The organism is Aurantibrevibacter litoralis (assembly GCF_034651555.1).
GTDB classification, from domain to species: Bacteria; Bacteroidota; Bacteroidia; order Flavobacteriales; family Flavobacteriaceae; genus Aurantibrevibacter; species Aurantibrevibacter litoralis.
In genome coordinates, this window is record NZ_JAYEEQ010000002.1 from 150,794 (window position 1) to 208,464 (window position 57,671).

Below are 57,671 nucleotides of genomic sequence, written 5' to 3' on the forward strand. Positions count from 1 at the left end.
TTGCCTACATCGGTAGTAGCCAATAGATCGGATGCACCGGCACTTGTGCCTACTGTAAGCCTATAGCCGGTGGCGTTGCTTACTGCGGTCCAACTTAAATTGGTGCCAATAGCTACTTCGGTCGCATTTGGCTGTGGCGTTGTTAGAACAGTACAGTCCGGTATCGTAGCTATGGTTTCGGTTGTAAAGGAGTGTTCGGTACAGCCCACGGCTTCGCCAACCGAATTGTACGGAACAACCAATACATAAATCGTGGTGGCTTCCGGTAAATCTGTAGGTAGGTCATAACTGCTTACATTGCCTACATCGGTAGTAGCCAATAGATCGGATGCACCGGCACTTGTGCCTACTGTAAGCCTATAGCCGGTGGCGTTTCCAGCAGAATTCCAGCTTATATCTGTAGATACCGGAATATCCGTGCCATTGTTTAACAGATCAATAATACTGGTACATTCTGGTGGATCGCTTAGCGTAACCGTTCCTGTCCTAAAACTTTCTTCGGTACAGCTAACGGCGTCGCCCACTTCATTATATGGGATAATGCGCACATAATAAGTACGGTTAGGCAACAACGCATCAGAAAATGTGTAGGACGTCGTATTTAAAACATCCACATTATTGACAATTTCATTACCCCCCGGAGTAATCCCTACAACAACCAAGTATCCGGTAGCATCGGGAACAGGATTCCAATTTAAATTGGTATCTATTGCAACATTGGTGGCACTCGGCACCGGATTTATTAGGTTAGTGCATACCGGAGGTACAGGAATTAATTCAGTTGTAAAACGCTCTGCTGCGCAGGCCAAGGCGTTCCCTTCAGAATTATAAGGAACAATAGTGACAAAAATTTCAGTATCCTCGGGCAAACTGGGCAATGCGGTAAATGTTGTGACATTGCCTACATCTATGGTATCAACGATATCATTCCCTCCTGAGGTTGTACCTACGGTTAATTGATACCCATCGGCATTGGCTATAGGTTGCCACTCTAAATTGGTGGTTACGGACACCGACGTAGCATTGTGCAAAGGCAGAGTTAGATTGGTACAATCTGGAGCAGCAGCAGGATTGGAAGATATACTAAAACTTTCTTCGGAACACGGACCAATAGCATCACCCGTATCATTGAATGGAATAAGGGTTACATAAACGATTTCACCACCGGAAAAATTGCTGGCAAATTCAAATGAGGTAGCGGTTACCGTTTCGTTAGCGACAATATCGTTACCGCCGGGAGTAGTACCTACGGTTAAACGATAGCCTTTTGCGTATAATACCGGTTGCCAACTTAAATTGGTATTTACAGGAACATCCGCATCTTCATTACGTGGTGAAACCAATTGAGTACATAACGGAATAGGGCAATCTAGTATATCATCTGAGATCGTCCATCCGAATGAGGTAATCATCGACTGTCGCTCTTCAAGAGCCTCACAATAAAGCAATCCTTGCGCTCCTAAAATAACACCCGGTGTTAACGACTGTTGGGACCAAGCAATGAGGGTGTTGTCATAATTTTCGCGAGTAAGCGCTGTTCGGTCTAGCATATCGCGCATATCGGTAACGCCGGAAATAGTCCAATCTCCTAAATATTGGTTATACCTTATTGCACCCTCGAACATGGAACGCATGGTAACTGCGCCTAAATCCCATCGATCTAAAGACTGATTAAAAGATATGGCTTCTCTAAACATATTATTCATGGTCTGAACATTCTGAACACGCCAACTATTTGTGCTTTGATCAAAACTGGCTGCTCTAAAAAACATATTTTCCATGGTAGTTACCTGTCGCACATTCCAACTATCTAAAGTACCGTTAAAGGCGCTAGCTCCTTCAAACATACCGCGCATGGTGGTTACCGATGCCACATTCCAAGAAATCATGTTTTGATTATAGCTTACTGCATCCTTAAACATTTCTTGCATTGTGGTTACAAAAGCGACATCCCAAGTATCAATAGGTTGGTTAAAGTTGGTTGCTCCACGAAACATTTCTCGCATGGTTAACACCTCGCTGGTCCTCCAATTGTTTAATGGCGTATTAAATTGTGTAGCCTCTTTAAACATCTCCTCCATTTGAGTAACAACACCCACATTCCAAGTATTTATATTTTGGTTGAATTGACTTGCCCTTTCAAACATGGAGCGCATTAATGTAACAGAAGAAACATCCCAATTTCCGAGGGGTTGATCAAAGACAATAGCATCTTCAAACATCGAGGTCATGTTTGCTACCGCACTCACAGTCCAAGTATTCATGGGTTGGTTAAAATTGGATGCCGATTGAAACATCCGAGACATATTTACCACAGAATCTACATTCCAATTAGCTAAGGGTTGATTAAAAGCTGTGGCGTTTTGAAACATGCTTTCCATGGTAATGACATTGGTAACATTCCAAGGGTTAATGTTTTGATTAAATGCTGTGGCGTTTTGAAACATAAGTGCCATCGTAGTAACCGAAATGACATTCCACTGATCTAAGGGTTGATTAAACACTGAGGCCTGATTAAACATTGAAGCCATATTGGTTACCCGACCCACATTCCAGCTATTCAGCGGTGAATTAAAGGTAATGGCGCGCCTAAACATGGCAGACATATTGGTAACATTTGAAACATTCCAACTGTCTATATTTTGGTTAAAGACTGGGGCATCATCAAACATATTAGCCATGTTGGTTACAGCTCCCACATCCCAATTGCCTAAGGGCTGGTTAAACACGTCTGTTCCTTCAAACATTTGACGCATATCAGTAACCGCTGAAACATCCCAATTGTTTAGTGGCGAATTAAACGCTTTGGCATCTTCAAACATTCTGGACATTGAGGTTACATTGCCCGTGTTCCAAGAATTGAGGTTCTGATTAAAATCATTTGTTCTAAAAAACATCAGGCTCATATTGGTTACATTGCTTACATCCCAATTATCTAATGGTTGATTAAAAATACTGGCGACTCCAAAAGTGCCCGTCATATTGGTAACATTACTTACGTCCCAATTATTAATATTTCCGTTAAACCGTCTACATACAATAAACATGCGACTCATGTCTGTAACATTGGTTAGATTGGGTATATCAGTTGCATTATACTCCATATTCGCACATCCGGCAAAAGCACCCTGCATGCTTTGCCAATCTTGTGTACCCCATTGGTCTATGGTAAGTAATTTAATAGCGTCACTGTTAAACTCTTCATGCCTTGGTGCCGGAAAAGTACCAATGATGCTAATGGTGTAAATTCCAGGTGTAAAATAGGTATGCGTAATGTCTCCGGTTACGTTATTATCAAATTGGTCATCGCCCCAATCTATAGAAAAATTATACGCCAAGCCCGCCGTGGTTTGGATTTTTAATTGGTTTATAGGTGTGGTTTGCCCGGGGGTTAGAATTCGCGTGTCATAGGTCACCTTATAAGCCGCTGGGCTATTTACCCAAGACGGCACCACGGTAAAGCTTTCTTCCGTACATCCTACCGCTGGACCGTCGGTGTCATTATAAGGTACTACCGTAACAAAAACCTCATCGCCCGGCACTAGTAGATCATCTCCTGCCGGAGTTTCCAGATTAAGACCTATAGTGTTACCCACATCGTAATTGGTAAAAGGGATAGATTCTATACCGCCCCTAATAATACGTACCGTAACCCTATAGCCTGTTGCACCCGGGGTTGCCGCCCATGTTAAATTAGCACTGGCTGGCACATTGGTATCGCCATTTACAGGAGATACAAGGTTGGTACATAACACAAATGAGCAGTTAATAATATCGCCGGTAATCGTCCAATTGTGGTTATCTATAAGTGCTTGCCGAGCGTCACGACCATCGCAGTAGTTAAGGTTAAGTGCCCCTAAAGCCACATTATCTCGTACCGCTTGTGCTGCCCATCCTATTAATGTATTGTCATAATTTTCCTGTGAAAGACCCGAACCGGACAACATACTGGTCATATTGGTCACATTGGCCACGTTCCATGATGCTAGGCTTTGATTAAAGCTGTTTGACAGTTGAAACATATTGGTCATATTCGTTACTGCCGCCGTATCCCAATTTGTAAGACTCTGATTGAAAAGAGGTGTGCCATTAAACATATTGCTCATGTTGGTTACGTTCCCTACATTCCAATTGTTTAACGGTTGGTTAAACATTAAAGCCCTAAAAAACATGGCACTCATATTGGCCACATTACCTACATCCCATGCATCCAAAGGTTGATTAAATACGAATGCACTTTGGAACATTCCCGCCATATCGGTTACGCTACTTACGTCCCAAGCACTAATATTTTGATTAAAGCTGTCGGTTTCCCTAAACATGCCTTCCATAGTGGTAACATTACTCACATCCCACATACTGATGTCTTGATTAAAAGCTGAATTGTCGCGGAACATAAAACTCATGTTCGTAACCTTACTCACATCCCAATTATTAAGTGGTTGGTTGTAGATACTGCCCCAAATCCAGCCATCGAACATGCTTTCCATGGTGGTTACATTGCTTACGTTCCAATTATTCAACGGGTGGTTAAAGGTGCGGTGACGCTGGAACATGAAGGCCATATTGGTCACTTGAGACACGTCCCAAACCTCTATGGGTTGGTTGAATTGTGATTGGCCAAACATGCCTTCCATGTTGGTTACACTGCTTACGTTCCAATTGGCAATGGGCTGATTAAACGTTGTATTATTGAACATGTAAGACATATTGGTTACGTTACTCACATTCCACAGCTGTAAAGGCTGGTTAAAACGGTTCGCACTGCGAAATGTGCCCGACATATTTGTGACCTGACTTACATCCCAATTATTTATATTTTGATTAAACGCACTGGCTCTGGAAAACATATTCTCCATAGTTTGTACAGATGCCGTGTTCCAGTTGTCCAGAGGCTCATTAAATTGATTGGCTCCTTCGAACACGCTGGACATATCTGTTACATTAATAGTATTCCAATTCTCCAAGGGACGATTAAACACCATGGCATCAGAGAATATGCCTGAAATGTCTGTAACTGTGCTAATATTCCAATTATTGACAATGCCATTGAACGAAGAACATCGCCGAAACATATTACGTAAAGAAGTGACTTGAGACAGATCGGGAGAATCAATGGCGTCAAAATTTAAATTTTCGCACCCATAAAAAGCGTCTTCCATACTTTGCCATTGGATGTTACCCCAACTTAAAATTTCAATAATCTTGCGCCTATCGCCCGCATTGTTGAAATAAATTGCGGGGAATACTCCTGAAATACGGACCGTATACATACCAGGGGCAGTATAGGTATGCGTGCTGCTTCCTGTCAAATTCGTGTCTGTCGTTCCATCACCCCAATCCACCGTATAATTATAAGTAGTAAAAGCTGGATTGGTAGGAATTGTAATTTCGTTCGCAGCAGATGTCCCAAGTTGCGCTGTGTCCCAGATGGTCGTAAATTCATTTTGTGCCGTTGCAATTAAGGTAAAAAGCAGAAGCCAAGGGACAAGTATTTTTTTTAACATCATTCTATTATTTTTAGAAATACGGATATTAGTTACACTTTATAATAACGGACCGTGTTATTGGTAAAACAACCTTAAAGTGCGTTCATAAGAAGGTTGGCTACTGCTTTTTCAAAATCGAGTTCAGTTAAACCCGGAGCCAACTTATCATCATACATCAAACGAATAATAGCTTCCTCTATAGCCAAAAAATCATTGGTCAGTTGAATTTGAGAACATAAAAAGCTGTTTTCGGTTTCGCACTTGTTTGAATGTCCAAAACCGAGAGAATGACCCAGTTCGTGCTTTAGCAAGACTTCAGCAGGATTAGAAATCCAAATGCGCGTACCCACCAACACAGAATTTTGAGAAGGGGTTATAGCAAATCCATCAAAATTGCCATCCTTTACTTGTTCAAACATATCGGGCCATACGCCTTCCAGGTCCGCTTTACTTCCAAAAAACAGTCGGGCATTGGCTGCCGACACCTCTTGCACTAACGAAATATTAAAATCACCATTACTCATAATTTCGTTATACTGTGCCAAAACGCCCTCTACTGTTGCTGTGAACTCTGCGGAAATACTTCCTTCCAAATACAGTGTCATTGGGCTCTCCCATTTTTGGTTACGTGTTACGGGGATGTTGTTATCTCCTTTCCAAAATGCAAGAAACTGAAAGTAGCTAAGTAGTGCATTTTGCTCCTCATTTAAAAGTATTCTTTCGTCCAAATCTTCAACATGCAAGGTAAAATCCTGCTCCACGATCGTTTCTCCATCAAACACGGCAACCGTAAACGCTATACTTTGTGTAGTCTCAAAATCAAGTTTCAAATTGGCACCAACGGTTAATTCTCCGGTCTGTTCATTAATAATTAGATCTTCTTCTGACGTTACAGAAAAGGTAATTTCGTCATTATCGGCATCGGATGCGTCTATACTGCCTATGGCCGCACCGGGCGGCAAGTGTTCTGCAACGCTTATTGTTTTGACCGTAATTACGGGTGCACTATTTGTTACATTTTCAAAATCTGGAGTAGTATTGTCGGCATCTGTAGAACAACTTAAAATCAAAAAACTTAAGATCGTTAGAACACTTTTTTTCATAGAATGATGGTTATTTAGATTAAAGGCGCAAAATATGCGATGAACTACAAGACCCAAAAACTTTGTTGCAAAACACTTGAATTGCAGGGTTAGTGAAGCTATTGTTGTGGTTCATCTACCAAAATTTTAACAAAAAACGGAAACACGTAAACCCAGTTTAAGCAACACATATCGTACGTAAAATAGTGGATATGCACATTAACCTAAATGAGCATGCCTAGCTTCTAAAACCCTAATACATTAGGTGATTTCTACTTTGGTGCTGCCAGCAATAACCCACAACACATAAAGTTCCAATTTCATCGTAGCGTAGCCTCCTCAGCATTTAAAACCGTGGAACGTTCTTAATTATCTTTTAAATCTCCTAAATTTGCAGGAGGCGTTTTTTTAAAACTGACATGAGTATATCCGAAGCTACCCGAATTAATAAATATTTAAGCGAAGTTGGATTTTGTTCTCGTAGAGAGGCCGATAAACTTATTGATTTGGGAAGGGTAACCATTAATGGAAAAATACCCGAAATGGGTACTAAAGTACGCCCGGAAGACGAGGTTTGTGTTGATGGAAAACACATTACACCACCCAAAGAAGAATTTGTGTACTTAGCGTTTAATAAACCCGTGGGCATTGTCTGCACCACAGATACGGGAGTAGAGAAAGACAATATAATAGACTTCATTAACTACCCAAAACGCATTTTCCCTATTGGTCGTTTAGATAAACCTAGTGAAGGCCTTATATTTTTAACCAATGATGGCGATATTGTCAATAAAATTTTAAGAGCTCGCAATCATCACGAAAAGGAATATGTGGTAAAGGTGCACAAACCCATCACCAAAACCTTTATTGAGAAAATGAGCAATGGTGTCCCTATTTTGGATACGATAACGCGAAAATGTGAAGTAACCCAAATTGACAGAACCCAATTTCGTATTGTGTTAACCCAAGGATTGAACCGACAAATCCGAAGAATGTGCGAGTTTTTAGGATATCGGGTAGTGCAATTAAAACGGATTCGGATAATGAATGTATCTTTGGATATTCCCGTGGGCCAATGGCGACATTTAACCCCATCCGAATTTGCAGAAATCAATCGTTTGGTGTCGGCATCCTCCAAAACTCATTAAGTAGTACTGCATAGCGCATTATTATGTGCTATAACGCCAAAAGCAGATCCATACTATTTGGTTGGCAAACCATAAAAACAGTAACAAATTTATATGTTCACTTGTAGTTTCGAAAAAACATGAAAGAAATTGAAAATATAGAGCTTACCTATTTAAATGTAAGTGATTATGAAGAGTTAAAAAAAGCCATGATTTCGGCCTACACGTCCATGCCTGATGCCTATTGGCGTGAAAATCAAATACAAACCCTTATTCATCGCTTTCCGGAGGGTCAGGTGGTCATAAAAGTAAATAACCAAATTGCCGGTTGTGCCCTATCCCTTATTCTAGATTATGAACAGTTCGATGATTTGCACACATATAAAGAAATTACGGGCAATTATACCTTTAATACGCATCAACCGGACGGCAATGTCTTGTATGGTATTGATGTTTTCATAAAACCGGAATTTAGAGGATTGCGTTTAGGAAGGCGGTTGTACGATTACCGAAAGGAGTTGGTAGAACGGCTAAACCTAAAAGGTGTCGTCTTTGGTGGGCGCATGCCCAATTATCACAAATATGCCGCCGGTCTTTCGCCAAAAGCCTATATAGAAAAAGTAAAACGTAAGGAAATAGATGATCCAGTGCTCAATTTTCAGATTTCAAATGATTTCCATCCCACGAAAATATTAAAAAACTATTTGGATGGCGATACGGACTCCAATGAGTATGCGGTGCTCATGGAATGGGACAACATCTACTACGAAAAAAAGAACAAAAAGGCGAATACCGTTAAAAAAGTAGTGCGCTTGGGATTAATTCAATGGCAAATGCGTTCCTACAAAAATTTGGACGAGCTAATGCAACAGGCGGAGTATTTTGTAGATGCCGTGTCGGGGTACCGTTCTGATTTTGCCCTATTTCCGGAATTTTTTAATGCCCCACTTATGGCAGAAAATAATCATCTATCCGAGCCGGAAGCGATTCGGGAATTGGCAAAACATACGCCATCTATTGTTCAGAAATTTTCGGAACTGGCCATTTCGTATAACATCAATATTATTACGGGAAGTATGCCCGAAATAAAAGAGGGCACCTTATACAATGTAGGGTATCTCTGCAAACGAGACGGCACTAAGGAACGTTACGAAAAACTACATGTTACTCCAGATGAAGCCAAAGTATGGGGTATGCAAGGGGGCACTGAATTTAGAGCCTTTGATACGGATTGCGGAAAAATTGGCATTCTTATATGTTATGATTCCGAATTTCCGGAACTGAGCAGACTCTTGGCCGACGAAGGCATGGATATCCTTTTTGTGCCTTTTTTGACCGATACACAAAATGGGTACTCCCGTGTCCGCAACTGCGCCAGAGCCCGTGCTATAGAAAACGAATGCTATGTAGCCATTGCAGGCAGTGTAGGTAATTTGCCCAAAGTACATAATATGGATATCCAATTTGCCCAATCTATGGTGTTTACACCCTGCGATTTTGCATTTCCGGCCAGTGGTATTAAAGCAGAAGCTACCCCCAATACCGAAATGATTTTGATTGCCGATGTGGATATTGACTTGTTACGACAATTAAATCAGTTTGGAAGTGTACGTAATTTAAGAGATCGGAGAAAGGATCTTTTTGAGTTGCATAAAAAGTCGCCAGGAAGCATAAACTAAGGTGGCCAAGGCAACTTCAATTTTGTGTATCTTTACGAAAATCGATTTTATAAAAAATAGGATAATGCGTATTCTTTTTTGTTTGTCCGTACTTTTTTTCTGTGTTTCTGGGGTAAAGGCTCAGGAAGAAAATCTACTTTATTTATGGCCAAATGAAGTTCCGGGGGAAACAGCACCCAAAAAAGAACATCTGGAAAAACGAGATTCTTTAGCTCATATAGTGCGCATCACGGAGGTAACCAATCCTACTCTAAAGATTTATAAACCGTTATCAGCTAAAAAAAATGGCAAAGCTATCATCATTTGCCCGGGTGGTGGATACCACATACTGGCTGCTGATTTAGAAGGCTATGAAGTGGCCGAATGGCTTACTGCATTGGGGTACACCGCTTTTGTATTGCATTACCGCGTACCTCAAAAAAGAGAAGGTGCCTTATATGATGTGCAACGTGCCATACGAATAGTGCGACACAAGGCCTTGGAATGGGATCTGGATCCGAGTGCGATTGGGGTAATGGGGTTTTCCGCCGGAGGCAGCCTCAGTGCCAGAGCAAGCACGCAATTCAACATCGATAGGTATCCCAAAGTCGATGCTGCAGATAAAGTTTCTAGTAGACCCAATTTTTCCCTTTTAATTTATCCGGCCTACTTAGACCAAGGAGAAAATAGGGCATTGACCCCCGAATTGACCATTACAGAAAATACCCCGCCCATGTTCCTTTTTGCAACAGCCGATGACCCACATGCCAACAGTGCCTTGGTTATGGCTATGGCCTTACGCGATGCTAAAATTCCCGTAGGACTTCACATACTGCCGGAAGGCGGGCATGGCTACGGATTACGAAAAGGAAAAACAGCAGCTGAAACATGGCCCTTATTGGCAGAGACATGGCTTACTAGCCTTTTTAATGAGTAATCCTTTCGCGTTAAAAACTTTAGGCAAAGAGGTATAAATTATACTGATTTTAACATACTATGTCGTTACTAATCACTAATTTAGAGAAACTATTAGTGTAATAGTCATTCAATTAACACGTATACATCATGATACCTATAACTAAATCAATTTCAAAAAAATCCCTGTTGATGGCACTAAGCGCATTGGTGTTGTTCGGGGTAGTCGGCACTCACAGCGCATCTGCCTATTTTCAGGAAGATCAGGAGCAACAGGGCTTTAACCAATTTCGGGGAGAGGTTATTGACAAAGAAAATAAGACATCACTGGTCTTTGCGACACTGTCATTAGAAGAAACCAACATCAGTACCGTAACGAATACAGAGGGTCAATTTCTATTAAAAATACCGCAAAACATCACAAACGGAAATATTGTTGTTTCCTTTTTAGGGTATAAATCTGCCGTGGTTGCCTTGTCTGACTTAAAACCGGAACGCAATAAAATTGCGTTAGAAGTGTCTGTAACGGAACTTCCGGAAGTGAGTTTGGAAATTCCTAAAGACGCCGCTAACTTGGTGTTGGAAACCCTTAAACGAAAAGGAGAAAACTATTTCTCAGATCCTACGTTGATGACCGCATTTTACAGAGAGACCATTAAAAAACGACGTAAAAATGTGTCGCTTTCCGAGGCTGTAGTTAATATTTACAAAACACCTTATAACTCTGAGCGAAAAGATGTCATGCAATTGTACAAATCGCGAAAAAGTACGGATTACAGTAAAATGGATACGCTTGCTTTAAAATTGCAAGGTGGCCCGTTTAATACGCTTTTTGTAGATGTTATGAAGTATCCGGAGTATATTTTCAGTTCGGAAACGATCAATGATTATTTATTTAGTTATGATTACAGCACTAGAGTAAACGACCGTCTTATTTATGTCATCAACTTTGTACAAAGACCCGAACTTATTGAACCCATGTATAAAGGCAAATTGTATATTGATGTAGAAAATAAAATTCTTACCAGTGCCATTTACTCCTTAAACATTACGGATAGTGAGCTTGCTGCAAAAATGTTTGTGCGTAAAAAACCAGCCAATGTAAAAGTGTGGCCTACCGATGTAGCCTATCGCGTAGATTACAGAGAAAAAGACGGAAAATGGTATTACGGATACAGTAATGTATTGTTAGAATTTAAAGTAAATTGGGCGAATCGCTTGTTTAACTCAGTTTATAGTTTAACTAGTGAAATGGCGGTCACCGATTGGGAAAAAAACCTTGGCGACGCACCTTTAAGAAACAGGGAAAGACTAAAATCATCTATAATATTAAGTGACGAAGCCATTGGCTTTGCAGATCCTGATTTTTGGGGAGAATACAATATTATTGAGCCTGAAAAATCGATAGAATCTGCCATAAAAAAGATTCAGCGCCAGCTTCAACGATCTAAAAATAACAGCGGACAGGCTTCGCTCCATTAATGTACAAGGTAGAAATAATAAAAAAAAAATCAGATTTTTTAGAATCCGATTTTTTTTATTATAACACAAGGCATCATCAATTCGCCACTTCGCTCATAAATTTAAGGCGGTATAACCGCAATTCCTCATCCTCATATTCCCCGTCAAATTCTTTTAGAGCATCTTCCAAATTATCTGTTTTTGCCTCCAAAAAATAGTCATGAATTTCCTCTTGCTGGTCTTCATCCAGTATTTCATCTATCCAATACCCTAAATTAAGCCTAGTGCCACTAAATACAATTTGCTCCATCTCTTTAATAAGTTCCGGGAGTTCTAATCCTTTTGACGCAGCAATATCATCTAAAGGTAGTTTTCTGTCTATGTTTTGAATAATATATAATTTTAATGCCGAATTGGCACCTGTACTCTTCACGATGAGGTCGTCTGGTCTAAAAACATCATTTTCTTCCACATACTTTTTTATGAGTGAAACAAATGGCATTCCGTATTTTTTAGCTTTGCCATCGCCCACCCCGTGTATATTGACCAATTCATCTAACGTAATGGGGTACTTTAAAGCCATATCTTCCAATGAAGGATCTTGAAACACCACATAAGGCGGCACGCCCCATTTTTTGGCTTCTGCCCTACGTAACTCTTTTAACATATGTAAAAGCACCTCGTCTGCAACGCCTCCTGCCGTTTTAGCCGCACTTACAATAGCATCATCTGCTTCCTTATTATAAACATGGTCCTGGGTCATCATAAAAGAGGTGGGGTTCTTAAGAAAATCCTTTCCCTTTTCGGTTAGGTGAAGCACGCCATACTGTTCTATTTCCTTTTTAAGTAAACCGGCTACCAAAACCTGGCGTACCAAGGCCATCCAATAGGATTTATCCTTATGAGCACCGATTCCAAAAAAGGATTTAGTGTCTGCCTTGTGCGATGAAATAATGGCATTAACCTTCCCCGACAATATTTTCACAATCTCCTTCGACTTAAATTTTTCGTTGGTATCCCGCACTACACCAATAAGTTTCACCACTTCCTCTTGGGCTTCTTGTTTTTCTTTGGGGTTTCGGGTGTTGTCATCCATATCAGCGCCTTCACCGTTAATCTCATCAAATTCTTCTCCAAAATAATGGAGGATAAACTTTCGACGCGATATTGAGGTTTCGGCATAGGCTACAATTTCCTGCAACAGTGCATTTCCAATTTCTTGTTCTGCGACCGGCTTACCGGCCATGAATTTTTCTAACTTTTCTATATCTTTATAGGAGTAGAATGCCAAACAATGCCCTTCGCCACCATCTCTTCCCGCCCGCCCGGTTTCCTGATAATAACTTTCGATACTTTTTGGCATATCGTGATGAATCACAAAACGAACATCGGGTTTATCAATTCCCATACCGAAGGCAATAGTAGCGACCACAACATTTACATCTTCCATAAGAAACATGTCTTGATATTTGGATCGGGTCTTGCCGTCAAAACCAGCATGGTAGGGTACGGCACTAACACCATTTACCTGCAAAACCTGAGCCAGCTCTTCTACGCGTTTGCGGCTAAGGCAATAAATAATGCCAGATTTTCCGGAATTTTGTTTTACAAAACGAATAATATCCCCATCCACGTTTTGCGTTTTAGGCCGTACTTCATAGAAGAGATTTGGCCTGTTAAAAGAAGCCTTAAATAATTTAGCATCGGTAATAGCAAGGTTTTTAATAATATCTTCTTGCACTTTGGGGGTGGCCGTTGCGGTAAGTCCAATAATGGGAATATTGTCTCCCAATCTACTAATAATAGAACGCAGGTTGCGGTATTCCGGCCTAAAGTCATGACCCCATTCCGAAATACAGTGTGCCTCATCAATGGCTACAAAGGAGACCTTTACCGACTTTAAAAAATCGACATAATCTTCCTTGGTCAAGGATTCTGGGGCTACATACAATAGTTTAGTAATACCCGCACATATATCTTTTTTAACATCTTTAATCTCGGTTTTGGTCAATGAAGAATTTAAAACATGTGCCACACCATTTTGTGAAGACACGCTGCGAATGGCATCTACCTGATTCTTCATGAGTGCAATAAGCGGAGATACCACAATGGCTGTTCCCTCTGCCATAAGTGCCGGTAATTGGTAGCACAGTGATTTTCCGCCACCCGTAGGCATAATCACAAATGTATTTCTACCTTGAACTATATGCTTTATAACTTCTTCCTGAAGTCCTTTAAATTTGGAAAACCCAAAATACTTTTTTAAAGGCGCATGTAAATCAATTTCATTCAATTCCATATCATACTTTACTATTTATATACCAATATTTGTTCCAACAAAATAAAAACATTACCTAAGGTCCTTTAAGATAGGGATTCTAGTGATAAAAAACACAAGGGGAAAGTGATTAATTTTGTACGAATTTAAAATATCTTATAAAGTTAAGTTTGTGTAATTTTGTAAACTTAAATATAATACATTCTTTTAGTAATTCAATCACTTAATTTTAATAATACGTTGAACGATTCCAAAGCTATACTATCTATAGCACAAAAAGCCATAGAGACCGAAAGTGAGGCCATTCACAACCTAGTTTCGTTATTAAATGAAGACTTTTGCAATACGGTTCGTTGTATCATTGAGTCTAAAGGCAGAGTCGTAATTTCAGGCGTTGGAAAAAGTGCCATCATTGCCTCTAAAATTGTGGCTACCTTAAATTCGACAGGTACACCGGCTCAATTTATGCATGCAGCAGATGCCATACATGGAGATTTGGGTACCATACAGGACAATGATGTGGTTATTTTGCTCTCTAAAAGTGGCAATACCGCCGAAATTAAAATGCTGGTACCGCTTATCCGCCGAGGCAAGAACAAATTAATAGGAATGACGGGCAATTTAGATTCCTTTTTAGCCAAGAGTGTAGATTATGTGTTAAACACCTATGTAGCCAAGGAGGCCTGCCCCAACAATTTAGCACCAACAACAAGCACTACCGCTCAAATGGTGATGGGCGATGCCTTAGCCATTTCGTTGTTAGAATTAAAAGGGTTTAGCAGTAAAGATTTTGCGAAATACCATCCCGGCGGCTCTTTGGGCAAAAGGCTCTATTTAAGAGTAGAAGACATTGTACACACCAATCTAAAACCTCAGGTAGATGTGGATGCAGATGTAAAAAAGGTGATTGTAGAAATTTCGGAAAAAATGTTAGGTGTTACCGCCGTTATTCACCAAAATAAAATAGTAGGCATTATAACCGACGGAGACATCCGAAGAATGCTCAACAACTATGATAGCATCAACACCCTACGAGCCAAGGATATTATGACTGCCAACCCAAAAATAATAGAGGGTGCTGTTCTTGCGGTAAAGGCGCTAGACCTAATGCAAGAAAAAGGGATCTCCCAATTATTAGCGGTAGATGGCGATCGCTATATTGGTGTGGTACATTTACACAACTTAATTAATGAAGGAATAGTATAATGGCAAAGAGAACAACCAAGAGTCCTAATGAGATGTCTTTTTTAGATCATTTAGAAGAATTGCGATGGCATTTAATCCGTTCGGTAATGGCTGTGGTCATTATTGGGGTCGTAGCTTTTGTCATGAAAGATTTTGTTTTTGATACGGTTATATTTGGACCAAAAAAACCCGATTTTCCTACCTATGACATTTTTTGTAAACTTTCTAAATTATTAGGATTTAGCGAGGCTTTTTGCAACAACGAACCGCTTTTTAGGGTGCAAAGTCGAGAGATGGCCGGACAATTTTCTGCGCATATATGGACATCGATCTGGGCCGGATTTATACTCGGTTTCCCCTATATTTTATACGAAATGTGGAGATTTATTGGGCCGGGACTCTATGACAACGAACGCAAGAATGCCCGAGGCTTTATCTTTATTGCCTCCATGTTGTTTTTCTCTGGTGTTTTGTTTGGATACTATATTGTAGCGCCCTTATCGATTAACTTTTTAGGAGGATATACCGTAAGTAAAGAGGTTTTTAACGATATTGATTTGGCATCCTATATTTCCACAGTTCGGGCCGCCGTCATCGCTTGTGGCCTTATTTTTGAATTGCCAATAATTATTTACTTTCTCACTAAAGTGGGTCTGGTAACCCCAGAAGTATTGCGAAAATACCGTAAAATAGCACTCGTTATAGTGCTTATTGTTTCTGCGGTAATAACGCCTCCCGATGTAGCAAGCCAAATTGTGGTAGCTATTCCCGTACTTATATTGTATCAAGTAAGTATCTTTATATCTGGGCGCGTGATAAAAAATGAAGCCAAAAGAGAAGCTAAAAGAAAAAGAAATGCCAAATCCCGTTGAAGAATTTAATGCGTATCGTTCTAAAATGAACGAAAAATTGTTGGCCGATAATACTAAAATCATCAAACGCATTTTTAATCTAGATACGAATGCCTATGCGGCAGGCGCTTTAGATGTAAAAACCAAAGAACTATTGGGTTTGGTGGCTTCCGCCGTGCTACGATGCGATGATTGCATTAAATATCATTTAGAAAGTGCGTACAACAAAGGAGCATCAAAAGCAGAGGTAATGGAAACACTGGGAATTGCTACCTTGGTGGGTGGCACCATTGTGGTTCCGCATTTACGCAGAGCCTATGAATATTGGGAAGCCCTGGAGGCACAACGTTAAATTTTCCAAAAACTAAGCAATGGCCTTACTTTTAGGATTAGCTTTGAACATCTAAAAATTATGAAACTCAGCGCACACAACATAATGAAGTCCTACCGGGGGCGCCAGGTCGTTAAAGGTATTTCTTTGGAAGTAAATCAAGGAGAAATTGTGGGACTTTTGGGTCCTAATGGTGCTGGAAAAACGACCTCCTTTTATATGATTGTGGGACTTATAACACCCAATGGTGGACAAATATTTCTGGACAATATGGAAATCACCAAGTTTCCTATGTACAAAAGAGCGCAAAACGGGATTGGCTACTTAGCACAAGAGGCATCAGTTTTTAGAAAATTAAGTATTGAAAAGAATATTCTTAGCGTGCTCCAATTAACTAAAATGACCAAGAAAGAACAGGAACTAAAAATGGAGTCGCTCATTGAAGAGTTTGGTTTGGGGCATATACGCAAAAACAGGGGAGATCTACTCTCCGGAGGCGAAAGAAGACGTACTGAAATTGCTCGTGCTCTAGCGACCGATCCCAAATTTATATTGCTAGACGAACCTTTTGCCGGGGTAGATCCGGTAGCCGTAGAGGATATACAGCGCATAGTGGCACAATTAAAAGATAAAAATATTGGTATCCTTATTACCGACCACAATGTGCAAGAAACCTTGGCCATTACCGAACGATCGTACCTCATGTTCGAAGGCGGTATTCTAAAATCGGGTATTCCGGAAGATTTGGCCGCAGACGAAATGGTACGTAAAGTGTATTTGGGTCAAAACTTTGAGCTTCGCAAAAAGAAATTAGGCTTCTAGTACTATCGTCCATATCGCTTCGGAGTCGTAATTCCCTACTTTGCCCTACACCGGAAAACAGTGCTATGTTTTTCTAAATTTCCGTACCCTTTTGCAGGTTTCACAAATACGCATTATTCATCAGAAATTTCGAATTATGCGCTCCTTTTAGGAACAGCTTCTCCTGTTACTGAAAATTTAGGTTTCACTTCACCTGACTAAAAAGTCGGTTCACTTTCCATTTTATCGGCTTCACCCAAAAAGTGCTATTCTTACCTTCATTAGTGCCCTACTTTTGTCCAAGAAATCGATCTAAAAAAATAATTTTAAAATAGTAAATCATGAAAAAAATAAGTGTCATCGCCGGAATTGCAATTTTAGCCGTTGTACTCATTTCATTTAAAACAAAACACAAACACCATGCTTGGAATCAAAAAATAGAACATAAGGTAGATCCTATTTCTTTTGCGCATCTTTTTGCAGAAGGCCTAAAGTGGGAAAATGAACTGGCGCTACTAGAGCCCAACGACATTAAGGTGATTGAAGTTGAGGAAGATATTGAATTTGATTTTGATGTAACCTCCTATTTACCAGAAGGTTTTAACCCCTACAAGCACATGAATGTAGAAGTAAAGAAGCATCTTACTGAAGAAGAAGAAGCACTATTATCTAAAAAAGAAATAGAACAACTTTTTGCGGAAGGAATTCAATGGGAAAAAGAAGCGTTTCAACTTTCTGCCGACGACATCCATGTGATTGAAGTAGAAGAAGAAATTGATGTATGCCATGAAAAAAATAACGGACGAACAGAGGTTAACTCCCATGATGTAAATCCCACCTCGCCTTATTTTACTTCTTTGGAATTAGAAAAAATATACCATTTCTATGCGTCCGATACTCAAAATTTAGATTTTCAAGCAGAATTGCAAACGTTGGGTTATGGGTTTAGCGCGGTCAAGGAAGCAGCAACTTTCCTTTCCGCAGATGATATCCATGTTTTTGAAGTAGAAGAAGACGTAGACCTTGGCGTACTCTTAGTAAACTAATTACCCCTAAACTTTGATCCCAATTTAAAATAAAACCTTTAAAAAAGTTATCTAATCCGAATAAACCAACGAAAAATCGGAAGTTTATTCGGATTTTAGCATTTTAGTCTTGCGAATACCATTTTGTTACCATAGTATAAACAAGGCCACGACTTGCAGTTGACCTTTAAGCGATATAAAATTTGGAGTTTGAAATAAAATAGAAATGAATAAAAACGGGCATCAGCGAAATATACAAGTAAAACAAGGTGAAATTACCAAAATTGCCTTGTTGATCTCTTTTCTGATTAATCTGCCCCGTGCCGTCTATTTTTACAGGGTAACGCATCTTTCATTAGAAAGTTTCAAGGAGGGTTGGATGCTGGATCTGTTGACAAACTCGCTTTTCCTATTTGTATTCTCGTGGATAGCCTTACAAATCAATGCCAATATACCTTATCGCCTTCGTTTTACAAATCGCATCTATAAAATTCTTTTTATCATCCTTAGCAATTTGGTACTGCTTATTGGCGCCATTACGGTACTCAAATTTGGGCATCCCCTAGTGGTAGGCGATTTTCTAACTGTAGAAGAACGAAAATTTATCGATTTTAAATTCAGTTCTATTCTGCTTATTATTCTCTTTATTGCAAGAATTTTACGACTTAAAATTGCACAACGAGAAAATCTTTTGGAAAACGAATATTTAAAACAACAAAACCTTCAAAACGAACTTATTGCGCTAAAAAATCAAATTAATCCACATTTTCTGTTTAATTCTTTAAATACATTGGCTTCCCTTGTACGCGAGGATAAGGAAGCTACTACATTTATAAACAAGTTATCCTATATGTATCGCTATATTTTACAGAGCAGCGATCGGAATTTGGTAAGTGTAAGAGAAGAACTTAAATTTCTGGAGAGTTACAATTACCTTATTAAAACCCGATATAGAGACCGTTTTACCTTGTTAATCGACATTCCGGAGGCTCTTCAAGACACTCAAATTCCGCCCTTGGCCTTACAACTTTTGGTAGAAAACGCCGTAAAACACAACGAAATTTCGGAAGAATTTCCTTTAACAGTGCACATTTATACCAAAGAAGGATTCCTTTTTGTAGAAAATAAATTAAGGTTCCGTTCTTCTCTAGAGGATAGCACCGGAAACGGCCTAGTTAATTTAAGTAAGCGGTATTTTCTTTTACTTAAGCAAGAAATAACCGTTCATAAAGAAGACCATTTCTTCTCCGTTCGTTTGCCGTTACAGGTCATCTCCTAATTAAAACCCATATAAAGATAAATCAAAAACTTGCCTTATGAACGTTGTTATTGTAGAAGATGAAATTGCAGCGAGCGACAATCTTCAATACCTTTTGCAGCAAATCAATCCTACCATTGAGATCATCGCCGTCTTGGATTCGGTACGATCGGCGGTAGATTTTTTTTCGAAGCCTAACACAGCCGTGTTAATCTTTATGGATATTCATTTGGCCGACGGTATTTCGTTCGAAATTTTTGATCAAGTAAAAATCAGTATCCCGGTAATATTTACAACCGCATACGATAAGTACGCCTTACAAGCCTTTAAGGTAAACAGCATTGATTATTTACTGAAACCAATAAATGAAGACGAACTGTCTGAAGCTTTGGCGCAGTTTAAGAATCCTACCGAACCCGATCCGCAACTCAACGACCAAATGATGGGCTTATTACAGTTCATAAAAACTCAGGGGAAATCGTTTAAAACCACCTATTTAGTGAGTCATCGCGATCAGCTCATTCCTATTAAAACAAATGATATTGCGTATATTTTTATAGATACAGGCATTATTAAAGCGGTAACAGCGAGCCAACAAACCTATGTTATGGACGACAAACTTGAAGACATCGAGAAAGATCTTGACCCTCAAGCATTTTATCGCGTGAATCGGCAGTGTATTATAAATAGAACTGCCATTGCCCACATCACTACCTATTTTAACGGTAAATTAATCGTTACTGTGCTGCCGGCAGCTAAAGAACGTATTATTGTTTCCAAAGCAAAAGCCATGGATTTTAAAAAATGGCTAAACTCCTAATCCATATAGTAGCGAATTATAGCGTGTTTCACCACCAAAAACAACAAGTGGCGTTGTCTATTTCATTACTACGACCCGCTGTTTGTACGTTTAAAAACACAAATCCCCGATAAACGAAAAATACCTGCTCTCCCGTTTATCGGTGTTTTTTTACACTTAAGCCGTCTTTTATCCGGATACCGAAAAACAGGGTACTTTACCGATTTGCCCCCTTTAAAAATAGACTTGCGCGAGTTATTATAATAACAAAACGCAAGACATGAAAACGATACTTACTTTCTTCTTTATCCTTTTTATCGGAGTTGCTGCCCAAGCTCAAAATGCCACACCTGAAGTTAAGGTTGAAACTAGTACCATGGGAATTAAAACCAGTACGAATGAAGTAAGTGATGAAAACGAAAATAGCGTTGCCCGTTTATATCGATTTAAAAATGCCCAAGTAAAAAAAGCTTTGTCTTTTACCACCAAAAATAACAGACCTAAACTAGCCTAATGATGAGCCTACTTACTCTTTTATTCCCGGTTGTTTTATTTTGTAATTTAATTTCCGTTTTTCCGTCGCTACCATTTCCGCGACTTCTTGTAACAGTTGTTTGGCATCGTAGATAATACCGTCCTTAACGGTGTATGTTACACCTCCTACACGCACCACCTCATTTTCGTCTGTTAGTCGTATGGCACCTGTACCGTAAAGTACTTTTAAATTTTGAAGTGGATTTTCGGCTACAATCACAAAATCAGCCAATTTCCCGAGTGCTACACTTCCTAGAATGTGACTCTGCCCTAACGCCTCGGCACCGTTTAAAGTGGCAGAACGAATTATTTCTAAAGGATGAAAACCGGCCTCCCGAAGCAATTCCAGTTCGCGGATAAACGCAAATCCATACAACTGAAAAATAAAGCCGGAGTCTGAACCTGCTGTAACGCGCCCTCCTCTATTTTTGTATTCATTGATAAATGTCATCCATAACCTATAGTTTTCTTTCCAAGCTACTTCCTGTTCCGTACCCCAATCGTGCCAATACGAGCCATGCGAGATTTTACTGGGTTGATAAAATTCCCATAGCGAAGGCATAGTATACGTTTCATGCCATTCTGCACGGCGTGCTCGTTGTAAGTCGCGACTTGCCTCGTAAATATTAAATGTGGGGTTTATCGTAAAATTCAAGGCTAATAACTCTTCCATTACCGTATTCCAATGCTCCGAAAATGGTTTGGCTGCCTGCGCCCAAAGCGTGCCGGCATTTTCAAAACGATGCTGCTCATTTTGGTAGTTATAATCTAGTGGATAGTGTTGCACCGTAGTATTATCGAAAAGCGCTTCCGGCAATCCATACCAGTGCTCCATAGAGGTTAGTCCCGCTCTGGCAGAATGTAACACATTCCAACGAGCGACATTCAATTGGGCATGATGACAAGCCGATCCTAACCCCAATTTTTTATTTTCATCCAGTGCCGCAGCCATAATTTCGGGTTCTGCACCAAAAAATTTAATGCCATCTGCACCCATTTTGGCATTGGCTTTTACCCAGGCCCTCGCTTGTTCAGGAGTGGAAATAGGTATATCATTGAGCGGATTGAACCTTTCACTCGTTTGCCCAAAGCTGGTAAACGTATAAATGCGTGGTGCTACAATTTCATTTTTAGCACTTTTCCGTTTTAAGTCGAGCGACCAATCGATACTTCTTCCTCCTACTTCACGAACTGTTGTAACGCCATGCCCCATCCATAGTTTAAACACATAATCTGGCTCTGCACCCTGAGCCACCCCTCCAATATGGGCATGCATGTCTATAAACCCGGGCAAAAGATACATTCCGGAACAATCTAATTCTTTGCCTCCCGGTTTTAACTGTGGCCTTTTTGATGCCTCAATGGCGACTCCGGGGTAGCCTACGACTTGTATTTTGGCAATAACATTGTTCTCTACTACAATATCAATAGGGCCTTGTGGAGGTGCTCCATTGCCATTAATTAGCGTAACGCCCCGGATAATCAATTGCGAGAAGGGACCATCTCCGGTAGCAGATTGAGCAACCGTTTGTGGCATTCCTAAAACCAACCCCATCACTAGAACCAAAATAGTTTTTTGCATCATTGTTCAGTGTTATTACAAATAGGACTTCCTAATTACTCTTTGGGAACCTCAATGTGGTTACCCAAAAATAATGCGTTTAAAAATAATTTATTGGTGCCATACCAAGAACCTCTAAAATTAGGATTGTCGGCAAAAAGCACTACCCTACCGCTGCCCAAGGCACTTACCAACAACGAAGCGGACGGTTTTAAAAATTCATTCAGATTTTTATCGGTGATAAATCCATCTATATGAGGATTTGCACTATATTTTGCTACCGTGGCAAACTCATTTTTGCTGGGAGCCAACCACACGGAATTGTTTTTGTACACCGGAATAGAAGCATCGCGGTAGCCAAAAGCCAGCGGATGCGATGTATCCAAATCCACCTTAAAAATAGCACCCCCTAACCGTTCCTTTCCCAAATACTCACTCGCATCCACATAGGGTTTTCGGATTGCCGTTTTGGTAGAGTCCTTTTCCGGTTTGGTACGTTTCTCTTCTACTATTTTTTTGTCGATAGCCCATTGCGATGCAGTACCAATGGTAATTAAGGTATTGCCTTTTTTAACCCAATCGCTAAGCTTCTTTTGTTGCGATTCGCTTAATTGATAGGTGCCCGACACCATCACCAACACCGTATATTTATCTAAATCATGCCGGTTAAATCGATGCAATTGTAATTTAGTGATCGGCATATGCACACGAGTATCCAAAAGATGCCATACTTCACCCACTTCATACGATCTTGTACCTTCTCCTACCAAAATAGCCGCTTTCGGTTTTTTTAAAGCTTTTACATACCTACTCCCTAAATCGATCCCTTCTACACTATAGCCTGTAGATAGCGCATAGCCGGGCACATTAAATTTTTGTTGTGCTTCTTGTACCCATGTAAACACCGTGGTAGCATCTTCATCTTGTAAGGATACCGGAACAATCAGTGCACCAAAATTGAATTTTTTCGCTCCAGCGGTAGTTTGCGCGGTAAAAGGCTTAAATGCCGAAGACAGCACCAACCCTTTCTCCTGTAAATAATGCAATGCTGCAGGCGCATTATAATCATCCCAATCTAATATATAGGCATAATCAGACTTCGTTATAGGTGCATTCATTGCCAAGTTATCTGTGGATACAATTTTATCACCTATATTTAAATTGCTAACCGCATTGTACTTCATATTATAAAAATTGGCCAATGACCATGCTGAGGCGTCATAGTAAACACTATCTCTATAAGTACTATAGGTCTCAAAAACCGTCTGTACCATTCGATATTGGGGTTGATTTGTAGGAACTACGTAAGCATCACTTCCAGATCGATAAACCTCCACCTTATGACGTAACAGTTTATCAATAAATGCGCTAACCCTATTTTTATCGTACTCATCCTTAAAAACATAACCCTTAGTTTTACTCTTGGCCGCATTGCTCAAGGCGCTTTTAAAAAATCTTTGCTGGTACTTATAGAGCAACGCTTTATGGGCCACAGCAGCCTTAACCGTAGTTATGCTAGAAGTGTATTGGTTGCGAATGGTAAAGGGAAACGTAATCTCTCCAAAGGGAGTGGTTTGCTTATGTCCTCGGGAGCTCGCTTGTTCAAACAAAATACCTAAACCACCTTGTATATCCGGGTAAGACGATCCATACCCCGGATAGGTGCCATCAAAGACTTCCTTGGTGAAATAAAAAGAACCTATGCTGTCTAGTGCTTTGGCGTAGTAATCGCCAAAAATCGAATTTAAATCCTCATAATTCTCTTTTGGCATAATTGGGTTTAACGCACCGTTGGTTTTCAAAGGTTCAAAAAAATAGGTGCTTTGACTCCCCATTTCATGAAAATCGGTTACTACATTGGGATACCATTGATGATACCATGCCAGCTTTCCTTGGCTCTCCGGATTTACCGCCAGCAGCCAATCCCTATTCAAATCAAACCAATAGTGATTGGTACGCCCACCTGGCCAGTTTTCATTGTGCTCTGCATCTTGCGGATCGGCTACTAAGGGATTACCCTGATAGCTATTGGCCCACTGTGTGTGGCGGTCTCTACCGTCCGGGTTTATGGTAGGATCTATGAAAAGGACGGCATCTTTTATATAGTTTAAAATTTCCGGATGAGTCGAGGCCACAAACGTATAGGCCGTGAGTAATGCCGCCTCGGAACTAGAAGGTTCATTTCCATGTACGTTATATCCTAAATTAATAAAAACAGGTACCTCATCATAATTGGTAACCGTTTTATTAGGATCGGTAAAGGCTAAATGTTGTTGTTTTATGGTTTCTAAATTGGTTACATTTTCCGGTGCTGTAACCGTAAGGATAAGCAGTTTTCTTCCTTCATGCGTTTTTCCGTAATAGGTGATTGTAGCCCTGTCGGAAAGCTCTGCCAACTTTTCTAAATAGGCCACAATTAAATCATGACGGGTGTGGTGTTCTCCTATGCCGTATCCTAAAAATTGTTCCGGGGATGGTATGTCTGACTTAAACGGGTGGAATTTCTTTAAAAAATAATCTTGACTGTAGCTGTAGGCACTTGAAAGAAGCACCAAAAAAAGTATTTTCTTTACCATAACGCTCATTTTGAATATCCTTCTAAGATACTACAATCTCAATGAATTTGCCATTTTTTAACCCAACCCATCTACGAATTTAGGGATTGCCAAAAAAAAAGGCACTACACTACGAACCCCCCAACAAAGTGCGTACTTTAGGAGTACTTTATCAGCAAAAATCCTTTAGATTCTAGCTCAGAAGAACGAAATAGCCAGCTTCTATCCATGCGAATAGCGCAAAATAAGGATAAACGCCACAATTCCTGTATTCCTCTAAATTGCCAAACTTCACTAAAAAAATTGATTTAAAAAAAACGATAAGAGCCGAGAGGATCTAATCCTCCGTAGTGTCTTAACGGAGATTTGATGTAAATTTTAGGTGTCAGGGTTTCTCGTTAGGTAAACGAATGAAGCTGTTGCCCAATTTCTTCAAACCTCACAATGTAATTAGTACCTTTAGCACTAAAGTCTCTGGTGATAGAACCCTTTAATTGGCGCGCTAAATTATGAATCAACTTAAGTCCTAAAGATTTCGAAGTTTTGTAATTTACGACTTCCGGACAGCCAATGCCATTGTCGCCAATATTGAGTACATACTCCTGTGCTTCACCCTTTTTAAGTGCGATGTGTATCTCGCCACTGTTGTCACCGGTTATTCCATATTTTAATGAATTGGTTATCGTTTCATTAATGAGCAACCCTAAGGGTATAGCTGTATCTATGCCCAAACGTATATCTTTAATATCAATATGTAAGGTAACGTTGTTCTCTACTCCTTTTACAGAACGCACGAGATATTCACTTAATTCTTTCACATAAGAATCGTATTCAATCCCGGTTAAATCTTCGCGCATGTAGAGCATTTCATGTACCATAGCCATGGAAATCACCCTATTCTGACTACTTTTAAAGAGATTTTTCACATGAATATCTTCTGTATTTCGACTTTGTAAACTTAACAGACTGGAAACTGTTTGCAAATTATTTTTTACACGGTGATGTATTTCCTTCAGCAACATTTCCTTTTCAACAATACGTCCTTCCAGTTCGTTCTTGGATTTATAGAGTTTTCGTTGAATTTTCATGACGTGCTTTCCAAAAATACCTCCTAAAAGATATATCGTAAACAATACACTAAGAAAACTAAATAATTCTCCGGAAGCTTCGGGAACCACGTTATACGTAAATTGTAAGGGGACCCAATGCTGTGCATAAATTAGTGTAACCATGGCAAGTGACGCATAAAGGTATACTTTGCCTAAGGTTGGGGTACTTACATAGCCTGCAAGGACAATAAGCGCCAACACAAAGATAAAAGGACTCGTAATACCGCCACTATAGAGTGTAATGATGACCGCGGCAATTATGGCTAAAAGGGATGTGATATTATACGTTAGCCTAAGGTTTTGATGCCATTTAAACAGGAAAGTATTAAGGATACTTAAAAAGGCAAAGAGTATAAATACATGAGGAATAACATCATAAATATGCAATGCAAAAATGGCCATAAGACCAAATAGCAACGCAAAAATAGCCGTAGCATAATTGACCTTTTGAAGCAACCGGACTTTGTCCTGCCACTGCTCATGATCTTTGGGTGGTGTATACATCCGAATGTTTTTAAATTCTACACAACTTTACTTCTTTCCAAGTCATGTCCTTACGGTAAAACTAAGTATGTTTTGATATACAATCCAAATAAAATGTGAAACCCGCACCGCCCAATGTATGACCGTAAAGGTAATTAACGCAACCAAACAAAATGTCTGAATCAATTAAAAGCATTAACGTCGATGGTAACCTTTTTTTATTTTATAAAAACTTCATAATAACCTATTTAACTAAAAATAAAAGGTACGAAACCGGTGCTAAATATTACCCTTCCCTTTCTGCTTTGGGTACCAAATCTGTTAAATCGGCAATTTTTACGGCCTGTCCACTACTTATACTTTTGCGGGCGGCAATTCCAATAAGGCACGACATGGCGCCGTCGCGACTACCTGCCGCTCGTCCAAAAGGATCCTTTTCTTGCGTTTTTTTGAATATATGGTCTTGCAAACGTTGATCGCCTCCTCCATGACCCGCCTTTTCAGTAGTTACGTTTACGGTTTCAAAATCATTCCATAATTTATGAACAATAATTGGATCTGTAGTAAAGGCATCACTTTCAGATTGGTCCATTTCCCGAGTATGTAGTTCTGCTTGATCTATTTGCGCATTTTTTATATAGGGGATGTCCAGCCACGCCTCTATGCGTCCCTCCGTGCCATTAAAAGCAACGCGCCATCCTTCAATAGGCGAATAGGTAGTTAGAGAATAATTAAGCTGCACCTTATTTTTATATTTTACCTGAGCAGACATTTTATCATAGATATCAATATTGTCTCTAAACAGACAATTGTCCCGAATGTATCCATCATGCTTTTCATGATCTACGTACAATTTCATGAGTCGTTCGTCTTTGGTAATATCAAAATAAAAATCGCACTCCGTTTTAAAATCGCAGCTACGGCAATTCTTACCTTTAAAAGGGCCGTTCTTTCCATAAAATTCCAAATCGCCATAGGCAAAAACTTCACTGGGCTCAGAATTAATCCACCAATTTAACAAATCAAAATGGTGCGTTGCCTTATGTACCCAAAGGGATCCGCTCTCTTGCATTTCCCCGTGCCATCTTCTAAAATACGAGGCGCCATGATAGGTATTTAAATACCAATTAAAATCTACTGAGGTAAGTTTCCCAATAGATTTCGATGCTAATAGCTCCTTTATTTTGGTAGCGTAAGGGCTCCAACGGTAATTAAATCCTACAATAAGATTTTTATTTGATTTTCGTTCAGCATCTAAAATAGCCTGACACTTTACTTCATCTGTGGTTAATGGCTTTTCTGTGAGTACATCGTGCCCCATCTGTAACCCTTTTATGATAAACTCATGGTGATTGGTATCCTTGGTAGTAACGATGATAAGATCGGGTTTTGTTCTTGCCACCATGGTCTCAAAATTGATAAACGTAGGGCAAGACACTCCAATAAAGCTTTTGGCGTATTCCAAACGCCCCGGATTAACATCGCACAACCCTACAAACTCCAAAATATCGGCATATTCTTGCACCAGTCTTTGGCCCCAAAAAGTAATACCTCTAATACCTGTACCTACGAGTGCCACTTTTAATTTCACCGGTTTACCAAAGCTAAAGGCACTTAGCGGGAATGCAGCACTTGCTGCCAACATGCTTACTGAAGTTAAAAATTTTCTTCTTTTATTTTCCATGGGTAATGGGATTAGGATATAGGTCTTTCCTGTAAATATATAGAATTCTAAAAATAAAAAGCGGTAATTCATGGAATTACCGCTTTTTAAAGTCTATGCACGCTGTGTGTCTTACTCCTCCGTAATTACCCAATCGCCCTTTTGAATAAGCAACTCTGCTTGCTTGTATTTCATGGTCTTACTCTCGCCGGACAAGACATTTTTTATAGTAACCCTCTCATTTCTTCCAATTTTAGCACTTTCCCGAACGATTGTTTCTGTCACTTGAGGTCTACCGCCCTGTTGTTGCGCCAGCGCTCTGTTTTGAGCTGCCCTTTCGTCGCTGTTAGGAATTTCGGCTTTTGAGGTTTGCAATTGCTCCTTGGGTCGTCTTAATTTGGCCGCTTCTTGGATTTGATTTGGATTCGAAGTAGGCAATTCGCCTTTGTATAAGAAAGAAACCACCTCCTTATTCACCTTTTCCATCATGGCCTTAAAAAGTTCAAAAGCTTCAAACTTATAAATGAGCAACGGATCTTTCTGTTCGTGGACGGCCAACTGTACCGATTGCTTTAATTCGTCCATTTTTCGAAGATGTGTTTTCCAAGCATCATCTACAATAGCCAGCGTAATATTTTTCTCAAAATCGGTTACCAATTGTTTTCCGTTGGTCTCATACGCCTCTTTTAAGTCGGTTACCACCTGTAGCGTTTTTATACCGTCTGTAAAAGGTACTACAATCCGCTCAAACGTATTGGCGTTGTCCTCATATACTTTTTTTATAACCGGAAAGGCTGTTGCCGCATTGCGCTCCATTTTGGACAGATAGTAGTCATAGGCCTCTTTATACACTTTTGCGGCGATATCAAGTGCACTAAGCTTGGTAAAATCATTTTCGGAAATGGGTGACGCAATGGAAAAATACTTAATTAATTCAAATTCAAAGTTTTTGTAATCGTTGGCTCCTTTATTGGTTTCAGCAATCACTTCACAGGTATCGTACACCATATTGGCAATATCCAATTTAAGGCGTTCTCCCTGAAGGGCATGATTTCTTCTTTTATACACCACTTCGCGTTGGGAATTCATTACATCATCATACTCCAACAGCCGTTTGCGTATCCCAAAGTTGTTTTCTTCCACTTTTTTCTGTGCCCGTTCTATGGATTTGGTCATCATGGAATGCTGTATCACTTCACCTTCTTCCAAGCCCATGCGATCCATCATCTTAGCGACCCTATCTGAACCAAACAAACGCATTAGGTTATCTTCTAGCGACACATAGAATTGCGAACTTCCCGGATCTCCTTGCCTACCGGCCCTACCCCTTAACTGCCTGTCTACACGTCTGGAATCGTGACGTTCGGTACCCACAATAGCTAAACCTCCTGCTTTTTTTACTTCATCGGAAAGCTTAATATCCGTTCCGCGTCCTGCCATGTTGGTCGCAATAGTAACAATACCCGATTTTCCTGCTTCTGCTACAATATCGGCTTCCTTTTTGTGCAATTTTGCGTTTAACACATTGTGAGGCACTTTTCGTATGGTAAGCATACGCGAGAGTAGTTCGGAAATTTCAACTGAAGTAGTTCCGATTAACACCGGTCTTCCGGCAGCCGAAAGTTTGGTTACTTCTTCAATGATTGCATTGTATTTCTCCCGTTTGGTCTTGTAAATTAGATCATTCCTGTCGTCTCTAGCAATGGGCCTGTTGGTTGGGATTTCCATTACGTCTAATTTATAGATTTCCCAAAATTCACCGGCTTCGGTTACCGCAGTACCTGTCATCCCGGCCAGTTTTTTGTACATTCGAAAGTAATTCTGTAATGTAACCGTCGCAAAGGTCTGTGTCATGGCTTCTATTTTCACATTCTCCTTAGCTTCAATAGCCTGATGCAGTCCATCGGAATACCTACGACCGTCCATGATACGACCGGTTTGCTCGTCAACAATCAGGACCTTATTTTCCATGACCACATATTCCACATCCTTTTCAAAAAGGGTATATGCTTTTAGTAACTGACTCATGGTATGAATACGCTCACTTTTTACGGCAAAATCTTTAAATAAATGCTCCTTTTGAGCTGCCTCTTCCGTAATATCTAAATTTTGATTTTCTATTTTGGCGATTTCGGCACCAATATCGGGCATTACGAAAAAGTCCTTATCGGTATCTCCAGAAATATGTGCAACACCTTTGTCTGTGAGTTCTATTTGATTATTTTTTTCGTCGATTACAAAAAGGAGTTCTTCATCTACCACCGGCATTTCCCGGTTGTTATCTTGCATGTAAAAATTCTCAGTCTTTTGCAGTAACTGCTTAATACCCTCTTCACTTAAAAACTTAATTAACGCTTTATTTTTAGGTAAGCCTCGGTGTACGCGCAACAATAAAAAACCACCCTCTTTTGTATTGCCTTCTGCAATATACTTTTTTGCTTCCGCCAACACCCCGGTTAAATACTGCCTTTGCCGCTGTACGATATCATGAATCTTGGGTTTCAGTTCATTAAATTCGTGACGATCACCTTCAGGTACGGGGCCAGAAATAATTAAGGGTGTACGGGCATCATCAATCAGAACTGAATCTACTTCATCTACTATAGCATAATGGTGTGGCCGTTGTACTAAATCTTTTGGGATATGTGCCATATTATCCCTCAGATAATCAAATCCAAATTCATTATTGGTACCATAGGTAATATCAGCATTATAAGCCGCCCTACGACCTTCTGAATTAGGCATATGGTTATCAATACAATCTACCGAAAGTCCATGAAATTCGAATAAGGGCGCCATCCATGCACTGTCCCTTTTTGCCAGATAATCATTCACAGTAACCAAGTGTACTCCATTGCCCGTAAGCGCATTTAGATACATGGGCAACGTAGCCACCAACGTTTTTCCTTCTCCGGTTTGCATTTCGGCTATCTTTCCTTGGTGTAGCGCAATACCCCCTATGAGCTGCACATCGTAATGCACCATATCCCAGGTAACTTCTTTCCCGGCGGCATTCCACGAGTTTTTCCAAATAGCCTGGTCTCCCTCTAGTGCCACGTAGGTTTTGGTTGCGGACAATTTTCGGTCAAATTCCGTAGCAGTTACCTCAATGTTTTCATGCTGCACAAACCGTTTGGCTGTTTCCTTCATCACAGCGAAGGCTTCCGGTAAAATGGCATTGAGCGTATCTTCAGAAATTTTGTAATGCTCTTCCTTAAGTTTGTCTATTGCGGCGTAACTATCCTCATTTTTATCAATGTCGATGGACTGTTTAACCGCTTCTTCTATTTTTTCAATTTCGGTAGTTATTGTCAGTCCTGCTTCCTTTAACGTATTTCTAAACGCTTGAGTCTTGGCTCGAAGGGCATCGTGACTTAATTGTTCCAGTTCTTTTTCAAAAGATAAAATCTGGTTTATTAGTGGTTTTAAGGCCTTAACGTCTTTTTCGGATTTGTCTCCCACAAAAACCTTGAGTACCGTATTAATAAAATTCATATATGTTTTTTTAATGATCGTTTTTAACTGATGGGTAGCACCAAACTCTCCCTTTAAATTTAATTTATTTGCCTTTGGAAAAAGGGCTTCGAGGTAGTGACTGTTGTTTCAAAATTGCAGCTTCAAAATTACGTAAAAAAAAAGCCTCCAAGGAGACTTTTTTGTTGTAATTCAGTTAATATTATTAATACTCGTCCTCGTTCCAGAGGTAGTCTTCTTCCGTAGGATAATCAGGCCAAATTTCTTCGATAGATTCATAGATTTCACCGCCTTCCTCTTCCATTGATTGCAAATTTTCCACAACTTCCAACGGGGCTCCTGTTCGGATTGCATAATCTATAAGCTCATCTTTGGTAGCCGGCCAAGGTGCATCACTTAAATATGAAGCTAGTTCTAAAGTCCAATACATCTTTGTATAATTTAATTTTTTGCAAAAATAATTTTTAAACGCAGAAAGTCAAGTTTTTTTACAACTATTTCAACCTATTTATCAACAATAGTATGATTTTCCCTTTTACCCGAGGTTTGCTTTGCGAGTTTACGCATCAATTCTATCCGGAATCCATTTTATTTCGTCGGCGTTAAGATCCTGCGAAAGCTTTCGTGCCAACACAAATAAATAATCGGAAAGACGATTGAGATACGGCAGCACATTCGCTTCAAAAGGTGCCAATTGATGCAATTGTACTGCCATGCGCTCTGCACGCCTGCATACTGTACGGGCTATATGGCAATAGGAAACCGTTGTATGGCCGCCCGGCAAAATAAAATGGGTCATTGGCGGTAGCAGCTGGTTCATAGCATCGATTTCGGTTTCGAGCAAAAGAATGTCTTCGGACGTAATTTTCTGGATGTTTAATCGCTGTTTGCCATTGTGTAGCACACTTTTTACCGGATCTGTAGCCATTACAGCTCCTAGTACAAATAATTTTTCCTGAATCTGCTTTAGAATTTCTTGATAGTGCATTGCAATTTGCTGATCTCGAACCAAACCCAACCACGAATTTAACTCGTCTAAGGTGCCGTAACTTTCAATACGGATATGATCCTTGCGCACTCGGGTGCCTCCAAAAAGTGCAGTAGATCCGCTATCTCCGGTTTTTGTGTATATTTTCATTTTGCTTTTTGATGCTTGCTATTCCGGCTTTTTATCTTCTTCTTTTTTTCTTTCACGCACTTGCCGACTGTCCATAAATCCCCTTGATTTTCGTTCTTTCCAACGCTTTTTAGACATGGCCTGCACGCCAAAATAAATCACTACCAAAACAGCGACAACAATATAAATGGTATTGTTTTCCATGGTACGCTAATTTAATTCCTAAAATTACAGTTTTATATTCTAATCTTAAAATGCTCTTTCAACTGTTCTTTTCTAAAAAAAAGTAGTCCGCAGTAAAACAAATCTACCGTTACCGTAATAGCGGGCAATGCCTTTGCCATTTCCCAATGGTGTTGCGATTCTTTTGTACGATATATATCACTAAGCAACACTAGGGTGTTATTGTGCATTTCTTCATTTCTCAGTATAATAGCTTTACTATGATGCAATGCGGATGCGTCTATATAAATTAAATCATAAGGCGGTTGTAGCGATGTATTCCAATCCAATTCCTTTGCCAACTTCTTTTTTATGAGCTCATTTTCGGTGTATATTTTTATAGCTTCGGTCCGAAAATAGGACTTGCATTTACGCAAAACAGCTATGGATTTGGTAGATTTGGTGGCATCCATCTTTTTGTAAAGACATTGGGTTACAAAGGCATATACAAAAGGGGAATGAACCCCGTGCTGATTGCTAGAATTCCATAAAAATATAAGATACTTAAAAAAAAAATGCATTGATCCTTCGCCGTTTTATTAGCCCTCCATGAGCATCGAAAGTTCTAACCAACGATCTGTTTTCACCTCGAGCGAATCTATCACGTTTTTTAGAGCTATAGACCGCTGCACCAATGCCTCTCCTGTTAACGACGCATCGGCAAAACTCTGTTGCATTTCGGTTTTCTGTTGCTCTAAACGCTGTATTTCCTTTTCCAATTGCTGGTATTCTTTTTGTTCAGCATAGCTCAGTTTTTTGGAATTATCTTGGGTCTTCCATACATTTTTGGAAAGTTGGCTTTGTGCGTTTTCTGCTTTTACCACCTTATTTTCTTGCTCGGCACTATCTTCATAGGCTCTAAAATCGGAGTAATTGCCCGGGAAATCTTCAATAACGGCATCGCCCCTAAACACAAAAAGATGATCTACAATTTTGTCCATAAAGTATCGATCATGAGACACTACCAAAAGGCAACCCGGAAAATCTAACAGAAAATCTTCCAATACATTTAGCGTCACAATATCCAAATCATTGGTAGGCTCATCCAATATTAAAAAATTAGGATTTTGAATGAGAACCGTACAGAGGTATAAGCGTTTGCGTTCGCCACCACTAAGCTTTTCTACATAATCGTACTGCTTTTTCCGATCAAAAAGAAAACGTTCCAACAATTGTTGGGCAGAAATTTGACCGCCCTTTTTTAAGGGGATATAATCTCCGAATTCCCGAATGACTTCAATCACCTTCTGCCCGGGTTTTATAGTAATACCGGCCTGAGTGTAATACCCAAATTTAATGGTTTCGCCCACTACTACTTTCCCGGTATCTGGGACATCCGTTCCGGTTAACACATTCAAAAAAGTCGATTTTCCGGTACCGTTTTTTCCGATAATGCCTATGCGTTCTCCTTGCAAAAAAATGTATTCAAACGCATTTAAAATGGGTTTATTAGGGTACGATTTGGAAACTTTGTGAAGCTCCAACACCTTGCTCCCCATGCGTTCCATATTAATTTCCAGTTGTACTTTGTGATCCTTTCTGCGTTGGGAAGCCTTTTCTTTTATAGCCTGAAAATCATCTATTCTAGATTTGGATTTGGTAGTTCGGGCTTTGGGCTGTCTTCGCATCCAATCGAGCTCCTTTTTAAAAAGTTGTTTGGATTTGTGCTGCTCTACAGCCTCCTGTTCTAGTCGAGCCTCTTTCTTTTCCAAATAATAAGAATAATTCCCTTTATACGAATAAAGTTGACCATTATCCAATTCTATAATCTCATTGCACACCCGCTCTAAAAAGTAGCGATCGTGAGTTACCATAAACAGGGTTACGTTTTCCTTGGCGAAATACTGCTCTAACCATTCTATCATTTCCAAATCTAGGTGGTTGGTAGGCTCATCCATAATCAACACATCGGGTCGGTTAATTAGGGCGTTGGCTAAGGCGAGCCGCTTTTTCTGTCCTCCGGATAAACTACCTACTTTTAGCTGTAAATCTTCTAATTTTAATTTGAAAAGAATTTGCTTGTATTGATTTTCAAAATCCCATGCCCCAAAATGATCCATTTCATCGAATGCTTTTTGATAGGCGTCCTCGTTCTCGGGATGCTGTAATGCCTTTTCATAATTGGCTATAATACGCAACACATCGCTATCCGATGCCAAAATAGTCTCCTCTATGGTGTGATTGGGGTCTAAATCGGGCTCTTGCTCTAAATACGATATACGAATTTCCTTGCGGTAATTTACCCTTCCGGAGTCCGGAGATTGGTTGCCCGAAATAATATTGAGGATAGCCGTTTTTCCGGTACCATTTTTTGCGATTAAGGCAATTTTTTGATCTTTATTGATACCAAAAGAGAGGTCTTTAAAAAGTACAAGTTCCCCAAAAGATTTTGATATATTTTCTACCGTAATAAGGTTCATTTTATGTATTAAAATTTAACTGAAATCAAGAAAAAGCATGCATACTTTTACCGGCGAAACTCCTTAATGTCCTGCTTTTTTGAAATGAAAGTGCAAAAATACGTATCTTAAACCCAACGCCGTCAACAACAGCAGTAATAATGGCGAAAATACTTGGATTTTTAAAACCCAAAGCAACAAGGCAAGAAGTAAGAGCCCACAGAGCACCATCATATAAAGGCCAAGCACGCTCCCTTTAGCTCGCTTAGAAAACAGAAAAAAAGCAACGATTATATTTAAAGGAAACGCCCATAAGACATTAAAATTAGAAACTGTAGTGGTATGTTCCGAAAGAAACCACAGAAAAAGAATGACAAAACCCGCTAGGCCGGTTGTAAAAAAAAGTATAAAATCTAACCATCTACTTTGGGTGTTTTTTCTGTAATCGCGGTACGTTATTCCAAGTACAAGCCCTAAAAGTAGTGAAAGCCAAAATAAAGGCGATAACCAAAAACTCGGCCGGGTTTCTTGTCCCTTTTCTTCTAAGATGGTTCGTTCTTGGAGCACTAAAGGTTTAGCTCCTAAAGTAGCATGCTGCATCTGTCGCATCACATAATTAGGCAAAAAGAGATGCTCTTGGGGCGTGGCTGTTCTATCGATTACCGATCCTAAGGCCAAATCAATACCAAAGGCCGACCACGAATTGGTTTTTAAGTTTTGATGAATGAGTTCTCTAAACGTATATTGCTCTTTTAAATGCGTATAGTCATAGCGCAATGCATCGCCAAATGTGCGCACTAACACCTCTCCCATTTTGGTGGCGCAGTTATCAAAAAGGAAATCGTACTTATAATCCCTGTTTTCAGGACGATAATTGGTTTCTAAAAACGTAAAAAAATGGGCGGTTTGGGAGGCATCCAATTGCAACAGTTGTTCTTTTACCCATCGGTTTTCTACTTCATATTCATATATAAAATGCGCAAACGGTTGTCTGCTTAAGGAGTACAATAATTTTCCTTGTGTAAATTTGAGATAAAAATGGGGTGTATTAAAATCAAAAGTCCCATAATTATATACCACATCGATCTCCAAAATAGGATCAAAAACTCGGAACGCACTGTGGCCAAAGGTTGCATACAATTCTTCTCCTGAACCACAGGTAATGAGACTTATTTTTGCCGCCGGCGATAAGGTTACTTGTTGACTATAGCCCAAAGCCCAGCATCCTATAAAACAAAGTAACAATCGCTTTTTAAGTGTCATGTGCGGTACAGTACCAATGCATTTAACTGCAAATATCCGAATAATTTATGGTACCAAAGTGAATCCTGAAAAAATGTGTTATTTTTACCTAAAACCAACTCAAGTGAAAAAACACATCCCCAACTTCCTTACCCTACTCAACGTTTTTTGTGGCTGTATAGCGGTCGTCTTTGCGGTAATGAACCGTATGGAGATAGCAGCCTTGTTCGTTTTTTTAGGTATATTTTTCGATTTTTTCGACGGGCTTGCGGCTCGGCTGCTTCGGGTGCAAAGCGATTTGGGTTTACAGCTGGATTCCTTGGCAGATATGATTACCAGCGGACTAGTTCCGGGGATTGTGATGTATCAATTACTGGGAATGTCTGCCTATGGGGGCTGGAACTCCGGACATGCTTTACCCACCGGATATTCCGGTGAAACTCCTATCCTATTTTTACCTTTTTTGGGTTTTATTATTACACTGGCTTCTGCCTATCGGTTGGCCAAATTTAATATTGATGAAAATCAGGCAAGCTCTTTTGTAGGCCTACCCACTCCGGCAAATGCGCTGCTTGTGCTCTCATTGCCATTGATTCTTTACTACCAAAACAACGATGCGCTTAATCGTATTATCCTAAACCCTTGGTTTTTGGTTGGACTTACTTTTTTAAGTGCCTTTTTACTGAATGCCAGGATTGCCCTTTTTGCCTTGAAATTTAAAAATTGGAGTTTTAAGGACAATACACTCCGCTACACCTTTTTAATTGTAAGTTTCGTGTTACTACTTACCCTAAAGTTCTTGGCTGTGCCAGCCATTATTGCCTTTTATGTGTTGAGTTCTGTAGTAAATGGTAGTAAAAAAGAAAAAACATAACGAACCAAAGCTACGGTAACCGCTTTATCATAAAAGTCAATTTATAGTCAAAAATAATAACGGACATTTTTATCCGTTATTTAAAAATATAGTGTACCTTTGCCTCAAATAATGGAATGGCTATGTTTTCTAAAGCATGCGAATACGGCATACGAGCTAGTATCTATATTGCACAACAGTCGCTGGCTGATGCTAAAGTGGGGCTAAAAGAAGTTGCCAAAGCGATAGATTCGCCGGAAGCCTATACGTCCAAAATATTGCAACAATTAACCCGATCCCAAATCATTAATTCGGAAAAAGGGCCTACCGGAGGATTTATGATGGATGCTTCACAATTGCGAACTACGCAACTAAGCGCCATTGTATTGGTCTTAGACGGTGATCGAATTTACAAAGGATGTGGTTTAGGTTTAAGGGCGTGTAATGCCGTACTGCCCTGCCCCATGCACAAGCAATTTGCTGCGATACGCGAAGACCTAAAAACCATGTTAGAATCGACCTCCATACAGTCTTTAGCCATGGAACTCGACGAAGGATTAACCTTCTTAAAACGTTAGAAAAAATTTACATTATTAGTGGATAAAAATATCTATTACTTATATATTATATAAACCTTTAAATTGTACACCATGAATATTCAAAAACATCAAATCATCGGAGAACTCGTTGCTCAAAATTACAAAGCAGCCTCTGTATTCAAAAAGTATGGCATCGATTTTTGCTGTAACGGCAACCGCACTATAAACGAGGCTTGTGCCAAAGAAAACATTGCCTTAACCACCGTGCTGCAAGATTTGGACATTGCGCTTCAAAAAAAAGAAGATAATGGCATCGATTACCAGTCATGGCCTTTAGATCTTTTGGCGGATTATATAGAAAAAAAACACCACAGTTACGTAGTAGAAAAAACTGCGGAAATCTTACCTTATTTAAACAAAGTCTGTAACGTACATGGGGCTCGGCATCCTGAATTACTTGAAATTAAGGCACATTTTGATGCTACCGCAGGAGAGCTTGCCATGCACATGAAAAAAGAAGAGCTGATCTTATTCCCTTATGTTAGAAAAATGGCGAAAGCGAAGAAAGAAGGTACCAAAACCGCTGCACCCCATTTTGGAAGTGTACAAAACCCTATACAAGCCATGATGCACGAGCACAGCACCGAGGGAGATCGGTTTAGAAAAATTGCAGAATTAACCCATAATTATACGCCACCACAAGATGCGTGCAGCACCTATAAGGTAACTTATGCGTTGCTCAATGAATTTGAACAAGATTTGCACCTGCATATTCATTTGGAAAATAATATTCTATTTCCAAAAGCAATTCAACTGGAAAAAGAACTTAACTAAATCCCTTTTCTGCAAAACGCAATAGTCTTTTAACAAAACAACTTGGTAGCATTAAAAGCCCACGATTAAAACCGTGGGCTTTGCGTATCGCTTCTAATAAAAAATTTCTTGAAACTGACTATCCCCGAGGCGAGCCATAGGGGTATTTCGCCAGTTTCATTTTGGCCTTTGGGCCAAAATCCGAAATTTTGTATTTTACCTCACCCGGAACTGCAAAAAGGCAGTTCCGACCTCTCCAAAGGAGAGGTAAATAGGAAACCCCCACCCAAGGGTCGGGGAATCTTTAGATTCAAAATTTTAATTTCACGAGCTAGGAAACCCCATGGAAACCGGTTTAGAACACATGTATTGCATGTAACGCTGCCCCTTTATTTTAAAATTTTGTTAATATATTTTTTTAGTTAGGATTCCTTACTATATTTGTAGTGGCAATAATGCCTTAACAAATCAAAACAAAAGTAAAATGAGCAAGTCTATTTTTTACCATGCAGGTTGTCCTGTTTGTGTTAGTGCTGAGCACGATCTCCTAAATTTAGTGAACCCCGCCAATGTAGAGGTAGTACACATAGGCGAAGACCGCGCCCGGATTGCTGAAGCTGAAAAGGCCGGTGTTAAATCTGTTCCGGCATTGGTAACACCAAATGGCAATGTGCTGCACATTAATTATGGCGCATCCATGGCCGACGTAAAGGGCTAAACAATAAAATGTGCAACAGATGGCCCTAAAAGCACCGCTTTTAAGGAATTATGTAGATTAAAAAACACTTATATGCCGCTTTTATTGATATAAAACCGTTATTCATTTTGACTTGATTTCTTCCATTTTTGCCCTACCCTAAAGGGTACATCAAAGAAATCTTCATTACTTCCTTCGGGATCGAGCTATACAATGAAGATATTAGTATTACATAAGCACTAAATAATCAAAATGCACAACGGGTTGCTATAAGTGTTTTTTATCCTTATTTTACTTCAATACAACCACAAATACCCTATAACCATGAAAGTAGCAATTTGGGATACGTATGTAACCAAAGCAGATGGCACTCTAATGCATTTTGATATTATTGTTCCGGAGCACCTCAAAAACGAAGAAATAATTTATACTTTTGGAGTCCAATATTTACGCACCAAAAACATAGAAAATAGACCACTCACTGCCCATGAGTGCCGTTTTTGTCATATTGAAACAGCTTCCGATGCTGTTTTGGAGGCTATTGAAAAACGGGGGTATTATATCCTTGAAATGCAAAATTGTAATCCGTAGTGTCAATATTTAATTTAAAAGAACAAAACAAAGAACTAGACTACAAAATTGTGGCCGGCCTGGAGCGTTTGTCGCAGGTTTTCCGTAGCCAATTATGGGAAAAAGCCAAAACGTACCAACTAAGTCCCATTCAGATTCAACTGCTCATTTTTTTACAGCATCATTCTACTACAAAGGCCACAGTGAGTTATATGGCACAAGAGTTTCATGTGACTAAACCTACCATTAGCGATGCTATTAAAATACTGGAACAAAAAAAGCTTCTTTCAAAATTTCCGGATCCGGAAGACAGTCGTAGTTATACTATGCAATTAACAACAGCAGGTAGCCATATCGTAGCCGTATCAGAAAATTACGTAGACCCCATAACACAGCTTATAGCGAAAGTGGCCGCTCATGAAAAAATGATCCTTTGGGAAACAATTTGTAGCCTTATTACGCAACTGAATGCGCAGCAGATCATAAGTGTGCAGCGCACTTGTCTGGCGTGCCAACACCATAGACTGCGACATGAAGCTCATTTTTGCTCTTTGCTTGATAAAAAACTGGAAGTGAAAGATATACGACTAGACTGCCCGGAATTTGAAAAAAGCGATACGTTTTAAAAGAAACCTATGCTCGTTTTACCGGAGATTGAGAACCCTATTCTCGCCACTCCTTTCTTTAATTTTCCCTTATAACCGTACTGGAATTGGCCTACTCTTCGAACAATAAAAAATTTCTTGAAACTGACTATCCCCGAGGCAAGTCATAGGGGTATTTCGCTAGTTTCATTTTGGCCTTTGGGCCAAAAACCAAAATTTTGTATTTCACCTCACCCGGAACTGCAAAAAGACAGTTCCGATCGCTCCAAAGGAGCGATAAATAGGAAACCCCGACCCAAGGGTCGGGGAATCTTTAGATTGAACTTCTTTGAAACTGAACACCGTTCTTTAAAGATTGATAGCGATAATCGCAATGCTCTTATGCCAATTTAGCCCTGTTATTTTTAGTCGTAAAAGACAATTCCTTTTTTACCAACGCATTTTTAAATTTATACAAGCGAGCCATGCCGTTATCGTTCTTTAAAACCGCCTCATCAAGGTTGATTACAATTCCCTTTGTTTGGGTAGCAACTTTAATTTCTTTTTTGTCGTCTTGGGCTTGGGCAACACTTCCGATAAAAAAGATAAAAATTAAGGTAAGAAATGCGTTCATGGCTTGGGGTTTTCTTCTGTAAATTTAACGGCCCATAGCCTATGGCGCTGCTCATAAATCGTTCAAAACACCCTATTTTTCGGTGATACGAATTAAGTCGGTTAAAGTGTAAAAAATAATCGATCAAAGAAAATCTGTACCATATCCGTATATCGGTAGAAGCGGCTTTTCGTCGAACAAAAAGAACTATAAGTGCAGTAGCAAAAGAGGATTCGGACAGTTTATGCTGTAATATTCTTTATCCTTTGTAGTGCAAACCCCCGGATAATTATCAAAGTAACTACCCAAATTAAGGATTAGTTGAAAGTGAAGATGCGGTGCATAATTCCCATTACTATCCGGCGTGCCCAATGTACCAAGAACTTCCCCGGCTTGGAATGATTTACCCTCATAAAGACCTTCTAAACTAGCCAAGGACAAATGTCCAAACAAGGAATAAAAGCGCACACCTGCCAACTCATGCTGCAAGATAAGCGTGGGTCCATAATCGCCTTTAGCACTGTTATTGCAAAAACTGTGCAGTACACCATTTAAGGGCATTAAAACTTCCGTACCCGCCTTTGCCCAAAAATCGACCCCTAAATGAACATTTCGGAGCGCCTCGTTTTCCGAATTAAAATTAGGGTTGTTTAGGTATAGGTTTCGTTGTTCCAAATAGCCACCATAGGCCACTTGAGCCGATTTTGCAGCTAAAACCGAATCAATGTACGTTTGGCAATTTTCGACCTTAGTAATATCCAACGTCTTTAACTCCGTATTCTGAGCAGAAAGATCAATAGGCGTATACGCATTACGGGGAATACGGGCATCTAAAATTGGGATAAACTTCATAGAAACACCTTCTAATAGCGCCGCTAACGTTGTCATAAAAAAGGGCTATTTATTTTTGAAGCAACTCTTTTAACTCATCTATCTTTCGACCTAAATCTAAAATGGCATTGGCATAGCGTGTATCCCATTCTTTTAGGCGATCTGATGCAGACAAGGCAATTTCATATTCCAATCCGGGTAACATCCATGAAGCATATCCACTAAACGGATCTGAAGCTGCATATAATGACCGATACCATTTTCCAAAATACATCCCTTTCTCGTCTATAAAACTTTTTTCTAAAGCTAAAAGCCGTGCATTAATTTCCTTAAGTCGTTTCTTAGATAATTTATTTTGTAAGGATGCTTCCAGTGCATCTTGCAGCTGCTTTGCCTGCTCCGTTAGCTGGGTAATAGCCTGTTTGGATGCGGAAAACCCGCCAAAGTTGGCATCGTAGGCCTGTACCTTTTTTTCGACATTTTCAAAATGCAGTTTTAGGTCGGTAGCATAGCGAGGCACATCATAGGGAATAATGTCTGCATTTGCCAGCCTCAAGGTCATGATGCCTACCAGCTGCGCTACAGCCGGGCCAAAAGTAAAACTTGGATCTACAAAGCGCTCGTAATACGCAAAGCTATCATAATTGGAATGGTATAAAGAAGGGCCGCTTGTTCCTGCATTTAGCGAGGGCACCCCTACATGCATGTAAAATGCGATATGATCCGATCCGCCACCCAAATTTCCAATTTTAGGCTCTTTGTGTTCTTCTCCTTTCCAGACCTCAAAAACCGATTTTTCCGAGTTCGGATAGGGCACTTCTTTGGCCGCTTCCATAATAAGATTTTTAAGTGTGGGAGAGGATGCAGCACCAAAGGTGGTACCGGCAACACCCCCATCAAAATTTAAATATGCCACCGCTTTGGCGTTGAGCTCGTCGCGCATTTGCTCTACCCATTCAGCAGAACCAATAACACCGTGCTCTTCGGCATCCCAATGCGCAATAAGGATGGATCGTTTTGGTTTATGACCGTCCTTAGCCAGTTTACCCAAGGTTTCGCTTAAACTCAGCAACATTGCTGTACCACTATTTGGATCTGTAGCGCCAAAGCCCCAAGCATCGTAATGACAGCCCAGGATGATCCACTCATCCGGAAAATCGCTTCCTTTTAGAGTACCTACCACATTGTTTACCCGCACAAAATCGCGCTTCTGATCTACCATCAGCCTAACTTTCAAGGCATTACCACCATCCAATCGATACGTAAAAGGCAAGCCGCCTTGCCAATCCGAAGGTACCGCCGCACCCTTCATTTGTGCGAAAATTTCTTGAGCAGCGCCATAGGAAATTGGGGTCACGGGAATGGTATGCATTTTTGTATCCTTAGGATCTAAGCGTTTTATGTTCACTTTTCCGTCTAAGGGCAAGGCCGGTTCAAAAGGCGTAAGTGGATCGCCCGTAAAATCTTCTGTTAATACAGAGCCCCGTTGAATGGTAGTTTCGCTAAAATAAGCACCTTCCGGATACACCAACCCTTTGGCATAACCGCTGTCTTTTGGATCGGTGTAAATAATAAGTCCGACCGCTCCATATTCCTCCGCAAATTTGGCCTTATGCCCTCTGAAATTTCCACCATAACGGGCAATAACAATATTACCCGCTACTCGTATGCCTAACTTTTTTAACTTTTCAAAATCTTCCTTTCGACCGTAATTGGCATAAACGACTTGGGCCGTAACATCGCCACTTCCCGAATACGCATTCCATCCTTTCCAAAGTGTGGGATCGGAAGAAAACGGATCTTCTTCTAATACAGCTTCCTGCTGGTTTAAGGTCTTCGAAATGGGCGATACTATTTCAATAGCCGAAGTACCCGGTTCTTTAGACATATAAACGTCATAAGGATATAATTCAACCTCCCATCCGGCACGTGCCATTGTGTGCGCCATATAATCGCGAACCGCTTCATTAGCCTTACTCCCGGCGACATGCGGTTTTTCGGTAAGCTTTATTAAATGATTTTTAAATGCATTCGGATAAACAGTTTCCATAAAAAGGGTTTCTAGTACTTTCTCTTTGTCATAAGAAGCCGAAGAAAATCCATCCAATTGTTGTGCATAGGTAAATAAGGTGCTTGCCAACGCAATGCTTAGAACTACTTTTTTCATGAAAGATGCTTTTAATGTTCGTTACGGTAGAAAAGTGAACCATACAAATAGTTCAACCTTGCTCAAATATACCATATCCAAACTTAGTGTAAAACTTTTTTCAACGCACTTCACCAAGAATTTGTATATTGATTAAAATAATTGCTAAAAAATCTGAAAAATGAAAATTATATGGTTGATGGCACTGTCCATCGCAGTATTGATTGGCCATAGTTGTAAGCCCACCCACAAAGAACAGCTAGAACATACCGGTATGGCAGAAAATGCAAGTGAAGCAACCGTAACCCTGGTGCCGCAAGATTTAAGTAATTTTGAAACTGCATACTTTGCCAGTGGCTGTTTTTGGTGTGTTGAAGCTATTTTTGAAAGTGTAAAAGGCGTAAAAGAAGTAATTTCGGGCTATTCCGGAGGCAAGGAAAAAAACCCAACCTACGAGGATGTGGCTTATGGCAAAACAAGCCATGCGGAAGCCGTAGCGGTGTATTACGACCCCAAGGAAGTCTCCTTTCTTACATTGGTTCAAGTATTTTTTGGTTCGCATGACCCTACCAGTCTTAATCGCCAAGGCCCGGATCGCGGCACGCAGTACCGCTCTATCGCATTTTATAAAAATGCGCAAGAAAAACAAATTATTAATACCTATCTAAAAGCTTTGGAGGATCAAAATGTATATCCTAAACCTATTGTTACAGAGGTTACGGCATTCGAAATCTTTTATCCGGCAGAAGACTACCATCAAGATTTTGAAAAAAACAATCCGAACCACTCTTACATTCAAAATATATCGGTACCGCGCTTTAACCGATTTAAAGCCAATTTTTCAGGATATTTAAAAGAGGATGTGCATTGAAAAAATGTAGCTAATTTTGCGAATAGACAGGTAAAGACTTAGGAGCCTATAAACACTAGGTTATTGAATTGGACTCACGAAGGCAAACAAACGAAGTTTAGTTCTGAAACAATATTTGGAATTATATAAGCATACCCATACTCCTGCTTGTTCCTAAATTCTCTTGAGTCACTTGCGCAAATTTGCCCTTTGTGCGCGAAATAAATACCGACATTTTTTGAAATCGAGCAATAAAAAATTTCTTGAAACTGACTACCCCCGAAGCAAGCCATAGGGGTATTTCGCCAGTTTCATTTTGGCCTTTGGACCAAAAACCGAAATTTTGTATTTTACCTCACCCGGAACTGCAAAAAGGCAGTTCCGACCTCTCCAAAGGAGAGGTAAATATGAAACCTCGACCCAAGGGTCGCGGAATCTTTAGATTGAATACAGCTTTAAAAACAAGAGGCACTTGCAACTAAAATATTCCAAGATAAACCTTGGGCAATCCCAGTAATATTAAAATGGATTCACTAATTTAGTTTTCCCTATTCCTAAATTAGTTAAAATGAAAATTGTTAAATGGATCATTATAATTGCAAGCATAATAGCACTACTGTTTTACTTTGTGGCGTTGCCCATTATGCGAGAACAGACAAAAAAACACAGTCCTCAAAGAACCGCATCGTATACTAAAAATGGTTTAGAAATTGTCGTAAATTACAGTAGCCCATTTAAAAAAGGGCGGATTATTTTTGGGGAGTTAGTGCCCTACAACGAGGTTTGGCGAACGGGAGCCAATGAGCCCACGGTGTTTAATACAAAAACAGATCTAAACATTCAAGGTGAAAAGCTCGCAGCAGGCACCTATTCTGTATGGACTATTCCGGGTGAAAGTCAATGGCAATTTATTTTAAATAAAGAAGTCCCCGATTGGGGTGTTGCCATGAATACCGGAAAATCGAGCCGGAATGAAAAATATGATGCCTTAACCGTAGCAGTACCCACCGAAAAATTAGATCCTTCTGTTGAAAATTTCACCATTGCCTTTGAAAATGAGGGTCAACTCTACCTCATCTTTGCGTGGGATACCATTAAAATAAGCGTTCCTATTAATCCATAAGTTTGGCAATCAAAAAAAATATTAATCCGGACCGAATTACCAAAATAAAATCGCTAAGAAAGCATTCCCCTGCGGTGTCCATGCTTCTTAAAGAGCTGCTAAACGGTAATGAAACGGCTCTATCAAAAGCCATTACCGTATTGGAAAGCACCAGAAAGGTGGACATCCCAAAGGCAGAAAAAATTATTGAACGTTGTCTGTCTCAAAAAAAAGATTCCATTCGTATTGGCATTACGGGGCCGCCGGGTGTGGGTAAAAGCACCTTTATAGAATCTTTTGGAAAACACTTGTTGACATTAGGTAAAAAAGTAGCTGTACTAGCCATAGATCCAAGTAGTAGTATTTCTAAAGGAAGTATTTTGGGCGATAAAACCAGAATGCAAGAATTGGTAAAGCATCCCAATGTGTTTGTAAGACCTTCGCCTTCCGGCGACACCTTGGGTGGAGTGGCTCGAAAAACGAGGGAAACGATTATGCTTTGCGAAGCTGCCGGCTATGATATAATTTTAATTGAAACTGTAGGCGTAGGTCAGAATGAAATTGCAGCGAATAGTATGGTCGATTTCTTTTTGGTATTACAGTTGCCCGGTGCCGGCGATGAACTGCAAGGAATAAAACGCGGTATGATGGAAATGGCCGACGCGATCGCCATTAACAAGGCCGATGGGGAGGCTAAAAAAATGGCGACAATAGCTCAACGAGCGTTTAGCAGAGCCCTGCATTTATTCCCGCCTAAAGAAAATGGTTGGGTGCCTAAGGTTGTATTGTGCTCAGCTCAAGAAAATGAAGGAATAGCCGCAATTTGGGATATGATCAAAAATTTTGAGACGCTGACCAAAACCAACGGCCATTTTGAAATACAAAGAAAATCGCAAAACAAATTTTGGCTATTGCAAACCATAGATACTGAAATTAAAAATAAATTTTACCAGAACACGCATGTACAAACTCATTTAGACACCGTGGTGAATGCGGTAATGAATAATGAAATTTCTCCTTTTGCAGCCGCAAAAAAGCTTTTAGATTTGGCATCAAAATGAATATAGCCAAGGCTGTAGAAAGAACAAAAACCTAGATAAAGTTCGTTATCTTTGCCTTGAAAAAGCCCTCAATGCAACAAAGTATTGGCCCACAAAAACCATCAGAAAACAGCAGGCTGTTTATAGTAACTAACTTTTACAAATGAATTACGAATTTACCATCATCGTTCCCGTATACAACGAAGAGGACAATTTGGAGCGGGTTGAAAGGGAACTTAAAAGCTACCTTACAGTGGCCACCAAAAAAACAAAGATCCTCTTTATCAATGATGGTTCCAAAGATCAGAGTCAGGCTTTAATTGAAACCATTTGCAAACGAAGTCAAGGTTTTCATTTTGTTCAATTCGCCAAAAACTGTGGCCTTAGTGCCGCTATAAAAGCTGGTTTTGACCATGTAGACACGCCTTTATTGGGTTATATTGATTCGGATTTGCAAACAACACCGGAAGATTTTAATCTACTTTTAAAGCACATAGGCCCGTATGATTTGGTTACAGGGCACCGAGCAGATCGTAAAGATTCGTTTGTTAAAAATCTGTCGTCGCGTATTGCAAACGGAATACGACGCGCCTTTACCCATGACGGTATGGACGACACCGGTTGCCCTCTGAAAGTGATAAAAACAGACTATGCAAAACGCATTCCAATGTTTCGCGGCTTGCATCGGTTTTTACCCGCCATGATATTGCTGCAACAAGGAAAAATAATTCAAATCCCAATTCGGCATTTTCCGAGAATGGCAGGCACGGCCAATTTTGGGGTTTGGAATCGGTTACTTGGTCCTTTAATGGATTGTTTTGCTTATTTGTGGATGAAACGGAAATACATTAATTACCAAGTAGAAAAAATTGGCTAAATGGCAGAATGGCTTATTTACGCAATCGGATTTTTAGCGCAACTCCTGTTTTCTAGTCGAATGCTGGTACAATGGGTAATTTCGGAAAAAAAGAAAAAGGTGCTTACCCCTCGGCTTTTTTGGCAACTAAGCCTACTAGCCTCCTTCCTACTCTTTGTGTACGGTTGGCTGCGCAATGATTTTGCCATTATGCTTGGGCAAGCCATTACCTATTTTATCTATATCCGAAATATTCAACTGCAAAACGAATGGACCAAATTACCCTTATTTTTTCGAATATTTTTGTTGATTTTCCCCGTATTGATTCTACTCTACGGCTACAACAACAATACGTATGATATCCGTAATTTTTTTAATAATGACCATATACCGCTTTGGCTGCTGCTACTGGGCAGTGTTGCCCAAATTATTTTCACATTTCGATTTGTGTACCAATGGCTCTATTCCGAAAAAAAGAAATCTTCTAGCCTTCCCTTCGGATTTTGGTTTTTAAGCCTTTTGGGGGCTTCATTAATTCTTACGTATGCCATTTTTAGAAAAGATCCCGTACTTTTTGCCGGACATACGCTAGGATTAATTGTATATATCCGTAACTTATTTATACTTAAAAACGAAGCCCATGAAGTGGTTGGAAAATAATCCGATATGGGTCATTTTATTTGCGGTTCTAACCGTTTATGTGATTCATTTGGATCTAATTCCGGTGAGTATCATGGAAGCCCGAAATTTTATCACAGCGCGCGAAATGGTTACCGACGGAAATTGGCTTCTAACCACTATGAACCAATTGCCTCGGTACGAAAAACCGCCATTACCCAGCTGGATTACTGCCTTTTTTGGCGGTATTTTTGGAATAAATCATTTGGCAGTCCTACGCCTGCCTACAATGTTAATGGCCTTTGTTTTAGGTTTCGGTGCGTATAGACTTTCCTTAGAAATGCTTCAAAATAGAAGGCACGCTTTACTAAACGCCCTCATTGTACTCAGCTCCTTTTACGTCATTGTAATTACCATAGAAGCACCATGGGATATCTACACGCACGCCTTTATGCTGATGGGTATTTATTTCCTCTATCGGTTTTTAACCTCCCCTAAGGGTATATGGTCATATGCGTTAGGAGCCGGACTTTGCGTTGGCCTGTCGTTTATGAGCAAAGGGCCAATATCGCTGTATGCCTTGCTGTTGCCTTTTCTTTTTTCCTTTGGAATAGTTTATGGCTATAAAGGCCGGGTGGTGCAACAAAAACGACTTCCTTTGGTCTGTATGCTTCTTTTGGCCACCATCACAAGTATGTGGTGGTTTCTTTATGTGCGTATGGCCGATCCGCAGGCGTTTATTGCCATTACTGAAAAAGAAACCGCAAATTGGAGTAGCTATAATGTACGGCCATTTTATTATTATTGGTCTTTTATAGTACAAAGCGGAATTTGGACGATTCCCGCCCTGATGGGGTTGATGTATCCCTACCTTAAAACCAGAGTGCGTCATCCAAAAGAATATCTATTTACCCTATTATGGACGGTATTTTCTCTGGTGCTTCTTTCTGTAATCCCGGAAAAAAAAACGCGGTATTTAGTGCCGGTATTGATTCCTTTGGCCTTGAACACAGGTTTTTACGTTGCTTTTGTAATTCAAAATTTTAATAAGGATATGGCTGCCAAAGAACGGGTGCCGGTGTACCTACATTTTATCCTTTGGAGCACGGTCTGTTTAGCCTTCCCTCTAGTGGCGTACTTGGTTCTCAAAAATGGATTAGATGGCTATTGGGGCTATTATGTGTTGGCCTCAATTTCGCTATGTATCTTAGGAATTGTAATGCTAATACACGTAAGGAAAAAGCAACTTTTTAAAGCCTTTTTGCTCACCATCGGATTAGTTGCCTTGCTTAAACTAACTGCATTACCTTTAATTGGTGCACTAGAAAAAAATACAGATTATCAAAATATCTCAGAACTTGCTGCATCAGACTTTGCCAAACAAACAGCGATTTACGCCTTTGGAGAAATAGCCCCGGAAATGATTTGGAACTACGGTACTTGGCTTCCTGTTTTAAAAGGAGTTGAAGAAATTACAATACCGGAGGGCGATGTATTTGGCATTTTGGTTGTTCCATCAGAAGAAAATGAATTTAAGCGTATCTTTGATCCTGAATATACGTACCACTTAAAAACGGTTTACGACCTAAATTATAATACCCATCCGGGTACTAAAGGACATAAAAACCGTCTGGTAAGCTATTTGTACACTGTTAAAAAAAGATAATGGGTAAGGTTACAACTTTAGAAAAAATAGGGTATTGCCTTTTGGCTGTTGTGATTATTTTAGGCAGTTATCTGGGTTTTACGGACGAAACTTTCTTTAACACTCAATTTGCGCAAGAAGATGGCCCTATAGAATGGGGTACCGCAATCCTGTTATTTGCAATTAGCATGTTGTCACTGTATCGACTTACCACCCTGAATACGTTTAAAAAATGGCTTTGGAAATTGGGTACTCTTGTGTTTGTGGTACTTTTCTTTTTTGCCGCAGGGGAAGAAATTTCTTGGGGACAACGCATTTTTGGGGTAGCATCTAGCGATTTCTTTTTAGAAAACAACGCGCAGGGCGAAACCAATTTGCACAATCTTGTGGTGGGAGATAAAAAACTGAATAAAATTATTTTCAGTCAATTGCTAACGGTGGTGATGGTTATTTACCTTGTTATAACCCCTATACTTTATCGAAAATGGTCTTGGTGCAATAACATGGCCAACCGTTTTGCAGTACCCATCGTACAATGGCATCATACCATTGCTTTTTTTGTAACCACCCTATTGGTAGCCCTTAATCCGGCAGATCGAAAGTGGGAGGTCTATGAAATGGCCTTTGGGTTACTATTTTTTATCATTTTTCTTAATCCCTTAAATGCGGAAACGTTTAAAAAAAAGAAGCCTAATACCGTCTAGTTCTTTGGTGCTACGGCTTTAGTATCCTCGATAAACTTTAGGAATAATCGCGCAAAAATCCAACCCAGTAGCGCACCTACTCCAATTCCGGAAAGCATATCTAACGGAAAATGTACCCCTATATAAATGCGACTGTAGGCCACCAAGAACGCCCATAAAAGGATGAAAGCACGAAAATAGCGAACGTCTTTCCCCAAAATGTGTACAAAGAAAACAGCTACCGCTGTGGCGTTGGCGGCATGAGCCGAAAAATATCCATAGCGACCGCCACAAGAAGCCTTCACCAAGCGCATGAGACCGTTAAGAGAAGCATCATAACAGGGGCGCAAGCGATGCGTTCCCAATTTTACAAAACTCGAAAATTGGTCGGTAACCAAAATAAGTAGTGTCACCGCCACCAATAGTACCAAAAACCTTTTAAGACCTAAACTTCGATAAGACAACCAAGCCAATAGCACATACACAGGTAGCGAGCCCCAAGTCTTGGTAATCCATAACCAAAAACCATCCCAGGTACTACTTCCCAAATTATTGAGAAACAGGAACAATTCCTTATCTAAATGAAGTAACTCGTTTAGCATGCTTATTCCTCGTATCTAGATACTTCTCGGTCGTAAAATGCCGTAGCCTGTACAATGAGACTTTCTGCTTCTGATGCCAATTCACTTTCATCATCTGGCGAAAAATCTTCAAGCCACTCCACTTCATCATCTTCTAAATTAATAATAAAACGCGGATACTCGGTATGTATCACAAAAATGGCCGTAGGGTAATCGGTATTGTCTCCGAGTATAAATTTTGGTAATTCCATACTTTCTATTTTCTACCTTTTTATAATGATCTTCTTTTTAGTGAGCCGATTTAGTTTTGATCGCCCCTCGTTTGATACGCCTAAATATCAGGGCTTATTTTGAGAACTGCCATGTTGGTATTCCTGTTTTACAACGCTTACCTTATAGCTATTTTAGTGTGCTTGCAAGCGCCCATCCCTTATTAATTGCTTCGTTAAATAGGTAAACCGAATATACAACATTATTGCAGATGCAGTGAGTCCGGCCAACAATCCAATCCAAATGCCCACACTTTCTAAGGCTGTATACAGACCTAAATAGAAGCTCACAGGAAAACCGATAAGCCAATAGGCAATAAAGGTGATAAAGGTAGGAATGGCCACATCTTGCAATCCGCGAAGCGCACCCAATATGACCACTTGTAGCCCATCGGATATTTGAAAAAAGGCTGCCACCAACAATAATTGTGCTGCCATAAAGATTACCTGATTGTTATCGACCTGATTGGCCATATCACTTACATCCAAATACACCGTAGGAAGCCAATGCCTAAAAACTAAAAACAAAATTGCAAAGACAATCTCTAATAAGAAGGTTAGGTAAAAAATAGAGAATGCAATGCGTCGCAAATCTTTAAAGCGCTGCAAGCCTTTCTGATTTCCGACCCGAATCATGGCCGCTACGCCCAGACCCATGCCCACCATAAAAGTCATACTGCTTAAATTTAACGCAATTTGGTTTGCCGCTTGGGCATTTTTTCCCAACACCCCACTAAGCCAAATGGCAGCAGTAAAAATAGCCACTTCAAAGAACATTTGTAAGGCCGAAGGAAAACCCAAATCTATAATCTTGCGCAATACTTTTTTTTCGATGCGTTTAAAATTAAATCCAATAACATAGGGCTTAAATTTAGGTTTTCTTTTAAGCAAGTACCAAAGATGTCCCACCATGAATATTCGGGAAACTAATGTACCTATTGCGGCTCCCACTATGCCCAGTTGAGGAAAACCAAAAGTTCCAAAAATAAAGAGGTAATTTAGCACCACATTAATAATGTTGGCAACTATGGTGGCATACATAGGATACTTGGTTTGCGATAAGCCCTCCGAAAATTGTTTAAAGGCCTGAAATACAATCAAAGGAACCAAAGAAAAGGCTACCAGATCTAAATAGGGCATGGCTAACGCTACTACTTCGGGAGGCTGCTTCATGATATACATAAGCGGTTTGGCTAATAGAATAGCACCAAAAAGCGCAAACCCTAGCAATGTGCACAGCACCAAACCGTGCTTTAAGGCACTTTTAGCACTGCCTTGATCCTGGGCCCCATCTGCTTCGGCTACGAGCGGCGTAATTGCCGTAGAAAAACCGATCCCCAAAGACATGGCAATAAAGACAAAACTATTGCCAAGGGATACCGCAGCCAATTCCGCAGTACCTAATTGCCCCACCATAATGTTGTCTGCCAACTGTACAAAAGTATGACCCAGCATACCAAGGATGACTGGGAAAGATAGTTTAAGATTATAACGAAATTCTTTGGTGTACTGCTGCACAGCTTTTTTTTGATGGGCAAAGATACTTTCTTCATTGTACTTTAACGCGATAATCGAGATTTAAATGCTCCTACCTTTTCCTGTCCGTACTAGCCAAAGCGGACAGCAGGCCGACAAAATTCAGAATCAAAGGATCCTAATAATGGCACTTGGGCTTGCTCCTAGATTGGTTGCTCCTGATGCGACAGAGAAATGCTATGGTTCTTTACATTGCAAACCGTACGCCTACTTTTTGCCTTCTGCCGCCGATTCCTCCTTCGCTTGCTCCCAATACACATCCATCTCCGCCAAGGTCATGTCCGAGAGCTTTTTGCCGAGTTCGTTAGCTTTTTGTTCGAGGTATTGAAAGCGTTTGATGAATTTTTTATTGGTGCGCTCCAAAGCATCTTCGGGGTTGACGCCGATAAACCGGGCGTAGTTAATCATGGAAAAAAGCACATCGCCAAATTCGGCTTCTATGGTGTCTTTGTTGTTCGCTTTTAGTTCGGATTGTAGTTCGCTCAACTCTTCCACCACTTTATCTAACACCTGACTGGGTTCTTCCCAATCAAACCCTACGGCGCGTACTTTATCTTGTATCCGGCTGGCTTTTACCAAAGCCGGCAAGGATTTGGGTACACCTTCCAAGACCGATTTTTTTCCTTCTTTGAGTTTGAGCTGTTCCCAATTCGCTTTTACGGCTTCTTCATCGGCAGCATCGACATTGCCGTATATATGCGGATGCCGGTGGATGAGCTTTTCGGAAATGGCATTTGCTACATCACCAATATCAAAAGCGTTGGTTTCCGAACCTATTTTGGCATAAAAAACAATGTGCAACAACAAATCGCCCAACTCTTTTTTTATTTCCGAAAGGTCGTTATCTAAAATAGCATCGCCGAGTTCGTAGGTTTCTTCTATGGTGAGGTGCCGAAGGCTTTCAAAGGTTTGCTTTTTGTCCCACGGACATCCGGCACGCAAGTCGTCCATGATGTTTAACAATCGCTCTATTGCACCTAACTGTGCTTTTCTAGACTCCATATCAGAAATTTTTGGTAAAAATACAAAGACGCCAAGCGAACAGTACTCAAATTTTTAGACTATTTTAGAGGGTTTTATTTTTTATCCACAAAAACAACCACATACATTCTTAATAATACAGCAATGAAAACACGAAGAGAATTTTTGTTACAATCTGCTACAGTCACGGCAGGTGCCTTAGTATGGCCTTCGGTAGCGCTACCTAGTCGGCTCCCCAAAATAGAAAGATACGGCGTGCAGCTATACTCCTTTCGCCATGAGTTAGAAAAAGATGTAATAGGCACCTTAAAGCAAATTGCGTCTCTGGGCATTAAGGAGATTGAAACCGCCAAAAGTAAAAAAGGGCATTACTACGGGGTAGCACCCTCAGAAATGAAAACGATATGCAACGATTTAGGTATGAACCTTAAGAGCGGACATGTACATCTGGATGATCAATGGGAAAAAACGATGGATGAAGCTGCCGCCTCTGGCCAGGAATACCTTATCTGTTCCAGTATGCCTTCCGAAGGGCAAACCATAGATAATTATAAAAAAGTTGCCGATTCTTTTAATAAGGCCGGAGAAGACTGTAAAAAAAGAGGTATAAAATTTGGGTATCACAACCACGACTATGAGTTTGAATCCGTAAATGGAACTGTGCTTTACGATGTGCTTTTGAACCACACCGAAGCCGATTTGGTACATATGGAACTGGATCTGGGCTGGGTGGTTGTTACCGGAAATGATCCTTTCGACTACTTTAAGCGGTATCATGGTCGCTTCCCTCTTTGGCATTTAAAAGATATGGATCTGAAAAAAAAGGAAAGTACCGAATTTGGAAAAGGCGGACTAGATATTGTTGGCCTTATCCAAAACCAAAAGGCATCTGGCGTGAAGCATATTTTTATAGAACAGGAAGAATATGCCAGCAGCGCATTTGAAAGCATGGAACACAATATGGACTTTTTGAAAAATTTGTAGTTCGTTGTGGGTTGAACCTTGTTCGTTGACCGTTGATGGTTGATCGTTGATGGATTGATTACGTTCAAATACAAACTCAAATTCAAACTCAAATTCAAAAAACAAATACCAATACGAGTGCAGAAAACTGAAAATCAAAAACAATTCCAATGAGCCTTAGTGCCGACCCTTATGTGTTATCCGCCGATAAGATAAAAGAACCACCCCATTCGTTCCAGGGAAAACTTAAATTTTTGGGGCCGGGGTTTATTCTTTCGGCTTCCATAGTAGGTTCCGGGGAATTAATAGCCACCACTGCTTTGGGAGCCGAGGCCGGATTTATAACCTTTTGGGTAATCATTATAAGTTGTATTGTAAAAGTAATGGTACAACTAGAGTTTGGCAAACATACCATCCTCACCGGCGAAACCGCTATGCAGGCTTTTAATAAATTACCCGGGCCTCGTTTCGGAAAGGCAAAGTGGTCGGTATGGACTGTCTTACTGGTTATGGTTATAAAATTATTGCAGGTGGGTGGCATCGTGGGCGGTGTGGCCATCATTTTGCACATGAGTACCCCATTATTGAACGTTACGACATACTGTTTTTTGGTCGCCATAGTAGTAGCATTAATGATTTTTAGAGGCTATTACAAATTTATAGAATCGGTTTCCTTGGGACTGATTGGTTTTTTCACGCTTTTCACCATTGCTTCCTTATATTTTTTAAAATTTACCCCCTATGCCATTTCATGGGAACACATTTGGAGCGGACTACAATTCCATTTACCCAAAACCGCCTTGGCCGTCGCTTTTGGGGCATTTGGCATTACCGGAGTCGGCGGAGATGAAATTATCCACTATAACTACTGGTGTTTGGAAAAAGGATATGCCAGTTACACCGGAAAAAATGATAATTCGGAAGCATGGCGGCAACGCGCTAAAGGCTGGATTAAAGTGATGCAATTGGATGCCGTGTTTGCAATGTGCGTTTACACCGCTGTTACCGCTTGCTTTTACTTATTGGGTGCCGCTGTATTGCACACACAAGATACTGTAATGGAGGGCTACGGCATCATAGAAACACTCTCTACAATGTATACCGAATCCTTAGGTCCTAATGCTAAAACAGCCTTCTTATTGGGTGCCTTAGTAACTCTTTTCTCCACTTTATTTGCCGCTTTAGCTGCTTGGACACGACAACTCACCGATATTTTTGGACAATTGGGTTGGATTGATTTCGGTAATTTTAGTATCCGTAAACGTACCGTGGCTATTTTGGCATGGGTCATTCCTATACTTTGGGCCGTTGCCTTTGTTTTTATCCAACTACCCGTAATGATGGTCATTACCGGAGGTATTGTAGGTTCTTTTTTATTGTTTTTGGTGGTGTATGCCGCTTTTTATTTCCGATATTACCGTGTCAATCCCCATTTCAAACCGAATTTCCTATACGACCTTTTACTATGGATTAGTATTTTAAGTATTGTAGCCGTAGGTACATTGGGAATTTTTAAGTTTTTTAGCTGATGGGGTTTTGGTTGTTGGTTGGTCGTTGTTGGTTGATCGTTGTTGGTTGATCGATTGATTAGGTTGAAAAAAATACAAATGCAAATACAAATGCAAGAGTCAAGTTCAGAACGTTAAATTCTCCTAAAAGTTGAAACCAGAACCTTTTTTTGGTTGATCGTTGATGGTTGATCGATTGATTAGGTTGAAAAAAATACAAATACAAATGCAAATACAATTTGGAAATTAAAAAATAACTTGAAATTTGAAACGAGAAACTTCTGACTTTCGATATTCTGACTAATATAGACCACATTATGAAAACATCGTTCTTTTCTATTCTTACCATCAGTGCAGGCATGGGACTCTTCGTACCTTTTAGCCATGCCCAAGAAAATGCTATCATTGCCGAAGGCGCATCCGTTACTCTGGTGGCGTCCGACTATTCGTTTACCGAAGGTCCTGCGGTAGATAACGAAGGAAATATTTACTTTACAGACCAACCTAACGACCGAATTGTAAAATGGAATTGGGCCGATAATTCTGTTTCGGATTATATAACGCCTTCAGGTCGTGCCAATGGCCTTTATGTGGATCATAAGGGTAACCTTTTGGCTTGTGCCGATGAAAAAAACGAAATATGGAGCATTACACCGGACAAGAAAATCACAGTTTTACTATCTGATGTTAACGGCAAAAAACTCAATGGACCGAATGATTTATGGGTAGATCTGAAAGGTGGAATCTACTTTACCGATCCTTTTTATAAACGCA

General features: G+C 40.1%; 49 protein-coding genes (1 of these 49 cut by a window edge). 28 read left to right on the forward strand and 21 right to left on the reverse strand.

What is annotated here, in order from left to right; genetic code table 11:
- Both U1E44_RS02735 and U1E44_RS02740 read right to left on the reverse strand, forming a co-directional pair.
- A partial coding sequence (locus U1E44_RS02735) for a BspA family leucine-rich repeat surface protein (protein ID WP_322929461.1) occupies positions 1-5,510 on the reverse strand: 5,510 nt, incomplete at its 3' end.
- A 71-nt stretch (positions 5,511-5,581) separates the two neighbouring features.
- Positions 5,582-6,592, reverse strand: coding sequence for a cadherin domain-containing protein (locus U1E44_RS02740; protein WP_322929463.1), 1,011 nt, complete (start codon positions 6,590-6,592; stop codon positions 5,582-5,584).
- A 398-nt stretch (positions 6,593-6,990) separates the two neighbouring features.
- Between U1E44_RS02740 and rluF the strand changes: the two genes are divergently transcribed.
- The 4 genes from rluF to U1E44_RS02760 all read left to right on the forward strand — a co-directional run bounded on the left by rluF (position 6,991) and on the right by U1E44_RS02760 (position 11,753).
- Positions 6,991-7,719: a 23S rRNA pseudouridine(2604) synthase RluF gene (gene rluF / locus U1E44_RS02745; protein WP_322929464.1), complete on the forward strand. Its 729-nt coding sequence runs from the start codon at positions 6,991-6,993 to the stop codon at positions 7,717-7,719.
- Positions 7,720-7,838: 119 nt separating this feature from the next.
- The gene (locus U1E44_RS02750; protein ID WP_322929466.1) at positions 7,839-9,377 is read left to right on the forward strand and encodes a bifunctional GNAT family N-acetyltransferase/carbon-nitrogen hydrolase family protein; all 1,539 of its coding nucleotides are present in this window, start codon (positions 7,839-7,841) and stop codon (positions 9,375-9,377) included.
- A gap of 64 nt (positions 9,378-9,441) precedes the next feature.
- Positions 9,442-10,293, forward strand: coding sequence for an alpha/beta hydrolase (locus U1E44_RS02755; protein ID WP_322929468.1), 852 nt, complete (start codon positions 9,442-9,444; stop codon positions 10,291-10,293).
- A 128-nt stretch (positions 10,294-10,421) separates the two neighbouring features.
- Complete coding sequence (locus tag U1E44_RS02760; RefSeq protein WP_322929469.1) at positions 10,422-11,753, forward strand: carboxypeptidase-like regulatory domain-containing protein; 1,332 nt, start codon at positions 10,422-10,424, stop codon at positions 11,751-11,753.
- A gap of 76 nt (positions 11,754-11,829) precedes the next feature.
- Here the strand turns inward: U1E44_RS02760 and recQ are convergent, their stop codons facing one another.
- Positions 11,830-14,031, reverse strand: coding sequence for a DNA helicase RecQ (gene recQ / locus U1E44_RS02765; RefSeq protein WP_322929470.1), 2,202 nt, complete (start codon positions 14,029-14,031; stop codon positions 11,830-11,832).
- 219 nt (positions 14,032-14,250) lie between these two features.
- On the opposite strand from recQ, the gene U1E44_RS02770 reads away from it, so the two are divergent.
- The 8 genes from U1E44_RS02770 to U1E44_RS02805 all read left to right on the forward strand — a co-directional run bounded on the left by U1E44_RS02770 (position 14,251) and on the right by U1E44_RS02805 (position 20,774).
- Positions 14,251-15,216 carry a KpsF/GutQ family sugar-phosphate isomerase gene (locus U1E44_RS02770; protein ID WP_322929472.1) on the forward strand — a complete coding sequence of 322 codons (966 nt, stop codon included), beginning with the start codon at positions 14,251-14,253 and terminating at the stop codon, positions 15,214-15,216.
- Complete coding sequence (gene tatC, locus U1E44_RS02775; protein ID WP_322929473.1) at positions 15,216-16,067, forward strand: twin-arginine translocase subunit TatC; 852 nt, start codon at positions 15,216-15,218, stop codon at positions 16,065-16,067. Before U1E44_RS02770 ends, tatC begins: the two co-directional genes overlap by 1 nt.
- A complete protein-coding gene (locus tag U1E44_RS02780) occupies positions 16,051-16,398 on the forward strand; it encodes a carboxymuconolactone decarboxylase family protein (protein WP_322929475.1) in 348 nt (115 codons plus the stop codon). The genes tatC and U1E44_RS02780 overlap by 17 nt, the downstream gene beginning before the upstream one ends.
- A gap of 60 nt (positions 16,399-16,458) precedes the next feature.
- Positions 16,459-17,199, forward strand: coding sequence for an LPS export ABC transporter ATP-binding protein (lptB, locus tag U1E44_RS02785; RefSeq protein ID WP_322929476.1), 741 nt, complete (start codon positions 16,459-16,461; stop codon positions 17,197-17,199).
- Between the two features lie 320 nt (positions 17,200-17,519).
- Positions 17,520-18,224: a hypothetical protein gene (locus tag U1E44_RS02790; RefSeq protein ID WP_322929478.1), complete on the forward strand. Its 705-nt coding sequence runs from the start codon at positions 17,520-17,522 to the stop codon at positions 18,222-18,224.
- Between the two features lie 205 nt (positions 18,225-18,429).
- Positions 18,430-19,482, forward strand: coding sequence for a sensor histidine kinase (locus U1E44_RS02795; protein WP_322929480.1), 1,053 nt, complete (start codon positions 18,430-18,432; stop codon positions 19,480-19,482).
- 37 nt (positions 19,483-19,519) lie between these two features.
- Positions 19,520-20,281 carry a LytR/AlgR family response regulator transcription factor gene (locus U1E44_RS02800; RefSeq protein WP_322929481.1) on the forward strand — a complete coding sequence of 254 codons (762 nt, stop codon included), beginning with the start codon at positions 19,520-19,522 and terminating at the stop codon, positions 20,279-20,281.
- A gap of 259 nt (positions 20,282-20,540) precedes the next feature.
- Positions 20,541-20,774, forward strand: coding sequence for a hypothetical protein (locus U1E44_RS02805; protein WP_322929482.1), 234 nt, complete (start codon positions 20,541-20,543; stop codon positions 20,772-20,774).
- A gap of 12 nt (positions 20,775-20,786) precedes the next feature.
- On the opposite strand, the gene U1E44_RS02810 is transcribed toward U1E44_RS02805, so the two are convergent.
- The 11 genes from U1E44_RS02810 to U1E44_RS02860 form a co-directional block, all read right to left on the reverse strand.
- Positions 20,787-22,349 carry an amidohydrolase family protein gene (locus U1E44_RS02810; protein ID WP_323673839.1) on the reverse strand — a complete coding sequence of 521 codons (1,563 nt, stop codon included), beginning with the start codon at positions 22,347-22,349 and terminating at the stop codon, positions 20,787-20,789.
- A gap of 62 nt (positions 22,350-22,411) precedes the next feature.
- Positions 22,412-24,931, reverse strand: coding sequence for a M14 family metallopeptidase (locus tag U1E44_RS02815; protein ID WP_322929485.1), 2,520 nt, complete (start codon positions 24,929-24,931; stop codon positions 22,412-22,414).
- 377 nt (positions 24,932-25,308) lie between these two features.
- Complete coding sequence (locus tag U1E44_RS02820; protein ID WP_322929486.1) at positions 25,309-26,523, reverse strand: sensor histidine kinase; 1,215 nt, start codon at positions 26,521-26,523, stop codon at positions 25,309-25,311.
- A gap of 265 nt (positions 26,524-26,788) precedes the next feature.
- A complete protein-coding gene (locus tag U1E44_RS02825) occupies positions 26,789-28,258 on the reverse strand; it encodes a Gfo/Idh/MocA family protein (protein ID WP_322929487.1) in 1,470 nt (489 codons plus the stop codon).
- Positions 28,259-28,297: 39 nt separating this feature from the next.
- Positions 28,298-31,660 carry a preprotein translocase subunit SecA gene (gene secA / locus U1E44_RS02830; RefSeq protein WP_322929488.1) on the reverse strand — a complete coding sequence of 1,121 codons (3,363 nt, stop codon included), beginning with the start codon at positions 31,658-31,660 and terminating at the stop codon, positions 28,298-28,300.
- Positions 31,661-31,844: 184 nt separating this feature from the next.
- On the reverse strand, positions 31,845-32,069 hold the full coding sequence (locus U1E44_RS02835; protein WP_013551418.1) for a DUF2795 domain-containing protein: 225 nt from the start codon (positions 32,067-32,069) through the stop codon (positions 31,845-31,847).
- Positions 32,070-32,198: 129 nt separating this feature from the next.
- Entirely contained in the window at positions 32,199-32,777 is a 579-nt protein-coding gene (locus U1E44_RS02840; RefSeq protein WP_322929517.1) for a cob(I)yrinic acid a,c-diamide adenosyltransferase, read from the reverse strand.
- 18 nt (positions 32,778-32,795) lie between these two features.
- On the reverse strand, positions 32,796-32,960 hold the full coding sequence (locus tag U1E44_RS02845; protein ID WP_322929518.1) for a hypothetical protein: 165 nt from the start codon (positions 32,958-32,960) through the stop codon (positions 32,796-32,798).
- A gap of 32 nt (positions 32,961-32,992) precedes the next feature.
- Positions 32,993-33,499 carry a hypothetical protein gene (locus U1E44_RS02850; RefSeq protein WP_322929519.1) on the reverse strand — a complete coding sequence of 169 codons (507 nt, stop codon included), beginning with the start codon at positions 33,497-33,499 and terminating at the stop codon, positions 32,993-32,995.
- A gap of 18 nt (positions 33,500-33,517) precedes the next feature.
- Positions 33,518-35,398 (reverse strand): ABC-F family ATP-binding cassette domain-containing protein, encoded by a 1,881-nt coding sequence (locus tag U1E44_RS02855; RefSeq protein WP_322929520.1) that lies wholly within the window; start codon positions 35,396-35,398, stop codon positions 33,518-33,520.
- A gap of 63 nt (positions 35,399-35,461) precedes the next feature.
- Positions 35,462-36,640, reverse strand: a complete 1,179-nt coding sequence (locus U1E44_RS02860; RefSeq protein WP_322929521.1) for a lipoprotein N-acyltransferase Lnb domain-containing protein — start codon at positions 36,638-36,640, stop codon at positions 35,462-35,464.
- 103 nt (positions 36,641-36,743) lie between these two features.
- Here U1E44_RS02860 and U1E44_RS02865 point away from each other — a divergent pair, with 103 nt between their 5' ends.
- The 6 genes from U1E44_RS02865 to U1E44_RS02890 all read left to right on the forward strand — a co-directional run bounded on the left by U1E44_RS02865 (position 36,744) and on the right by U1E44_RS02890 (position 40,717).
- Positions 36,744-37,493, forward strand: coding sequence for a CDP-alcohol phosphatidyltransferase family protein (locus U1E44_RS02865; RefSeq protein WP_322929522.1), 750 nt, complete (start codon positions 36,744-36,746; stop codon positions 37,491-37,493).
- A gap of 122 nt (positions 37,494-37,615) precedes the next feature.
- The gene (locus U1E44_RS02870) at positions 37,616-38,050 is read left to right on the forward strand and encodes an RrF2 family transcriptional regulator (protein ID WP_322929523.1); all 435 of its coding nucleotides are present in this window, start codon (positions 37,616-37,618) and stop codon (positions 38,048-38,050) included.
- 72 nt (positions 38,051-38,122) lie between these two features.
- Positions 38,123-38,845 (forward strand): iron-sulfur cluster repair di-iron protein, encoded by a 723-nt coding sequence (gene ric, locus U1E44_RS02875; RefSeq protein ID WP_322929525.1) that lies wholly within the window; start codon positions 38,123-38,125, stop codon positions 38,843-38,845.
- A 463-nt stretch (positions 38,846-39,308) separates the two neighbouring features.
- Positions 39,309-39,542: a hypothetical protein gene (locus U1E44_RS02880; protein ID WP_322929527.1), complete on the forward strand. Its 234-nt coding sequence runs from the start codon at positions 39,309-39,311 to the stop codon at positions 39,540-39,542.
- Positions 39,543-39,845: 303 nt separating this feature from the next.
- Positions 39,846-40,112: a DUF2024 family protein gene (locus tag U1E44_RS02885; protein ID WP_322929528.1), complete on the forward strand. Its 267-nt coding sequence runs from the start codon at positions 39,846-39,848 to the stop codon at positions 40,110-40,112.
- Entirely contained in the window at positions 40,112-40,717 is a 606-nt protein-coding gene (locus U1E44_RS02890) for a MarR family winged helix-turn-helix transcriptional regulator (RefSeq protein WP_322929530.1), read from the forward strand. The genes U1E44_RS02885 and U1E44_RS02890 overlap by 1 nt, the downstream gene beginning before the upstream one ends.
- Before the next feature lie 358 nt (positions 40,718-41,075).
- On the opposite strand, the gene U1E44_RS02895 is transcribed toward U1E44_RS02890, so the two are convergent.
- The 3 genes from U1E44_RS02895 to U1E44_RS02905 form a co-directional block, all read right to left on the reverse strand.
- Positions 41,076-41,309: a hypothetical protein gene (locus U1E44_RS02895; protein WP_322929531.1), complete on the reverse strand. Its 234-nt coding sequence runs from the start codon at positions 41,307-41,309 to the stop codon at positions 41,076-41,078.
- Positions 41,310-41,495: 186 nt separating this feature from the next.
- Positions 41,496-42,176: a peptidoglycan DD-metalloendopeptidase family protein gene (locus tag U1E44_RS02900; protein ID WP_322929533.1), complete on the reverse strand. Its 681-nt coding sequence runs from the start codon at positions 42,174-42,176 to the stop codon at positions 41,496-41,498.
- A gap of 13 nt (positions 42,177-42,189) precedes the next feature.
- Entirely contained in the window at positions 42,190-44,286 is a 2,097-nt protein-coding gene (locus tag U1E44_RS02905; protein ID WP_322929534.1) for a M28 family metallopeptidase, read from the reverse strand.
- 160 nt (positions 44,287-44,446) lie between these two features.
- Here U1E44_RS02905 and msrA point away from each other — a divergent pair, with 160 nt between their 5' ends.
- From msrA to U1E44_RS02940, 7 genes are all read left to right on the forward strand, one after another.
- Positions 44,447-45,136: a peptide-methionine (S)-S-oxide reductase MsrA gene (gene msrA / locus U1E44_RS02910; RefSeq protein ID WP_322929536.1), complete on the forward strand. Its 690-nt coding sequence runs from the start codon at positions 44,447-44,449 to the stop codon at positions 45,134-45,136.
- Between the two features lie 547 nt (positions 45,137-45,683).
- On the forward strand, positions 45,684-46,238 hold the full coding sequence (locus U1E44_RS02915; protein WP_322929538.1) for a DUF2911 domain-containing protein: 555 nt from the start codon (positions 45,684-45,686) through the stop codon (positions 46,236-46,238).
- Between the two features lie 2 nt (positions 46,239-46,240).
- The gene (meaB, locus tag U1E44_RS02920; protein ID WP_322929540.1) at positions 46,241-47,278 is read left to right on the forward strand and encodes a methylmalonyl Co-A mutase-associated GTPase MeaB; all 1,038 of its coding nucleotides are present in this window, start codon (positions 46,241-46,243) and stop codon (positions 47,276-47,278) included.
- A gap of 142 nt (positions 47,279-47,420) precedes the next feature.
- Positions 47,421-48,134 carry a glycosyltransferase gene (locus U1E44_RS02925; RefSeq protein ID WP_322929542.1) on the forward strand — a complete coding sequence of 238 codons (714 nt, stop codon included), beginning with the start codon at positions 47,421-47,423 and terminating at the stop codon, positions 48,132-48,134.
- Positions 48,135-48,773, forward strand: a complete 639-nt coding sequence (locus tag U1E44_RS02930; protein ID WP_322929544.1) for a lipid-A-disaccharide synthase N-terminal domain-containing protein — start codon at positions 48,135-48,137, stop codon at positions 48,771-48,773.
- Positions 48,754-50,397 carry an ArnT family glycosyltransferase gene (locus tag U1E44_RS02935; protein WP_322929546.1) on the forward strand — a complete coding sequence of 548 codons (1,644 nt, stop codon included), beginning with the start codon at positions 48,754-48,756 and terminating at the stop codon, positions 50,395-50,397. The genes U1E44_RS02930 and U1E44_RS02935 overlap by 20 nt, the downstream gene beginning before the upstream one ends.
- Positions 50,397-51,080 carry a hypothetical protein gene (locus tag U1E44_RS02940; RefSeq protein WP_322929548.1) on the forward strand — a complete coding sequence of 228 codons (684 nt, stop codon included), beginning with the start codon at positions 50,397-50,399 and terminating at the stop codon, positions 51,078-51,080. Before U1E44_RS02935 ends, U1E44_RS02940 begins: the two co-directional genes overlap by 1 nt.
- On the opposite strand, the gene U1E44_RS02945 is transcribed toward U1E44_RS02940, so the two are convergent.
- The 4 genes from U1E44_RS02945 to mazG all read right to left on the reverse strand — a co-directional run bounded on the left by U1E44_RS02945 (position 51,077) and on the right by mazG (position 54,447).
- A complete protein-coding gene (locus tag U1E44_RS02945; protein WP_322929550.1) occupies positions 51,077-51,661 on the reverse strand; it encodes a phosphatase PAP2 family protein in 585 nt (194 codons plus the stop codon). The genes U1E44_RS02940 and U1E44_RS02945 overlap by 4 nt on opposite strands.
- A gap of 2 nt (positions 51,662-51,663) precedes the next feature.
- Positions 51,664-51,891, reverse strand: a complete 228-nt coding sequence (locus U1E44_RS02950) for a hypothetical protein (protein ID WP_322929552.1) — start codon at positions 51,889-51,891, stop codon at positions 51,664-51,666.
- A 153-nt stretch (positions 51,892-52,044) separates the two neighbouring features.
- Positions 52,045-53,427, reverse strand: coding sequence for an MATE family efflux transporter (locus tag U1E44_RS02955; RefSeq protein WP_322929554.1), 1,383 nt, complete (start codon positions 53,425-53,427; stop codon positions 52,045-52,047).
- A gap of 225 nt (positions 53,428-53,652) precedes the next feature.
- Positions 53,653-54,447, reverse strand: a complete 795-nt coding sequence (gene mazG / locus U1E44_RS02960) for a nucleoside triphosphate pyrophosphohydrolase (protein ID WP_322929555.1) — start codon at positions 54,445-54,447, stop codon at positions 53,653-53,655.
- Positions 54,448-54,570: 123 nt separating this feature from the next.
- Here mazG and U1E44_RS02965 point away from each other — a divergent pair, with 123 nt between their 5' ends.
- The 3 genes from U1E44_RS02965 to U1E44_RS02975 form a co-directional block, all read left to right on the forward strand.
- Positions 54,571-55,410: a sugar phosphate isomerase/epimerase family protein gene (locus U1E44_RS02965; protein ID WP_322929556.1), complete on the forward strand. Its 840-nt coding sequence runs from the start codon at positions 54,571-54,573 to the stop codon at positions 55,408-55,410.
- 149 nt (positions 55,411-55,559) lie between these two features.
- The gene (locus U1E44_RS02970; RefSeq protein ID WP_322929557.1) at positions 55,560-56,918 is read left to right on the forward strand and encodes an Nramp family divalent metal transporter; all 1,359 of its coding nucleotides are present in this window, start codon (positions 55,560-55,562) and stop codon (positions 56,916-56,918) included.
- A 296-nt stretch (positions 56,919-57,214) separates the two neighbouring features.
- On the forward strand, positions 57,215-57,671 hold the 5' portion of the coding sequence (locus U1E44_RS02975) for an SMP-30/gluconolactonase/LRE family protein (protein ID WP_322929558.1). The gene runs 449 nt beyond the window's last position; the window shows 457 of its 906 coding nt (coding positions 1-457); its start codon is at positions 57,215-57,217; its stop codon lies beyond the right edge, outside the window.

What these genes read in the sequence shown, in the direction of transcription:
- U1E44_RS02970 (WP_322929557.1), top strand. Translation starts at nt 55,560, where the DNA reads ATGAGCCTTAGTGCCGACCCTTATGTGTTATCCGCCGATAAGATAAAA.
- recQ (WP_322929470.1), bottom strand. Translation starts at nt 14,031, where the DNA reads ATGGAATTGAATGAAATTGATTTACATGCGCCTTTAAAAAAGTATTTT.
- U1E44_RS02945 (WP_322929550.1), bottom strand. Translation starts at nt 51,661, where the DNA reads ATGCTAAACGAGTTACTTCATTTAGATAAGGAATTGTTCCTGTTTCTC.
- U1E44_RS02835 (WP_013551418.1), bottom strand. Translation starts at nt 32,069, where the DNA reads ATGTATTGGACTTTAGAACTAGCTTCATATTTAAGTGATGCACCTTGG.
- msrA (WP_322929536.1), top strand. Translation starts at nt 44,447, where the DNA reads ATGAAAATTATATGGTTGATGGCACTGTCCATCGCAGTATTGATTGGC.
- U1E44_RS02740 (WP_322929463.1), bottom strand. Translation starts at nt 6,592, where the DNA reads ATGAAAAAAAGTGTTCTAACGATCTTAAGTTTTTTGATTTTAAGTTGT.
- U1E44_RS02760 (WP_322929469.1), top strand. Translation starts at nt 10,422, where the DNA reads ATGATACCTATAACTAAATCAATTTCAAAAAAATCCCTGTTGATGGCA.
- U1E44_RS02860 (WP_322929521.1), bottom strand. Translation starts at nt 36,640, where the DNA reads ATGACACTTAAAAAGCGATTGTTACTTTGTTTTATAGGATGCTGGGCT.
- tatC (WP_322929473.1), top strand. Translation starts at nt 15,216, where the DNA reads ATGGCAAAGAGAACAACCAAGAGTCCTAATGAGATGTCTTTTTTAGAT.
- U1E44_RS02750 (WP_322929466.1), top strand. Translation starts at nt 7,839, where the DNA reads ATGAAAGAAATTGAAAATATAGAGCTTACCTATTTAAATGTAAGTGAT.
- U1E44_RS02810 (WP_323673839.1), bottom strand. Translation starts at nt 22,349, where the DNA reads ATGGGGTTGGTTTTAGGAATGCCACAAACGGTTGCTCAATCTGCTACC.
- U1E44_RS02820 (WP_322929486.1), bottom strand. Translation starts at nt 26,523, where the DNA reads ATGTATACACCACCCAAAGATCATGAGCAGTGGCAGGACAAAGTCCGG.
- U1E44_RS02855 (WP_322929520.1), bottom strand. Translation starts at nt 35,398, where the DNA reads ATGAACCTTATTACGGTAGAAAATATATCAAAATCTTTTGGGGAACTT.
- U1E44_RS02940 (WP_322929548.1), top strand. Translation starts at nt 50,397, where the DNA reads ATGGGTAAGGTTACAACTTTAGAAAAAATAGGGTATTGCCTTTTGGCT.
- U1E44_RS02900 (WP_322929533.1), bottom strand. Translation starts at nt 42,176, where the DNA reads ATGACAACGTTAGCGGCGCTATTAGAAGGTGTTTCTATGAAGTTTATC.
- ric (WP_322929525.1), top strand. Translation starts at nt 38,123, where the DNA reads ATGAATATTCAAAAACATCAAATCATCGGAGAACTCGTTGCTCAAAAT.
- U1E44_RS02800 (WP_322929481.1), top strand. Translation starts at nt 19,520, where the DNA reads ATGAACGTTGTTATTGTAGAAGATGAAATTGCAGCGAGCGACAATCTT.
- U1E44_RS02885 (WP_322929528.1), top strand. Translation starts at nt 39,846, where the DNA reads ATGAAAGTAGCAATTTGGGATACGTATGTAACCAAAGCAGATGGCACT.
- U1E44_RS02755 (WP_322929468.1), top strand. Translation starts at nt 9,442, where the DNA reads ATGCGTATTCTTTTTTGTTTGTCCGTACTTTTTTTCTGTGTTTCTGGG.
- U1E44_RS02805 (WP_322929482.1), top strand. Translation starts at nt 20,541, where the DNA reads ATGAAAACGATACTTACTTTCTTCTTTATCCTTTTTATCGGAGTTGCT.
- secA (WP_322929488.1), bottom strand. Translation starts at nt 31,660, where the DNA reads ATGAATTTTATTAATACGGTACTCAAGGTTTTTGTGGGAGACAAATCC.
- U1E44_RS02870 (WP_322929523.1), top strand. Translation starts at nt 37,616, where the DNA reads ATGTTTTCTAAAGCATGCGAATACGGCATACGAGCTAGTATCTATATT.
- U1E44_RS02965 (WP_322929556.1), top strand. Translation starts at nt 54,571, where the DNA reads ATGAAAACACGAAGAGAATTTTTGTTACAATCTGCTACAGTCACGGCA.
- U1E44_RS02880 (WP_322929527.1), top strand. Translation starts at nt 39,309, where the DNA reads ATGAGCAAGTCTATTTTTTACCATGCAGGTTGTCCTGTTTGTGTTAGT.
- U1E44_RS02930 (WP_322929544.1), top strand. Translation starts at nt 48,135, where the DNA reads ATGGCAGAATGGCTTATTTACGCAATCGGATTTTTAGCGCAACTCCTG.
- U1E44_RS02950 (WP_322929552.1), bottom strand. Translation starts at nt 51,891, where the DNA reads ATGGAATTACCAAAATTTATACTCGGAGACAATACCGATTACCCTACG.
- rluF (WP_322929464.1), top strand. Translation starts at nt 6,991, where the DNA reads ATGAGTATATCCGAAGCTACCCGAATTAATAAATATTTAAGCGAAGTT.
- U1E44_RS02850 (WP_322929519.1), bottom strand. Translation starts at nt 33,499, where the DNA reads ATGCATTTTTTTTTTAAGTATCTTATATTTTTATGGAATTCTAGCAAT.
- mazG (WP_322929555.1), bottom strand. Translation starts at nt 54,447, where the DNA reads ATGGAGTCTAGAAAAGCACAGTTAGGTGCAATAGAGCGATTGTTAAAC.
- U1E44_RS02845 (WP_322929518.1), bottom strand. Translation starts at nt 32,960, where the DNA reads ATGGAAAACAATACCATTTATATTGTTGTCGCTGTTTTGGTAGTGATT.
- U1E44_RS02895 (WP_322929531.1), bottom strand. Translation starts at nt 41,309, where the DNA reads ATGAACGCATTTCTTACCTTAATTTTTATCTTTTTTATCGGAAGTGTT.
- U1E44_RS02925 (WP_322929542.1), top strand. Translation starts at nt 47,421, where the DNA reads ATGAATTACGAATTTACCATCATCGTTCCCGTATACAACGAAGAGGAC.
- U1E44_RS02905 (WP_322929534.1), bottom strand. Translation starts at nt 44,286, where the DNA reads ATGAAAAAAGTAGTTCTAAGCATTGCGTTGGCAAGCACCTTATTTACC.
- U1E44_RS02780 (WP_322929475.1), top strand. Translation starts at nt 16,051, where the DNA reads ATGCCAAATCCCGTTGAAGAATTTAATGCGTATCGTTCTAAAATGAAC.
- U1E44_RS02825 (WP_322929487.1), bottom strand. Translation starts at nt 28,258, where the DNA reads ATGAATTACCGCTTTTTATTTTTAGAATTCTATATATTTACAGGAAAG.
- U1E44_RS02840 (WP_322929517.1), bottom strand. Translation starts at nt 32,777, where the DNA reads ATGAAAATATACACAAAAACCGGAGATAGCGGATCTACTGCACTTTTT.
- U1E44_RS02935 (WP_322929546.1), top strand. Translation starts at nt 48,754, where the DNA reads ATGAAGTGGTTGGAAAATAATCCGATATGGGTCATTTTATTTGCGGTT.
- U1E44_RS02915 (WP_322929538.1), top strand. Translation starts at nt 45,684, where the DNA reads ATGAAAATTGTTAAATGGATCATTATAATTGCAAGCATAATAGCACTA.
- lptB (WP_322929476.1), top strand. Translation starts at nt 16,459, where the DNA reads ATGAAACTCAGCGCACACAACATAATGAAGTCCTACCGGGGGCGCCAG.
- U1E44_RS02815 (WP_322929485.1), bottom strand. Translation starts at nt 24,931, where the DNA reads ATGGTAAAGAAAATACTTTTTTTGGTGCTTCTTTCAAGTGCCTACAGC.
- U1E44_RS02795 (WP_322929480.1), top strand. Translation starts at nt 18,430, where the DNA reads ATGAATAAAAACGGGCATCAGCGAAATATACAAGTAAAACAAGGTGAA.
- U1E44_RS02790 (WP_322929478.1), top strand. Translation starts at nt 17,520, where the DNA reads ATGAAAAAAATAAGTGTCATCGCCGGAATTGCAATTTTAGCCGTTGTA.